The organism is Microbacterium radiodurans, from assembly GCF_008710705.1.
Lineage (GTDB): Bacteria > Actinomycetota > Actinomycetes > Actinomycetales > Microbacteriaceae > Microbacterium > Microbacterium radiodurans.
Genome location: NZ_VYRZ01000003.1, coordinates 459947 through 515531 on the forward strand (window position 1 = coordinate 459947; position 55585 = coordinate 515531).

Annotated in this window: 58 protein-coding genes and 1 tRNA gene (1 of these 59 only partly in view); 36 read left to right on the top strand and 23 right to left on the bottom strand. The window is 70.3% G+C overall.

The genetic code is table 11. From position 1 onward, the window contains the following. Nucleotides 1–51: 51 nt before the first annotated feature. A complete protein-coding gene (gene acs, locus F6B42_RS12390; RefSeq protein WP_150419993.1) occupies nt 52–2025 on the bottom strand; it encodes an acetate--CoA ligase in 1974 nt (657 codons plus the stop codon). 382 nt (nt 2026–2407) lie between these two features. On the opposite strand from acs, the gene F6B42_RS12395 reads away from it, so the two are divergent. From F6B42_RS12395 to F6B42_RS12435, 9 genes are all read left to right on the top strand, one after another. Beyond that, nucleotides 2408–3415 carry a TadA family conjugal transfer-associated ATPase gene (locus F6B42_RS12395; protein WP_150419994.1) on the top strand — a complete coding sequence of 336 codons (1008 nt, stop codon included), beginning with the start codon at nt 2408–2410 and terminating at the stop codon, nt 3413–3415. After that, nucleotides 3412–4308, top strand: coding sequence for a type II secretion system F family protein (locus tag F6B42_RS12400; RefSeq protein WP_150419995.1), 897 nt, complete (start codon nt 3412–3414; stop codon nt 4306–4308). The genes F6B42_RS12395 and F6B42_RS12400 overlap by 4 nt, the downstream gene beginning before the upstream one ends. A gap of 69 nt (nt 4309–4377) precedes the next feature. After that, nucleotides 4378–4596: a DUF4244 domain-containing protein gene (locus F6B42_RS12405; protein WP_150419996.1), complete on the top strand. Its 219-nt coding sequence runs from the start codon at nt 4378–4380 to the stop codon at nt 4594–4596. Next, nucleotides 4593–4931, top strand: coding sequence for a TadE family type IV pilus minor pilin (locus tag F6B42_RS12410; RefSeq protein WP_150419997.1), 339 nt, complete (start codon nt 4593–4595; stop codon nt 4929–4931). Before F6B42_RS12405 ends, F6B42_RS12410 begins: the two co-directional genes overlap by 4 nt. Beyond that, nucleotides 4931–5260 carry an Rv3654c family TadE-like protein gene (locus tag F6B42_RS12415; protein ID WP_150419998.1) on the top strand — a complete coding sequence of 110 codons (330 nt, stop codon included), beginning with the start codon at nt 4931–4933 and terminating at the stop codon, nt 5258–5260. The genes F6B42_RS12410 and F6B42_RS12415 overlap by 1 nt, the downstream gene beginning before the upstream one ends. A gap of 76 nt (nt 5261–5336) precedes the next feature. After that, nucleotides 5337–8033: a type I DNA topoisomerase gene (gene topA / locus F6B42_RS12420; protein WP_150419999.1), complete on the top strand. Its 2697-nt coding sequence runs from the start codon at nt 5337–5339 to the stop codon at nt 8031–8033. Then, nucleotides 8030–8668, top strand: coding sequence for a dTMP kinase (gene tmk / locus F6B42_RS12425; protein WP_150420000.1), 639 nt, complete (start codon nt 8030–8032; stop codon nt 8666–8668). Before topA ends, tmk begins: the two co-directional genes overlap by 4 nt. Nucleotides 8669–8700: 32 nt before the next feature. Then, nucleotides 8701–9855 carry a DNA polymerase III subunit delta' gene (locus F6B42_RS12430; RefSeq protein WP_150420001.1) on the top strand — a complete coding sequence of 385 codons (1155 nt, stop codon included), beginning with the start codon at nt 8701–8703 and terminating at the stop codon, nt 9853–9855. 50 nt (nt 9856–9905) lie between these two features. Then, nucleotides 9906–11405 (top strand): alpha/beta hydrolase, encoded by a 1500-nt coding sequence (locus F6B42_RS12435; protein ID WP_150420281.1) that lies wholly within the window; start codon nt 9906–9908, stop codon nt 11403–11405. Between the two features lie 107 nt (nt 11406–11512). Here F6B42_RS12435 and F6B42_RS12440 read toward each other — a convergent pair whose 3' ends face one another. The 3 genes from F6B42_RS12440 to F6B42_RS12450 form a co-directional block, all read right to left on the bottom strand. Further along, complete coding sequence (locus F6B42_RS12440; RefSeq protein ID WP_150420002.1) at nt 11513–12172, bottom strand: methionine ABC transporter permease; 660 nt, start codon at nt 12170–12172, stop codon at nt 11513–11515. After that, nucleotides 12165–13202 (bottom strand): methionine ABC transporter ATP-binding protein, encoded by a 1038-nt coding sequence (locus F6B42_RS12445; protein ID WP_150420003.1) that lies wholly within the window; start codon nt 13200–13202, stop codon nt 12165–12167. Before F6B42_RS12445 ends, F6B42_RS12440 begins: the two co-directional genes overlap by 8 nt. A gap of 66 nt (nt 13203–13268) precedes the next feature. Continuing rightward, nucleotides 13269–14162 (bottom strand): MetQ/NlpA family ABC transporter substrate-binding protein, encoded by an 894-nt coding sequence (locus F6B42_RS12450; RefSeq protein ID WP_150420004.1) that lies wholly within the window; start codon nt 14160–14162, stop codon nt 13269–13271. 231 nt (nt 14163–14393) lie between these two features. Here F6B42_RS12450 and F6B42_RS12455 point away from each other — a divergent pair. Then, nucleotides 14394–14466: transfer RNA gene (locus tag F6B42_RS12455), tRNA-Thr, on the top strand. Nucleotides 14467–14527: 61 nt separating this feature from the next. On the opposite strand, the gene F6B42_RS12460 is transcribed toward F6B42_RS12455, so the two are convergent. From F6B42_RS12460 to F6B42_RS12470, 3 genes are all read right to left on the bottom strand, one after another. Continuing rightward, complete coding sequence (locus tag F6B42_RS12460; RefSeq protein ID WP_150420005.1) at nt 14528–15196, bottom strand: Ltp family lipoprotein; 669 nt, start codon at nt 15194–15196, stop codon at nt 14528–14530. Between the two features lie 132 nt (nt 15197–15328). Next, on the bottom strand, nt 15329–16456 hold the full coding sequence (locus F6B42_RS12465) for a Gfo/Idh/MocA family protein (protein WP_150420006.1): 1128 nt from the start codon (nt 16454–16456) through the stop codon (nt 15329–15331). Beyond that, a complete protein-coding gene (locus F6B42_RS12470) occupies nt 16453–17217 on the bottom strand; it encodes a sugar phosphate isomerase/epimerase family protein (RefSeq protein WP_150420282.1) in 765 nt (254 codons plus the stop codon). The genes F6B42_RS12465 and F6B42_RS12470 overlap by 4 nt, the downstream gene beginning before the upstream one ends. A 170-nt stretch (nt 17218–17387) precedes the next feature. Here F6B42_RS12470 and F6B42_RS12475 point away from each other — a divergent pair, with 170 nt between their 5' ends. The 4 genes from F6B42_RS12475 to F6B42_RS12490 all read left to right on the top strand — a co-directional run bounded on the left by F6B42_RS12475 (nt 17388) and on the right by F6B42_RS12490 (nt 21301). Continuing rightward, nucleotides 17388–17996: a TetR/AcrR family transcriptional regulator gene (locus F6B42_RS12475; RefSeq protein WP_396652469.1), complete on the top strand. Its 609-nt coding sequence runs from the start codon at nt 17388–17390 to the stop codon at nt 17994–17996. Nucleotides 17997–18032: 36 nt separating this feature from the next. Further along, nucleotides 18033–18428 (top strand): hypothetical protein, encoded by a 396-nt coding sequence (locus F6B42_RS12480; RefSeq protein WP_150420007.1) that lies wholly within the window; start codon nt 18033–18035, stop codon nt 18426–18428. Between the two features lie 63 nt (nt 18429–18491). After that, the gene (locus F6B42_RS12485) at nt 18492–20723 is read left to right on the top strand and encodes an MMPL family transporter (protein WP_223878483.1); all 2232 of its coding nucleotides are present in this window, start codon (nt 18492–18494) and stop codon (nt 20721–20723) included. Continuing rightward, nucleotides 20720–21301 (top strand): isochorismatase family protein, encoded by a 582-nt coding sequence (locus F6B42_RS12490; RefSeq protein ID WP_150420008.1) that lies wholly within the window; start codon nt 20720–20722, stop codon nt 21299–21301. Before F6B42_RS12485 ends, F6B42_RS12490 begins: the two co-directional genes overlap by 4 nt. 95 nt (nt 21302–21396) lie before the next feature. Here F6B42_RS12490 and F6B42_RS12495 read toward each other — a convergent pair whose 3' ends face one another. From F6B42_RS12495 to F6B42_RS12515, 5 genes are all read right to left on the bottom strand, one after another. Next, on the bottom strand, nt 21397–22857 hold the full coding sequence (locus F6B42_RS12495) for a serine/threonine-protein kinase (RefSeq protein ID WP_223878484.1): 1461 nt from the start codon (nt 22855–22857) through the stop codon (nt 21397–21399). A 93-nt stretch (nt 22858–22950) separates the two neighbouring features. Next, the gene (locus tag F6B42_RS12500) at nt 22951–24195 is read right to left on the bottom strand and encodes an ABC transporter permease (RefSeq protein WP_150420009.1); all 1245 of its coding nucleotides are present in this window, start codon (nt 24193–24195) and stop codon (nt 22951–22953) included. Next, complete coding sequence (locus tag F6B42_RS12505) at nt 24195–24881, bottom strand: ABC transporter ATP-binding protein (protein WP_150420010.1); 687 nt, start codon at nt 24879–24881, stop codon at nt 24195–24197. The genes F6B42_RS12500 and F6B42_RS12505 overlap by 1 nt, the downstream gene beginning before the upstream one ends. Then, nucleotides 24878–26479: an efflux RND transporter periplasmic adaptor subunit gene (locus F6B42_RS12510; RefSeq protein WP_150420011.1), complete on the bottom strand. Its 1602-nt coding sequence runs from the start codon at nt 26477–26479 to the stop codon at nt 24878–24880. Before F6B42_RS12510 ends, F6B42_RS12505 begins: the two co-directional genes overlap by 4 nt. Further along, complete coding sequence (locus tag F6B42_RS12515) at nt 26476–27450, bottom strand: hypothetical protein (protein WP_223878485.1); 975 nt, start codon at nt 27448–27450, stop codon at nt 26476–26478. The genes F6B42_RS12510 and F6B42_RS12515 overlap by 4 nt, the downstream gene beginning before the upstream one ends. A 94-nt stretch (nt 27451–27544) precedes the next feature. On the opposite strand from F6B42_RS12515, the gene F6B42_RS12520 reads away from it, so the two are divergent. Further along, on the top strand, nt 27545–28903 hold the full coding sequence (locus F6B42_RS12520; RefSeq protein WP_150420012.1) for a D-alanyl-D-alanine carboxypeptidase family protein: 1359 nt from the start codon (nt 27545–27547) through the stop codon (nt 28901–28903). A gap of 22 nt (nt 28904–28925) precedes the next feature. Here the strand turns inward: F6B42_RS12520 and F6B42_RS12525 are convergent, their stop codons facing one another. The 3 genes from F6B42_RS12525 to F6B42_RS12535 form a co-directional block, all read right to left on the bottom strand. After that, entirely contained in the window at nt 28926–29282 is a 357-nt protein-coding gene (locus F6B42_RS12525; protein ID WP_150420013.1) for a hypothetical protein, read from the bottom strand. Nucleotides 29283–29499: 217 nt separating this feature from the next. Continuing rightward, on the bottom strand, nt 29500–30840 hold the full coding sequence (locus F6B42_RS12530) for an HNH endonuclease (RefSeq protein WP_223878486.1): 1341 nt from the start codon (nt 30838–30840) through the stop codon (nt 29500–29502). 132 nt (nt 30841–30972) lie between these two features. Further along, nucleotides 30973–31167: a hypothetical protein gene (locus F6B42_RS12535; protein ID WP_150420014.1), complete on the bottom strand. Its 195-nt coding sequence runs from the start codon at nt 31165–31167 to the stop codon at nt 30973–30975. A 25-nt stretch (nt 31168–31192) separates the two neighbouring features. On the opposite strand from F6B42_RS12535, the gene F6B42_RS12540 reads away from it, so the two are divergent. From F6B42_RS12540 to F6B42_RS12550, 3 genes are all read left to right on the top strand, one after another. Then, nucleotides 31193–31744: a CGNR zinc finger domain-containing protein gene (locus tag F6B42_RS12540; RefSeq protein ID WP_150420015.1), complete on the top strand. Its 552-nt coding sequence runs from the start codon at nt 31193–31195 to the stop codon at nt 31742–31744. 76 nt (nt 31745–31820) lie between these two features. Beyond that, nucleotides 31821–32735 carry a WcbI family polysaccharide biosynthesis putative acetyltransferase gene (locus tag F6B42_RS12545; protein ID WP_150420016.1) on the top strand — a complete coding sequence of 305 codons (915 nt, stop codon included), beginning with the start codon at nt 31821–31823 and terminating at the stop codon, nt 32733–32735. Nucleotides 32736–32938: 203 nt separating this feature from the next. Beyond that, the gene (locus tag F6B42_RS12550; protein WP_150420017.1) at nt 32939–33271 is read left to right on the top strand and encodes a hypothetical protein; all 333 of its coding nucleotides are present in this window, start codon (nt 32939–32941) and stop codon (nt 33269–33271) included. A 16-nt stretch (nt 33272–33287) separates the two neighbouring features. On the opposite strand, the gene F6B42_RS12555 is transcribed toward F6B42_RS12550, so the two are convergent. Next, nucleotides 33288–33956 carry a TetR family transcriptional regulator gene (locus F6B42_RS12555; RefSeq protein WP_150420018.1) on the bottom strand — a complete coding sequence of 223 codons (669 nt, stop codon included), beginning with the start codon at nt 33954–33956 and terminating at the stop codon, nt 33288–33290. 53 nt (nt 33957–34009) lie between these two features. On the opposite strand from F6B42_RS12555, the gene F6B42_RS12560 reads away from it, so the two are divergent. Next, nucleotides 34010–35542 (top strand): MDR family MFS transporter, encoded by a 1533-nt coding sequence (locus F6B42_RS12560; protein ID WP_150420019.1) that lies wholly within the window; start codon nt 34010–34012, stop codon nt 35540–35542. A 95-nt stretch (nt 35543–35637) separates the two neighbouring features. On the opposite strand, the gene F6B42_RS12565 is transcribed toward F6B42_RS12560, so the two are convergent. Together F6B42_RS12565 and F6B42_RS12570 are read right to left on the bottom strand one after the other, a co-directional pair. Next, on the bottom strand, nt 35638–36663 hold the full coding sequence (locus tag F6B42_RS12565; RefSeq protein WP_150420020.1) for an NADP-dependent oxidoreductase: 1026 nt from the start codon (nt 36661–36663) through the stop codon (nt 35638–35640). Between the two features lie 80 nt (nt 36664–36743). Next, nucleotides 36744–37133, bottom strand: coding sequence for a DUF1304 domain-containing protein (locus tag F6B42_RS12570; RefSeq protein WP_150420021.1), 390 nt, complete (start codon nt 37131–37133; stop codon nt 36744–36746). Nucleotides 37134–37233: 100 nt separating this feature from the next. On the opposite strand from F6B42_RS12570, the gene F6B42_RS12575 reads away from it, so the two are divergent. The 5 genes from F6B42_RS12575 to F6B42_RS12595 all read left to right on the top strand — a co-directional run bounded on the left by F6B42_RS12575 (nt 37234) and on the right by F6B42_RS12595 (nt 42598). Then, the gene (locus F6B42_RS12575; protein WP_150420022.1) at nt 37234–37818 is read left to right on the top strand and encodes a TetR/AcrR family transcriptional regulator; all 585 of its coding nucleotides are present in this window, start codon (nt 37234–37236) and stop codon (nt 37816–37818) included. A 90-nt stretch (nt 37819–37908) separates the two neighbouring features. Beyond that, entirely contained in the window at nt 37909–38808 is a 900-nt protein-coding gene (locus F6B42_RS12580; RefSeq protein WP_150420023.1) for an SDR family oxidoreductase, read from the top strand. Beyond that, nucleotides 38805–39866, top strand: a complete 1062-nt coding sequence (locus F6B42_RS12585) for a gluconate 2-dehydrogenase subunit 3 family protein (protein ID WP_150420024.1) — start codon at nt 38805–38807, stop codon at nt 39864–39866. Before F6B42_RS12580 ends, F6B42_RS12585 begins: the two co-directional genes overlap by 4 nt. After that, complete coding sequence (locus tag F6B42_RS12590) at nt 39863–41404, top strand: GMC family oxidoreductase (protein WP_150420025.1); 1542 nt, start codon at nt 39863–39865, stop codon at nt 41402–41404. Before F6B42_RS12585 ends, F6B42_RS12590 begins: the two co-directional genes overlap by 4 nt. A gap of 342 nt (nt 41405–41746) precedes the next feature. Further along, a complete protein-coding gene (locus F6B42_RS12595; RefSeq protein ID WP_150420026.1) occupies nt 41747–42598 on the top strand; it encodes a PhzF family phenazine biosynthesis protein in 852 nt (283 codons plus the stop codon). Nucleotides 42599–42735: 137 nt separating this feature from the next. Here the strand turns inward: F6B42_RS12595 and F6B42_RS12600 are convergent, their stop codons facing one another. Continuing rightward, nucleotides 42736–43464, bottom strand: a complete 729-nt coding sequence (locus tag F6B42_RS12600; protein ID WP_317983677.1) for a DUF6226 family protein — start codon at nt 43462–43464, stop codon at nt 42736–42738. Next, complete coding sequence (locus F6B42_RS12605; protein ID WP_150420028.1) at nt 43403–43864, bottom strand: MarR family transcriptional regulator; 462 nt, start codon at nt 43862–43864, stop codon at nt 43403–43405. The genes F6B42_RS12600 and F6B42_RS12605 overlap by 62 nt, the downstream gene beginning before the upstream one ends. Nucleotides 43865–44088: 224 nt before the next feature. Between F6B42_RS12605 and ribB the strand changes: the two genes are divergently transcribed. The 4 genes from ribB to F6B42_RS12620 are packed head-to-tail and all read left to right on the top strand — an operon-like array spanning nt 44089 to nt 46409. Next, nucleotides 44089–44748: a 3,4-dihydroxy-2-butanone-4-phosphate synthase gene (ribB, locus tag F6B42_RS12610; RefSeq protein WP_150420029.1), complete on the top strand. Its 660-nt coding sequence runs from the start codon at nt 44089–44091 to the stop codon at nt 44746–44748. After that, nucleotides 44745–45449 (top strand): lysophospholipid acyltransferase family protein, encoded by a 705-nt coding sequence (locus tag F6B42_RS12615; protein ID WP_150420030.1) that lies wholly within the window; start codon nt 44745–44747, stop codon nt 45447–45449. Before ribB ends, F6B42_RS12615 begins: the two co-directional genes overlap by 4 nt. Continuing rightward, the gene (locus tag F6B42_RS14825) at nt 45446–46069 is read left to right on the top strand and encodes a hypothetical protein (protein WP_191089354.1); all 624 of its coding nucleotides are present in this window, start codon (nt 45446–45448) and stop codon (nt 46067–46069) included. The genes F6B42_RS12615 and F6B42_RS14825 overlap by 4 nt, the downstream gene beginning before the upstream one ends. Then, the gene (locus F6B42_RS12620; RefSeq protein WP_191089355.1) at nt 45984–46409 is read left to right on the top strand and encodes an SRPBCC family protein; all 426 of its coding nucleotides are present in this window, start codon (nt 45984–45986) and stop codon (nt 46407–46409) included. Before F6B42_RS14825 ends, F6B42_RS12620 begins: the two co-directional genes overlap by 86 nt. An 834-nt stretch (nt 46410–47243) precedes the next feature. Here the strand turns inward: F6B42_RS12620 and F6B42_RS15150 are convergent. Continuing rightward, entirely contained in the window at nt 47244–47429 is a 186-nt protein-coding gene (locus tag F6B42_RS15150; protein ID WP_150420032.1) for a PspC domain-containing protein, read from the bottom strand. 172 nt (nt 47430–47601) lie between these two features. Here F6B42_RS15150 and F6B42_RS12630 point away from each other — a divergent pair, with 172 nt between their 5' ends. After that, entirely contained in the window at nt 47602–48690 is a 1089-nt protein-coding gene (locus F6B42_RS12630; RefSeq protein ID WP_150420033.1) for a type I restriction enzyme HsdR N-terminal domain-containing protein, read from the top strand. 93 nt (nt 48691–48783) lie between these two features. Next, nucleotides 48784–49035, top strand: coding sequence for a hypothetical protein (locus F6B42_RS12635; protein ID WP_150420034.1), 252 nt, complete (start codon nt 48784–48786; stop codon nt 49033–49035). Here the strand turns inward: F6B42_RS12635 and F6B42_RS12640 are convergent, their stop codons facing one another. Next, nucleotides 49036–49320 carry a hypothetical protein gene (locus F6B42_RS12640; protein WP_150420035.1) on the bottom strand — a complete coding sequence of 95 codons (285 nt, stop codon included), beginning with the start codon at nt 49318–49320 and terminating at the stop codon, nt 49036–49038. It lies immediately after the preceding gene. A gap of 79 nt (nt 49321–49399) precedes the next feature. Here F6B42_RS12640 and F6B42_RS12645 point away from each other — a divergent pair, with 79 nt between their 5' ends. Further along, on the top strand, nt 49400–49633 hold the full coding sequence (locus F6B42_RS12645; protein WP_150420036.1) for a hypothetical protein: 234 nt from the start codon (nt 49400–49402) through the stop codon (nt 49631–49633). 34 nt (nt 49634–49667) lie between these two features. On the opposite strand, the gene F6B42_RS12650 is transcribed toward F6B42_RS12645, so the two are convergent. Continuing rightward, nucleotides 49668–50309: a hypothetical protein gene (locus tag F6B42_RS12650; RefSeq protein WP_191089356.1), complete on the bottom strand. Its 642-nt coding sequence runs from the start codon at nt 50307–50309 to the stop codon at nt 49668–49670. Between the two features lie 116 nt (nt 50310–50425). On the opposite strand from F6B42_RS12650, the gene F6B42_RS12655 reads away from it, so the two are divergent. From F6B42_RS12655 to F6B42_RS12675, 5 genes are all read left to right on the top strand, one after another. Further along, nucleotides 50426–50677, top strand: a complete 252-nt coding sequence (locus F6B42_RS12655; protein ID WP_150420038.1) for a hypothetical protein — start codon at nt 50426–50428, stop codon at nt 50675–50677. Nucleotides 50678–50723: 46 nt separating this feature from the next. After that, entirely contained in the window at nt 50724–51620 is an 897-nt protein-coding gene (locus F6B42_RS12660) for a dihydrodipicolinate synthase family protein (protein ID WP_150420039.1), read from the top strand. Between the two features lie 297 nt (nt 51621–51917). Next, on the top strand, nt 51918–52400 hold the full coding sequence (locus F6B42_RS12665; protein WP_223878489.1) for a GtrA family protein: 483 nt from the start codon (nt 51918–51920) through the stop codon (nt 52398–52400). Beyond that, a complete protein-coding gene (locus F6B42_RS12670; RefSeq protein WP_223878490.1) occupies nt 52397–53905 on the top strand; it encodes a glycosyltransferase in 1509 nt (502 codons plus the stop codon). Before F6B42_RS12665 ends, F6B42_RS12670 begins: the two co-directional genes overlap by 4 nt. Continuing rightward, a protein-coding gene (locus F6B42_RS12675) for an ArnT family glycosyltransferase (protein WP_150420042.1) crosses the window boundary here: on the top strand, nt 53902–55585 show its 5' portion. 335 nt of this gene lie beyond the right edge of the window; only the first 1684 of its 2019 coding nucleotides appear in the window; its start codon is at nt 53902–53904; the stop codon falls past the right edge of the window. Before F6B42_RS12670 ends, F6B42_RS12675 begins: the two co-directional genes overlap by 4 nt.

Sequence of the window (55585 nt, forward strand, 5' to 3'; positions counted from 1 at the left end):
TTCTGCACGGGCGGGGTGGCCGAAGCGCCGCCCCGCGCCGTCGTGAGAGCCCTACTTCTTGGTGACCTGGCCGGAGATGGTGCTCATGACCATGGTGTCGGCCAGGGTCGTCGTGTCGCCGACCTCGCGCCCCTCCGCGACATCGCGCAGCAGTCGTCGCATGATCTTGCCCGAGCGGGTCTTCGGCAGCTCCGTGACGAGGTAGACGTCGCGGGGGCGGGCGATGGCGCCGATCTGCTGAGCGACCCACGCGCGCAGCTCGCCGACGAGCCCGTCGAGCTCTTCGTGCTTCGTCATGTACGACTGCTTGATGACGCAGAACGCGACGACCGCCTGTCCGGTCGCCTCGTCGGCGGCTCCCACGACGGCCGCCTCGGCGACGGCCTCGTTGCCGACGAGCGCCGATTCGATCTCCGTCGTCGACAGACGGTGACCAGAGACGTTCATGACGTCGTCGACGCGGCCCATGAGCCAGATGTCGCCGTCGTCGTCGAGGCGCGCGCCGTCTCCGGCGAAGTAGTACCCCTGGCTGTCGAACTTCGCCCAGTACGTCTCGACGAAGCGGTCGGGGTCGCCCCAGATGCCGCGCAGCATGCTCGGCCACGGCTCGGTGATGACGAGCAGGCCGCCGTTGCCCTCGCCGACGGGTCCGCCGTTCTCGTCGACGACGTCGATCGAGATGCCGGGAAGAGCCACCTGGGCGGAGCCGGGCTTGGCCTCGGTGACGCCCGGGAGGGCCGAGATCATGATCGCGCCGGTCTCGGTCTGCCACCACGTGTCGACGATCGGAGCCTCGCCGCCGCCGAGGACGCTGCGGTACCACATCCACGCCTCGGGGTTGATGGGCTCACCCACCGACCCGAGCAGTCGGATGCTCGACAGATCGAACTCCGCGGGGACCTGCCGGCCGACCTTCATGAACGAGCGGATCGCCGTCGGCGCCGTGTAGTAGATCGTGACGCCGTACTTCTGGATGATCTCCCATGACCGGCCCGGATGCGGCGTGTCGGGCGTTCCCTCGTAGAGCACCTGCGTCGCGCCGTTCGCGAGCGGTCCATAGGTGACGTAGGAGTGTCCCGTGACCCAGCCGATATCCGCGGTGCACCAGTACACGTCGGTCTCGGGATGCAGGTCGTGGACGACGCGGTTGGTGAAGGCCGCCTGGGTGAGGTATCCCCCGGAGGTGTGGAGGATGCCCTTGGGCTTTCCCGTCGTGCCGGAGGTGTACAGGATGAACAGCGGGTTCTCGGCGGGGAAGGGCTGCGCCTCGTGCTCCGCGGATGCGGCGGGCACGACCTCGTGCCACCAGAGGTCGCGTCCGTCGGTCCACTCGATGTCGTTGCCGCCGCGGCGCACGACGAGGACGTGCTCGACGCTCTGCTGCGGCCCCGACCCGCGATCGGCGAGGGCCTGGTCGACGGCCGGCTTCAGCGGCGACACCTTGCCCTTGCGGTAACCGCCGTCGGCGGTGATGACGAGCTTGGCGCCGGCGTCGTCGATACGGGTGCGCAGGCTGTCGGCGGAGAAGCCTCCGAACACCACCGAGTGCACGGCCCCGACGCGGGCCACCGCGAGCATCGCCGCGACGGCCTCGGGGATCATCGGCATGTAGATGGCAACGCGGTCGCCCGCCTCGATGCCGAGCTCGGTGAGCACGTTCGCGACGCGCTTGACCTCATCGGTGAGCTCCGCGTAGGTCACGCGTCGGTCGTCGCCCGGCTCGCCCTCCCACAGCAGCGCGACGCGGTCGCCGTTGCCGGCCTCCACGTGCCGGTCGAGGCAGTTGTAGGCCACGTTGAGCTCGCCGTCGTCGAACCACTTCGCGAAGGGCGGGTTCGACCAGTCGAGCGTCTGCGTGAACGGGGTGTGCCAATGCAGCTCCCGCGCCTGATCGGCCCAGAAGCCCTCGCGGTCGGCGGCGGCCCGCTCGTACAGCTCGGCGGTCCCGACGGCGGCCGCGGCGAACGCGGCGGGCGGCGCGAATCGTCGCGTCTCGGTCAGCAGGTGGTCGATCTGGCTGCTCATGCGGCTCGCTCCTTCGCGGTCGGTCAGCTCGCCGCACCGGGCGGCGTCCGGTCAATCTAGGCCGCGGGGAAGACCCCGGGCTACCGCCGATAGTAGGTGGTGCGATTCGCGTCAAGCGGACCCTCGGATTGGCCGCCCGTGGCGGGGGAGCGTAAACTCGACATCGGCCGGACATCGTCCGCGCCCGTGGCCTCCCGACCTACCCCCCAAGCGGCGGGATGCTGCGTGGACGGCATCCCATCCCCCAATCGGGATGCCGTCCTTCTCTTCTTCCGGGAGCGATCGCGAGCGCGGTTCCTCCCCAGGCGCCCGCAGACGACGACGTCCCCCGGATGCGCTGACCCGGCCGGCTGCCGAGCCGCGGCGTTCCTACCGTGAGGTCATGCCGCAGCCCTTCGTCGTCGTGCCTCGCGGTGCGGCCGCGCCCACTCGTCCTCGGCGGACGCCGCCGGACCACCCCGCGCTCGCGTCGCTGCGGCCGTACCTGGCCGATCCCGACGTGACCGACGTGTTCATCAACGGCGACGGAGCCCTCTTCGTCGACCGCGGCGACGGCGCCCGGCCCGTCGAGGGATGGTCTGCGGAGCCCGACGCCGCCCGTGCGCTCGCCGTGGCGTCGATCGCCCTCGGCGGCCGTCATCTCGACGATGCGACACCGTGCGCCGACGTGCGGTGGGAGGGCGGCATCCGGGTTCATGCGGTCCTGCCGCCGATATCGTGCGCGGGCGCTCTCGTCTCCATCCGGCTTCCGGCCCCGGAGCGGCCGTCGCTCGACGATCTCGGACGCGCCGGTATGTTCGACGCCGCCACCGCCTCCCGCCTGCGGGCGCTCGTGGCGAATCGCGTCAACCTGCTCGTGACCGGTGCCACCGGCGCCGGCAAGACGACGCTGCTGGCGGCGCTTCTCGGCGAAGCCGCTGCGGCGGAGCGCATCGTGACCATCGAGGACGTCGCCGAGCTGCGCATCGATCACCCGCATCACGTCCGCCTCGAGGCTCGGCAGCCGAACCTCGAGGGCGCTGGTGGTGTCACGCTGGCGCGGCTCGTGCGCGAAGCGCTGCGGATGCGGCCCGATCGCCTCGTCGTGGGGGAGTGCCGGGGTGAAGAGGTGCGTGAGCTGCTGACGGCCCTCAACACCGGGCACGACGGTGGCGCGGGAACCGTGCACGCGAGCGGGATCCGCGACGTGCCGGCGCGCCTCGAGGCCCTCGGGGCCCTAGCGGGCTGGGACGGTCGCACGGTCGCCCGCCAGGTCGTCAGCGCGATCGGTGCCGTCATCCACGTGGGGCGGGCAGACGGCAGTCGGCGGGTGCTCGGCATCGCGCGGCCGGTCCTCGCGGGCGACGGCTGGGAGCTCGAGGAGGCGTCCGACTTCGAGGGAGGATCGTGAGGTCGCGCCGGCGCGCATCCGGGTCGACACCCGCCGAGGCGGGCGCGGCGACGGTGGCGTCGACGCTGCAGCGCATCGCGGTGCTGCTCGAGGCCGGCATCGCCCCCGACGTCGCATGGCGACATCTCGCCGCGAGCGGAGATGCGACCGCGTCGGCCGTGGTGTCGCGACGAGATGCCGGCACCGACCTCGCCGGGGCGATCGCGGCCCGGGGCGGCGCGTGGCGCGACGCCGGGGCGGCATGGCAGGTCGCGTCGACCGTGGGCGCGCCGCTCGCGCACAGTCTCCGCGTGATCGCCGAGGCGGTGCGCGCCGCCGAGCGCACTCGCGACGACATCCGCGTCGCCCTCGCGGAACCGGCGGCGACCGCTCGCCTCGTCGCGTGGCTGCCGCTCGTCGCGGTCGCGCTGTCGGTGGCCCTCGGCTTCGACCCCGTCGCCACCGTCGCGCATCCGCTCGGAGCCGCCAGCCTGACGGGCGGCGCGGCCCTCATGATGCTCGCGCGCTTCTGGACCCGCCGACTCGTCGCGCGCGCCCAGCCGAGCGGCGAGGTCGCGGGCCTGTCCGCCGAGATGCTGGCCATCGCCCTGTCGGGCGGCGTCTCGATCGAGCGCGCCGAGAGGGTGCTCCAGGATGCCGGCGGGGCCGTCGACCCGGCCGCACGTGCCGTGCTGCAGCTCTCGGCCGCTGCCGGGGCGCCCGCAGTCGAGCTGCTGCGAGCGAGCGCCGACCTCGACCGTCACGAGGCGCGCGTCGCCGGCCGCCTCCGCGCCGCCGAGCTCTCGTCGCGGCTGCTCATCCCGCTCGGCGTGTGCACGCTTCCCGCGTTCCTGCTCGTGGGTGTCGTGCCGATGCTGCTCGGCGTGCTCACCGCGACCCCGATGCCCCTGTGACGCCGACGCGACGCACCGCCGACGAACCGTGCCCACCGAATCCGATACCCGCACCGAAGAGGAGCACCCATGACCCGGAGACCCCTGCCCCCGACATCCATCCCGCGACTCACGCGAGCCCGAGCCGCGCGGTTGTTCGCCGACGAGTCCGGCGCGGCGACCGCCGAGTACGCGATCGCGACGATGGCCGCCGTCGCCTTCGCCGGCCTTCTGGTTCTGATCATGCGCAGCGACGAGGTGCGCGGCATCCTCACCGATCTCGTTCGCCGTGCCCTGACGGTGCAATGATCCGGCGGCTCGACGACCGCGGAGCGGTCACGGCCGAGTTCGCGGTCGTCGTGCCCGCGGCGCTGCTGGTGGTGATGCTGGCCGTGGCGACCCTCGTCGCGGCGGGGACGCAGGTCCGACTCGAGCATGCCGCCGCGCAGGCGGCGCGTCTGTCGGGACGCGGCGAGGATGCTGCGCGAGCGCGCGCGGCCGTCGATGCCGCCGTCCCCGGCGCATCCCTCGCCCTCACCGCCGAGGGCGATCTCGTCTGCGCGGTCGTGACGGCCGGACACGGCATACCTCTGCCGGTTACGTCGCTGCGTGCTCGGGCGTGCGCCCTCGCGGGAGGCGGGTGATGGCCGGGTCGACAGTCTCGATCGGCGTGCTCGCCGTCGTGGCGACCCTCGGCATGGGGCTCGGTGCCGTCGGATCCGCCGCCGTCTCCGCGGCCCGCGCAGCGGCGACCGCCGACACCGCCGCGGTCGCCGCTGCCGACACGGCGCTCGGGTTCGTCGCGGGAGCCCCGTGCGAACGCGCGGAGGAGATCGTGACGAGCGCGGGGCTGTCTCTCGTCGGCTGCGAGATGGACGGCGTGTCGGCGACCGTCACGGCTGCCGCCGCCGCGGGTGTATTCCGCGTGCACGCGCGCGCCCGCGCGGGCCCACCGGCCGCTCATTCCGGCTGAAGGATATGGCGCGCCCGCTCCCAGGACTTCACCCTGTCAAGCGCGTGTATGGTGTGCGTCGGAGAAAGGATGGCTCGTGGCAGGTGGCAAGAAACTCGTCATCGTCGAGTCCCCGACGAAGATGAAGTCGATCCAGGGATATCTGGGCGACGAGTACGAAGTGCTCAGCTCGGTCGGTCACATCCGGGACCTCGCGAAGAAAGAGGACATCCCGGCCGACAAGAAGCAGGCGTACGGCAAGTACTCCATCGACGTCGAGAACGGGTTCGACGCGTACTACGTGGTCAGCGACCGCAAGACGAAGACCGTCGCCGAGCTCAAGCGCGCCCTGAAGAGCGCCGACGAAGTCCTGCTCGCCACCGATGAGGACCGCGAGGGCGAAGCCATCGCGTGGCACCTCCTCGAGGTGCTCAAGCCCAAGGTCCCCGTCAAGCGCATGGTCTTCCACGAGATCACGAAGGACGCCATCCGCGCGGCGGCCGGCAACACCCGTGAGCTCGACCTCGCACTCGTCAACGCGCAGGAGACACGCCGCGTGCTCGACCGCCTGTACGGCTGGGACGTCTCGCCGGTGCTGTGGCGGAAGATCGGATCCGGACGCGACGGTCAGGCCTTGAGCGCCGGTCGCGTGCAGTCCGCCGCGACGCGCATGGTCGTCGACCGCGAGCGGGAGCGCATGGCCTTCGTCTCGGCGTCGTACTGGGACATCGAGGCCCACGCGGCCAAGGACGGCGGCTCGTTCTCGACCCGCCTCGCCCGTCTCGACGGCGCACCGCTCGCCCGCGGCACCGACTTCGACGACAGCGGCTCGCTGAAGAAGGCCGTCGTCGTCCTCTCCGAGACCGAGGCGCGCGAACTCACCGCGGCGATCGAGAAGGTCGCCGCCGCGTCGGTGACGGCTGTCGAGGCCAAGCCCGGCACCCGCAGCCCCAAGGCCCCGTTCACGACCTCCACGATGCAGCAGGAGGCGGGCCGCAAGCTCTCGATGAGCGCCAAGCACGCGATGAGCGTCGCCCAGCGTCTCTACGAGAAGGGCTACATCACCTATATGCGCACCGACTCGACCGCGCTGTCGGCGCAGGCCGTGACGGCGGCGCGCACGCAGGCGGTCGCCCTCTACGGTGACCGCGCCGTGCCCGCGAGCCCGCGCTCGTACCGCAACAACGCCAAGAACGCGCAGGAGGCGCACGAGGCAATCCGTCCCTCGGGCGAGGAGTTCCGCACTCCTGCCTCGGTCGCCTCCGGGCTCGACCGCGACGAGCAGCGCCTCTACGACCTCATCTGGAAGCGCACCGTCGCCAGCCAGATGTCGGATGCGAAGTACGAGACCACGACGGTGACCCTCGAGGTCGCCGCGTCGGGCAAGACCGCCGCGTTCACGGCATCCGGAACGGTCTACACCTTCAAGGGCTTCCTCGAGGCGTACGAGGAGGGCAACGACGAGAAGCGCGGCGACAACGATCGCTCCGCCGACCAGTCGCTGCCCGCGGTGGTCGTCGGCGATGAGCTGCGCCTCTCGGACGTCGAGCCGAAGGGTCACGCGACGAGCCCCAAGCCCCGGTACACCGAGGCGAGTCTCGTCAAGGCGCTCGAAGAGAAGGGCATCGGTCGCCCCTCGACCTTCGCGAGCATCATCGACGTCATCATCGAGCGCGGTTACGTGACCAAGCGCGGTCAGGCGCTCGTGCCGAGCTGGCTGTCGTTCAGCGTGGTGCGTCTGCTCGAGCAGCACTTCTCCGACCTCGTCGACTACGACTTCACTGCGGCGCTCGAGGACGACCTCGATGCCATCGCCCGCGGCGAGCAGGCTCGCGAGGCGTGGCTGAAGGAGTTCTACTTCGGCTCCGACAACCACGTCGGTCTCCGCAACATCGTCGAGAACCTCGGCGACATCGACGCTCGCGAGCTCAACGCGACGCCGATCGGCGACGTCGCGACACTGCGCTTCGGCAAGTACGGTCCGTACCTCGACGTGCCCGTCGCCGAGGGCGAGACGCGCATCGTCAACGTCCCGGACGATCTCGCACCCGACGAGCTCACGCCCGAGAAGGCGCAGGAGCTCATCGACGCGCCGGTCGCGGGCGACCGCGTCCTCGGCGAGAACCCCGAGAACGGCAAGCTCATCGTCGTGAAGGACGGGCGCTTCGGGCCGTACGTGCAGGAGCTCGAGCCCGAGCCCGACGAGACGGTCGACGAAGCGACCGGCGAGGTCGCGGCGCCCAAGAAGAAGACGACCAAGAAGGATGCCGCGCCGAAGCCCCGCACGGCGTCGCTGTTCTCGTCGATGAGCGTCGAGACCGTCGACCTCGAGCAGGCGCTGAAGCTGCTGTCGCTGCCGCGCGTCGTCGGTGTCGACCCCGAGTCGGGCAACGAGATCACCGCGCAGAACGGTCGCTACGGCCCGTACCTGAAAAAGGGGACGGACTCGCGCACGCTCCAGAGCGAGCAGCAGCTGTTCGACATCACCCTCGACGAGGCGATCGCGGTCTACGCCCAGCCGAAGTATGGCGCGCGGGCGGCGTCGAGCGCGCTCAAGGAGTTCGAGGCCGACCCCACGAGCGGCAAGCCGATCAAGCTCAAGGACGGCCGCTTCGGCCCGTACGTCACCGACGGTGAGACGAACGCGACCATCCCGCGCGGCGAGAACGCCGACGACGTGACCTTCGAGCGCGCCGTGCAGCTGCTCGCCGACAAGCGAGCGAAGGGCCCCGCTCCCAAGCGCACGCGCAAGACCACCACGACGACGCGCAAGCCCGCGGCGAAGAAGAAGTGACCGCGGGGGAGTCGGGCATCTGGATCACCCTCGAGGGCGGCGACGGGGCGGGCAAGACCACGCAGGCCGCGGCTCTCGAGTCGTGGTTCGCCGAATCGGGTCGGACGGTGGTGCGCACGCGCGAGCCGGGCGGCACCGAGGTGGGGACGCTCGTCCGCGAGATCGTGCTGCACCACCGCGGTGACATCGCCCCACGCGCGGAGGCGCTGCTCTACGCAGCCGACCGCGCGCACCACGTCGAGACCCTCGTGCGTCCGGCGCTCGCGCGCGGGGAGGTGGTCATCCAGGACCGCTACCTCGATTCCTCCGTGGCCTATCAGGGCGCAGGCCGTGTGCTGGATGCCGACGAGGTGCGGCGCATCTCGCTGTGGGCTGCCGACGGCGCACTTCCCGACCTCACGGTGCTGCTCGACCTCGACCCGGCCGAGGCCCGCGCGCGTCTCGACGCCGACGACAAGCCCTTCGACCGGCTGGAGGCCGAGAAGGCCGCGTTCCACGAGCGCGTCCGCCGGGCGTTCCTCGATCTGGCCGCTGCCGAGCCCGACCGCTTCCTGGTCGTCGACGCCTCGCGTCCCGCCCCCGAGATCTCGGCGGACATCCGCGCCCGCGTCGCGCGCGCACTCGACGCCCGGTGAGGCGCGTCGGCGGCTCCCCGTAGGCTGATCACATGGCAGCGGCGACCGAGCTTGCGCTCCCGTGGGGCGACGTGTGGGGGCAGGGCGACGCCGTCGCGGCGTTGCAGGCCGCGGCATCCGATCCGGCTCAGCTCGCGCACGCATGGCTCATCACGGGTCCGCCCGGGTCGGGGCGCTCCACCCTCGCGTACGCCTTCGCCGCGGCCCTGATCGCCGAGCCCGGCGACGAGGCCGCGATGCGCCAGGTCCTCGCGGGGACGCACCCGGATCTCACGGCGCTGCGCACCGAGGGCGTCGTGATCACCATCCGCGACGCGCGCGCCCTCGTCGAGCGGTCGTACTTCTCGCCGTCGCTCGGTCGTTACCGTGTGATCGTCATGGAGGACGCCGATCGCATGGTCGAGCGCACGAGCAATGTGCTCCTCAAGGCGCTCGAGGAGCCGCCGGAGAAGACCGTCTGGATCCTGTGCGCCCCGAGCGACGCCGACCTGCTGCCGACCATCCGCTCCCGGGTGCGGATGCTCCGGCTGCGCGAGCCCGATGTCGCGGACGTCGCCCGGCTCATCACCGCGCGTACCGGCGTCGATGCGGCCGTCGCCGAGCAGTCGGCGCGGCTCGCGCAGCGACACATCGGCATGGCGCAGCGGCTCGCGACCGACGACGCGTCGCGACGGCGCCGGGAATCGACCCTCCGCGACGTCCTCGCGGTCCGCGGCGTCTCGGACGCCGTCGAGGTCGCCGGGCGGGTCGTCGCTGCGGCGACGGATGACGCCAAGGCGCTCACCGCCGAACGCGACGAGGCGGAGCGCGAGGCGCTGCTGCGCACCCTCGGCATCGCCCCGGGCGCACCGGTGCCGCCGGCCGTGCGCGGTCAGCTGAACGCCCTTCAGGACGATCAGAAGCGGCGCGCGACACGGAGCCTCCGCGACGGCATCGATCGCGTCCTGACCGACCTGGAGTCGATGTACCGCGACGCGCTCATGCTCCAGTTCGGCCGGGGCGACGATCTCATCAACCTCGAGCTCGCCGACGACCTGCGCTCCCTCGCGACCGCCTGGACTCCCGACCGCACTCTCGTCGTGCTCGATCGCATCGCTGCGACCCGAACGAACCTCCAGGGCAACGCGGCGCCGCTGCTCGCGCTCGAAAGCATGCTCATCACCGTGGCCAGCGGAAGGACCCCGTGAAAGCTCCTCGTCGACTCGTCACCGCCGTCGCCCTCGTCGGCGCCGCCGTCATGGCTCTCACGGGCTGCGTCTACAACGCGATCCCGCCCGAGTCCTCGCCGGCGCCCAGTCGCACGCCCGTCGTCGACGGCGTGTCCGCCGAGCTGCTGCCGTTCTACGAGCAGGAACTCGCCTGGGAGTCGTGCACGGGTGCGGATGCCGGTTCCTACGACTGCACGACGGTGCGGGCGCCCCGTGACTGGAACTCCCCGGGTGACGGGGAGATCGAGCTTGCCGTCGTCCGTCGTGCCGCCGACCGTGGCGACGCGCTCGGGTCGCTGCTGGTGAACCCGGGCGGTCCCGGCGCGAGCGGGTACGACCTCGTCGCCGACAGTGCGCAGTTCGCGGTCGGCGACGTGCTGGCGAGCCGGTACGACGTCATCGGATTCGACCCCCGAGGTGTCGGCAGATCGAGCGCGGTCGCCTGCCTCGATGCCGCGGGCACCGACGCGTACTTCTTCGACATCCCGGCCGCTCCCCGCGGCACGCCGGAATGGCGGGCTGAGCTGACGCAGCGCAACGAGTCGTTCGCCGCTGCGTGCGAGCAGAACAGCGACGGCATCCTGCCCTTCATCACGACGGAGTTCGCGGCCCGCGACATGGACCTCCTGCGCGGGGTGCTGGGCGACGAGAAGCTCAACTACCTCGGCTACTCCTACGGCACCTTCCTCGGCGCGACCTACGCCAAGCTCTACCCCGAGAAGGTCGGGCGCCTGGTGCTCGACGGCGCGATCGATCCGAGCGTTCCCTCCATCGACGTCAGCACGACCCAGGCCGTCGGCTTCGAGTCCGCGCTGCGGGCGTACATGCGATCGTGCCTCGACACCGGCGAGTGCCCGTTCCGGGGCTCGGTCGACGACGCGATGGCCGACCTCGGCATCCTGTTGGCGAGCGTCGACACCTCGCCGCTGCCCGCCGCTGACGGGCGGCAGCTGGGAGCGGACTCGCTCATGACCGCGATCATCGCGGCGCTGTATGCGGAGGGGAACTGGCCCATCCTCACGCAGGCGCTCGCCGGCGCCCTCGGGGGCGACCCGCAGACCGCGTTCGTGCTCGCGGACTTCTACTTCGCGCGGTCCGCCGACGGAACGTACCAGGACAATTCGTCAGAGGCCTTCCGCGCCTACAACTGCATGGATTACCCCGACGACCTGACCCCGGAGATCGAGTCCGCCGCGAACGCACGCATCGCCGCCGAGGCGCCGACGATCGCGCCGTACTGGGAGAGCGTCGATCTGTGCGAGGTCTGGCCGTACCCGCCGACGGGCACGCGTGGCGAGATCACCGCCGACGGGGCTCCGCCCATCGTCGTCGTGGGCACCACGAACGACCCCGCCACCCCCTACGAATGGTCCGTGTCCCTCGCCGACCAGCTCGCCTCGGGCGTGCTCGTCACACGTGAGGGCGAGGGGCACACGGGCTTCCAGAAGGGGAGCGCGTGCGTCGATGCGGCGGTCGAGTCCTACTTCGTCGACGGCACCGTGCCCGACGACGGTCTGGTCTGCCAGTGATGGCGGCCATCCGGGCCTGACACGGAGCGAGGTCCCACTTCGGCCGGGAGAGGGACGCTCATAGTCGGCCGAAGTGGGACCTCGCGGGGTGCCGCGCGGGGGCCGCGTCAGCGACGCAAGATGCGGCGCGCCAGAGCGTTGCCGAAGAACTGCACGCCCTGCACGATCACGACGATGACCAGCACGGCCGCCCACGTCACCCACGGGTTGAACTGGCGGAATCCGTTGACGAGGGCGAACTGACCGAGGCCGCCCGCGGCGATCGCCCCGGCGATCGCCGTCATATCGACGAGCGCGACCACGATGAAGGTGTAACCCAGCACCAGGGGGCCGAGAGACTCGCGCGGCACGAGGCGGAACAGGATGCGCGACCGGCTCGCTCCCGACGCGCGTGCCGCCTCGATGACACCCGGGCGGACGGTCAGGAGGTTCTGCTCGACGATGCGGCCGATCGCGAACATCGAGGCGATCGAGATCGCGAAGACGCCGAACTCGATGCCGATCCCGCGGATGCCGACGGCGCGCGCGAGCGGCTGCACGGCCGCGAGCAGGATGATGAACGGGATGGGGCGGAACGTGTTGACGATGACGTTCACGATCCCGAAGACCACGCGGTTCGGGAACAGGCTGCCCGCGCGCGTGGCGTAGAGGGCGAGACCGATGAGGAAGCCCGCGAGTCCGCCGAAGATCAGACTGAGCGTGATCATGTACAGGGTCTCGGCCGTCGCCGGCCAGAGCTCGGGCAGAAGGTCGATGAGTCTATCCACGGGAGTCCTCCTCGATGAGCGGGGCGTGGGCGGATGCCGCGGCGATCGCGCGGTCGACGGCATCCGTCTCGCCCGACAGCGCGAGCGTGAGGTGCCCGAAGACGCGGCCGCGGATGTCGTTGATCCCGCCGTGGATCAGTTCGAAGCGCACACCGTGCGACGAGAGTGCGGCGAAGACCTCCGCCTGGGTCGACTCCCCGTCGCGAATGGTGAAGGTCACGAGGCGCCCGGGGTGACGCACGCGGAGAGCCGCGAGCTTCTCGCCCGCGGGGACCTCGTCGATGATGCTGGCGACGAAGCGCTGCGTCGCGGGCTGCTGCGGCGCCGACAGCACGTCGAAGACCTCGCCGCTCTCGATGATGCGACCGTGCTCCATGACGACGACGCGGTCGGCGATCGCTCGCACGACCTCCATCTCGTGGGTGATGACGAGGATGGTGATGCCGAGCTCGGTGTTGACGCGTTTGAGCAGCGCCAGCACCTCCTGCGTCGTGTCGGGGTCGAGCGCGCTCGTCGCCTCGTCGGCGAGGAGGATGCGGGGACTCGTCGCCAGCGCTCGGGCGATGCCGACGCGCTGACGCTGACCGCCGGAGAGCTGCTCGGGGTAGTTGCGCGCCTTGCCGCCGAGCCCGACGAAGTCGAGCAGTTCGGCCACGCGCGTCTTGATCTCGGGGCGCGGTGTGCCGGCGACCTCGAGCGGGTACGCGACGTTCCCGGCGACCGTGCGTGAGTCGAACAAGTTGAACTGCTGGAAGATCATGCCGATGTCGCCGCGCAGGGTGCGGAGATCACGCTCGCGCAGTCCGGTGATGTCGCGGCCGTCGATCTCGACGCGTCCGCTCGTGGGCGACTCGAGCGCGTTGACCAGACGCAGCACCGTGCTCTTGCCGGCGCCGGAGTACCCGACGATGCCGCACACCGTCCCCGCGGCGATCTCCAGGTCGACGTCGTCGACGGCGACGACCGGATCACCGCCCTTGGTCGACGGCGGATAGCTCTTGGTCACCCCGGTGAGACGGATGAGAGTCATGGCGGCTCCTCGAACGGAACATGCGTGTGCGGCCCGTCCACGGGAACGGGCCGCACACGCAGGATGTCACTGGTTGGCGCGGATGTCGTCCTCGACGTCCTTCAGGGCGGAGACGAGCTCGTCGGCCGGCGTCTTGACGAGCACGGCGGAGTTGCCCGAGGCCTCCTGCAGTCCGTCGGTGACGGCCTGCGTGTCCTGGAAGATCTGGACGAGCTTCAGGTAGGTCGGGTTGTCGGCATCCTCGGCCTTCGCGGCGAAGATGTTGATGTAGGGCTGGGCGCTCGGGTCGCTGGGGTCGTCCGTGGCCAGCGCGTCCTCGAAGCTCAGACCGGCATCCTCGACGAAGTCGTTGTTGATGACGGCGCCGGCGACGTCGGGGAGCGACGTGGCGGTGAGAGCGGCATCCAGCGCTTCGACCGTGACCTTCGAGCCCGGCTCGACGTCGGCGACGGTCGAGAAGACCGAGCCGCCGTCCTTCAGCTCGATGAGGCCCTGCGCCTGCAGGACGAGCAGGCCGCGCGCCTGGTTGCTCTCGTCGTCGGGGACGACGACGGTCGAGCCGGCGGGGATGTCGTCGACCGAGTCGTACTGGGTGGAGTACAGGCCGAGCGGGTAGGTCGCCGTCGAGCCGATCGGCACGAGGTCGTCGTCGGCGTTCACGTTGTAGGTGGCGAGGTAGATGATGTGCTGGAACTGGTTCAGGTCCAGCTCCCCGGCGGAGAGGGCGGGGTTCGGCTGCGTGTACTCGGTGAAGTCGACGATGTCGACCTCGATGCCCTCGTCGGCCGCCGCCTCCGTGTAGGTCTCCCAGTAGGGGTCGCCGGCGCCGACGACGCCGATGCGGACGGGGCCCTCCTGCGCGGCATCGCCGGCGGTGTCGTCGCCCGTGCTGGCGCACGCGCCGAGCAGAAGGGCGAGGGGGAGTGCCAGGGCGGCAACGGATGCAAGTCGCTTGGTCATGGTGGTGCTCCTCGGGATTCGGGCACCGCGGGGCGGTGTCCCGCCCGTGCGCGGACGGGGCCGCGCTCGCCTCTTCGCGGTGCAGGACCGACGCTACGTCGGCTGCCCGGGTGGCGGTAATCGATGCGTAACACGGGGACTTTGCGATATGAGCGGATGCCGCATCCGCCGGTTCGCGACGGCTCGCGCGAGCATGTAAGCTTGCTGATCGTGCATCGCACAGCGACGCGCGCCGCCTTAGCTCAGACGGCAGAGCGATTCACTCGTAATGAATAGGTCAAGGGTTCGATTCCCTTAGGCGGCTCAGAACACCACGAAGGCCCGGACTCCTGGAGTCCGGGCCTTCGTCGTGCTGGGTGTTCGGATCAGCCGTTGAGGTTCGCGATCGCGTAGTCGGCTTCTTCCTGCGTGAACTTCTCGCCGTATTCGCTGACCAGCTGGTCGCGAATGGCCTCCGGCGACATGGCCATCGTCTCCTGGTAGGTCTTCGCCTTCGCCAGCGCGTTGGCGTTGTAGTCGGCCTGCAGGTTATCCACCGCGTACTGCGCCGCCTCGGGGCTGAACTTCTCGCCGTACTCGCTGACGAGCTGATCGTAGATGCCCGTCTTGCTCATCTGCATGATGGTCGAATAGGTCTCCGCCTTCACGAGGGCTGAGGCGAACTCCGCGGGCACGGCCTGCTCGGCGGGCTCGGCCGGTTCCGCGGGTGCAGCGGCCTCTGCGGGCTCTGCGGGCTCTGCGCTCTCGCCCGGAGCCGCCGGGGCGGCGGACGCCTGACGGTCGATCTCCGCATCGACGGCGCCGGCGAGTCCCGCCACGGAAGCGATCGACACGACGATGGCGACGATCCACGACACGGCCGCGACGATGAGGCCGGTGAGGGCGAGCCCGCGCTTCCGGTTCTTCAAGACGAGTCCGATGATGCCGAGCACGATGGCGGCCAGCGCCGGAAGCCAGGCGATGAAGCTGAGAACCGGAATGACCGCGAACAAGAACGCGACTGCGGCGACGATGACGGCTGCGAGCGAAACCACTCAACATGAGATTTCTCTCATCTGCCAGAACCGCAGCGACTTCGTTACTGAGCTGAAACCCGCCCCCACCGCCCGGCGGCGACACAGAGCCCCCGTCGACGGATCGACGGCGGCTCTGTGTCGTGCTGGGCGTTACAGCGTCGCGGCGAACGGGTCGAAGTCGACCGGCACGGCGGGAACCGGGGCGACGGTGCTCTCGACCGTCACGAACTCGCCCGAGGCGACCGACTCCTGCGCCGACAGCATGATGTCGAGCACGTGATAGCCGAGCTCGCCGCTGGCGATGTGCGGGCGCTCGGCGGCGATCGCGCGCACCATGTCGAGGAGCCCGAGGCCGCGGCCGGTGAGGACGCCCTCCTGCTCGACCTCGATCCACTCCTGCTCGCCCCACTTGCCGTCGGCGATGGACGTGCGCGCCTTGACGTACGCGATGCGACCCTCGAACTGGTTCGGGTCGGGGATCACGAGCGAACCCTCGGTGCCGTGCACCTCGAAGACGCCGTGACGCTCGAGCGCCGAGTCGAAGCTCAGGAGGCTCGCGGCCTGCTGACCTCCGTCGAAGGCGGTGAGCACCTGGAGCGAGGTGGGGACCTCGACCGGGAATGCGGTGCCGGCGTTGGGGCCGCTGCGGATGACGCGCTCCTCGAGCTTCTTGCGGCCGAGGGCCGCCACGCGCGAGACCGGGCCGAAGAGGCTCACGAGGCCCGTGAAGTAGTACGGGCCCATGTCGAGCAGCGGGCCGGCGCCCTGCGCGAACAGGAAGGCGGGGCTCGGGTGCCAGAGGTCCGGGCCCACGGTCTGGAAGGTGGTCGAGGCGAACATCGGCTCGCCGATGACGCCGGACTGGATCGCGCGCTTGGCGGTCTGGAAGCCCGGGCCGAGCACCGTGTCGGGAGCGGAGCCGATGCGCAGGCCCGCGGCATCCGCGTCGCGCAGCAGCTGAGCCGTGCCCTCGCGGTCGAGGCCGAGCGGCTTCTCGGTCCAGACGTGCTTGCCGGCGGCGATGGCACGCGACGAGACCTCGACGTGGACGGCCGGGATCGTGAGGTTCACGACGACGTCGACGTCGGGGTGGGCGAGGACGTCGTCGGTCGTGCCCCACTCGCCGACGCCGTGCTTCTCGGCCTGCGCCTTTGCGCGCTCGGTGTCGAGGTCGCCCAGGATCACGACGCGGACGTCGGGGAACGAGTTCAGGTTCTCGAGGTAGGTGTCGCTGATGACACCCACACCGACGAAGCCGACGCCCACGGGGCCGGTCATGCCTGGACGCCGTTCTCGCGGAGGAACGCCAGGCTCGCCGCGACGTCGGCGAAGACGTCGCCGGGGGCGGTGTCGTATTCGACGACGGCGTACTTCAGGTTGGTCGCCGCCTGCAGCGACGCGACGAGGGGCACCTCGCCGGTGCCGGCGTGGCGCTGGTCGAGGCTCGACGAGCCGAACTCGCCGGCGCCGGGCGCCCACGGATTCGACGTCGGCACGATGCCGTCCTTGACGTGCACGGCGATGAGCCGGTCGCCCAGGCTCTTCACGAGAGCGGGGACGTCCTGGCCGCCGGTGAGCGCCCAGAACAGGTCGAGCTCGATCGCGACGCGCTCGTCGAGGAGCGACACGAGACGCTCGTAGGCCGACTGGCCGTCGAAGGATGCCACGAACTCCTGCGCGTGGTTGTGGTAGCCGACGGTGAGGCCGAACGACGCCGCCTTCTCGGCGGCCGAGTTCAGGCGCTCGGCGATGTCGGCGACGCCGTCCTCGGTGAGCCACCGGTCGGGCGCGACGAAGGGATCGATCACGGTCTGGATGCCGATGGCGGCGGCGGCCTCGAAGACGACCTCGGGGGCGGGCGTCGGGATGGAGCCGTCCGGCGTCCAGAGCTCGTCGCTCAGCAGCGGCGCGTGACCGGTGGGGGAGGCGAGGCCCGCGGCATCGAGCGCGGCGCGGATCTCGGTCGGGCGCGAGACGAAGTCGAACGCCTCGACGTTGGAGAACCCGATCTCGGCGAGTTTCGCCAGCGATCCGGTCATATCGGCGGAGAACTCCTTCGCGAGCGAATAGAGCTGGACGGATGCCTGGACCTCAGTCACAGTCGACCTTCTTTCGTACGTCTTCGTGCGTGCGCGCCCGGCTCGATCCGGGCACGCGCTCACGCTAACACGTAATACATCCACGTGGAGGTTTTGATACAGTCCCGGATGTGAGCACCGACGGCGAGAACGCGATGGGGCGCCCGGGCGCCTATGCGAAGGGTGTCGCCCGCCGCCGGGAGATCCTCGACCGCGCGATCGAGGTGTTCCAGGAGCGCGGGCTCCAGGGCACCTCGCTCCGCCGCATCGCCGAGGCGATCGGCGTCTCGCATGCGGCCCTCCTGCACTACTTCGAATCGCGCGAGCAGCTGCTCGTGGCGGTGTACGAGCACGCCGAGATCCAGCGCGGCATCCGCGATCCGCACCCGGTCGATGCGACGGGTGTCGAGACGATGGTGCGATCCGCTGTGGTGAACGTGACCGTTCCCGGCCTGGTCGAGCTCTACTCGACGCTCGTCGCGGGGGCGCTCGAGAGCGGCAGCGAGCACGGGAAGCGCTTCTTCACGGCGCGGTTCGAGCGCGTGCGACGCGACCTCGTCGAGCGTCTGGCCGCCGAGCAGCGCGCCGGGACCGTCCGCGACGACGTGTCGGCCGAGCATCTCGCCGCGCTCCTGGTCGCCGCGTCCGACGGTCTGCAGGTGCAGTGGCTGCTCGATCCGTCCATCGAGCTCGAGAGGACGCTCGCCTCGCTGTCGGTGCTGCTGCGTCCGTCGCGCTGATCCGAAGCCGTTCGCCCCATCGTCCATACTGTGGACATGAGTCTCGCCCTCGATGCCGTCGTCGAGGTCTTCACATGGATCGGTCTCGGCGGTGCCGTCGCGGTCGCGATCGCGCTCGTCGCCGTCTGGGCGTTCGACGGCACGTGGCTGCCCGCCGAGGCGCTCGTCGACCACGAGGCCGACGGCACGTGGGTGCGCTGGTTCGACGCCGACGGCGAGGCCAACAGCGCCCGCGCAAGCGATCATCTCGCTGCCGAACTGGCCGGACGCGACCGGTCGCCGATCTGGTACCGACACGGGTGGCAGGGCCGGATGCGGCTCACGCGACGACCCCCGGCGGCGCGCCCGCTGGCCGTCGCGCTCGCGGCCCTGCTCGCTCTCAGCGTGGTCTCGTTCGCGGTCTCGATGATCAGCTACCTCGCGCGCGGCTGAGGCGGCCGCGAGTCCGCTCGAGCAGAAGTGGCGGATCGATTAATCGCTAGATAAGCTACCTACGTGACGAGCGAACAAAAGCGCACGCGGTGGCTGCGCATCGGCATCCCGGCCCTCCTGGTCCTCATCTGGCTGGTGGGCGGAACCGTCGGCGGCCCCTACTTCGGAAAGGTCGACGAGGTCGCCACCAACGATCAGTCGTCGTTCCTGCCCGCGAGCGCGGACGCGACGAAGGTGAACGAGCGCCTCGGCGACTTCACCGAGGCCGACGAGATCCCGGCCGTGGTGGTCGCGGCATCCGATACGCCTCTCGACGACACGCAGCTCGGCGAGATCGCGGCGCTGGCCGTCGCCATCTCGCAGGTGTCGGGCGTCGGCGAGATCTCGCCGCCCATCCCGTCGGAGGACGGCCTCGCGGTGCAGCTTTTCGTCCCGATCGACGGATCGGGCGAGATCGGCGAGATCGTCGGCGAGATCCGCGCGCTTCTGGCCGACGAGGCGCCGCCGGGCGTCGAGGCCTGGGTGACGGGACCGGCCGGATTCACCGCGGACCTCGTCGAGGGGTTCCTCGGCATCGACGGGCTGCTCCTCGCGGTGGCGCTGGCGGCCGTGTTCGTCATCCTCGTGATCGTCTACCGCTCGCCCCTGCTGCCGATCCTCGTGCTGCTGACATCGGTGTTCGCTCTCTGCGTCGCGCTGCTGACGGTCTGGTGGCTCGCGAAGGCCGACATCGTCGTCCTGAACGGCCAGGTCCAGGGCATCCTCTTCATCCTGGTCATCGGCGCCGCGACCGACTACGCGCTCCTGTTCGTCGCGCGCTTCCGTGAAGCGATCGGCAGCGGCGATGACCGCTGGAGCGCGACGACGCGGGCCTGGAAGGGCGCCGTCGAGCCGATCCTCGCGTCGGGCGGCACGGTCATCGCGGGCCTGCTCTGTCTGCTGCTGAGCGACCTCGCGAGCAACAAGGCGCTCGGTCCGATCGCCTCGATCGGCATCGCCTTCTCGATGCTCTCGGCGCTGACCTTCCTTCCGGCGCTGCTCGCGCTGTTCGGGCGCGTCGCATTCTGGCCGTTCATCCCGAAGACGGGCGCGATCGATCTGCCCGACGACCCCGCCGTGGCGGTCCGAGGGATCTGGCCCCGCCAGGCCCGCTTCGTCGCGCGCCGCGCGCGTCCCGTCTGGATCGTGAGCACCGTGGTGCTCCTCGCCGGGGCCGCGGGCGTTCTGCAGTTGAACGCGAACGGGGTGCCCGCGAGCGATCTCGTGCTCGGCGAGTCCCAGGCGCGCGACGGTCAGGTCGCGCTCGCCGACCACTTCCCGGCGGGCTCGGGGAGCCCGGCGTCGATCATCGTGCCCGAGAGCGGCCTCGCCGACGCCCTCGCCGTTCTCGACGAGAACGACGGCATCTCGTCGGTGTCGGCCGTCGCCGCGGACTCGCCGACGGGGCAGGTCTCGGTCGCCCTCGAGAACGGCGAGCCCGTCTTCGCGGCAGCCGGCCCGCCGGGGGCGCCCGCGGTGGAGCCGACCGTCTCGGACGGCGATCTGCTGCTCTCGGTCACCCTCACCGATCCCGCCGACTCGCTGGCCGCGGAGGACACGGTTCGCGAGCTCCGTGCCGCCTTCGCCGAGACGGTGCCCGACGCGCTCGTGGGCGGGACGACGGCGACGGACCTCGACACCAACGACACCTCGATCCGCGACCGCACGGTCATCATCCCGGTGATCCTCGTCGTCATCCTGCTGATCCTGATGCTGCTGCTGCGATCGGTACTCGCGCCGGTGCTGCTGATCCTCAGCACGATCCTGTCGTTCGGCACGGCGCTCGGCGTCAGCGCCCTGGTGTTCAACCACGTCTTCGACTTCCCCGGCGGCGACCCGGCGGTGCCGCTCTACGGCTTCGTGTTCCTGGTGGCCCTCGGCGTCGACTACAACATCTTCCTGATGTCGCGGGTGCGTGAGGAGACGCTGCACCACGGCACGCGCCGGGGCATCGCCCGCGGACTCGTCGCGACGGGCGGGGTGATCACGTCGGCCGGGCTCGTGCTGGCGGCGACCTTCGCGGCGCTCGGCGTCATCCCGATCCTGTTCCTCGCGCAGATCGCGTTCATCGTCGCGTTCGGGGTGCTGCTCGACACCTTCGTCGTGCGGTCGCTCCTCGTGCCGGCGCTCGCCCACGACATCGGCCCCGCGGTCTGGTGGCCGTCGAAGCTGTGGCGACGCGAGCGCGACGAGCGCCGCGCACTCCGGGCCGGGGATCGCATCACCGAGGAGGCGGAGCGTACCCTCGACGCATGAGCCGAGCGCTGTTCATCGTCGACGTCCAGAACGACTTCACCGAGGGCGGTGCCCTGGGGGTGACGGGAGGCGACGCCGTCGCGGCGGCGATCACCCGCCACCTGCGGGCCCACGCCGACGACTACGCCCTGATCGTGGCATCGCGTGACTGGCATCACGCCGACCACGACAACGGCGGTCACTTCGCCGCGGGTGAACCAGACTTCGTCGACACCTGGCCGGTGCACTGCGTCGCCGACACGGCGGGGGCGGAGTACGACCCAGGGCTCGACACGGCGGCGGTGACGCATCACCTGCGCAAGGGCCAGGGCGTTCCCGCCTACTCGCTGTTCGAAGGAACGACGGATGCCGGCGAGTCGGTCGCCGACCTGCTCACCGAGCGCGGGGTGGTCGACGTCGACGTCGTCGGTCTCGCGCTGGACTACTGCGTGCGCGCCTCCGCCCTCGACGCGCTGGCTCACGGCCGGCGCGTGCGGATCCTCACCGATCTCGTCGCCGGGGTCGCCGACCACACCAGCGAGGCGGCGCTCGCCGAGCTCGCCCACGCGGGTGCGGAACTGAGCGAGTCCGGCGCCTGACGGCATCCGCGGATATCGCCGACGGGCGCACAGCTGCACGTCGGGCGCGGAGATGTCTGCGCCGGATGCTGCGACGTGCGCCCTTCGGCGACGGGTCAGCGGTTGCCGTTGCCGGAGTTGCCGGAGTTTCCGTTGCCGGAGTTGCTGCCGGAGCCGGCGTTGGGGTTTCCGGAGCTGCCGTTGCCGGAGTTGTTGCCCGGGCCCGCGTTCGGGTTGCCCGAGTTCGCGGCTCCGGTGCTGCCGGGAGCGTCATCCGCCGGAGCCGGTTCCGAGACGGTGGCCGGCTGTTCGACCGGAGCCGGCGTGACTTCGTCGACCGTCGCCGCCGGGACGATCCCGCCTTCTGTGGAAACCGGCTCGGGCTGAGGGGCGACGCTCGGCTCGGTCTCCAGCGTCGTGGCGGGCGTCTCGAGCGGGCCGGTGGTCGGTGTCGCGGGCGGCATCGTCAGCAGCAGTGCGGCCGTGACGGCGGCCGCCGCCCCCGCGAGCGACAGTGCGCCGGTCCGAAGCAACGCGCGCCGACGACGCGTGCGCGACGCCTCCCGCCGCGTCCTCGCGGCCGGGCGAGGCACGATCGCGGTCGTCGAGGTCGCCGTCGTGATCTCCTCGATGGCCGTTGCGTCTATGCCCGACGCCGCCGAGGCGGTGATCGGCCACGCCGCGGTCTCGAGCGAGGCGTGCGCGGCGCGGTGGGCGGTGTCGTCGGGCGCGCCCGGATCGAGGTGCGCCGCGGCAGCCGCCTCGACGATCTCGAGGGCCGAGGGGCGATCGCCCGGCTCGCGGGCCGTCATGGCGGCGAGCAGCTGTCGCCACGACCGCCCGAGCGTCGCCGGCATGTCGGGGTCGCGGGTGAGCCGGGCGAGCAGCTGCCCCCGGTTGCCTTCGGTGCCGGCGAACGCTCGCTCACCGGTGGCCGCCTCGAGCAGCACGAGACCGAGCGCGTAGATGTCCGACGACGGTGCGGGGGCGGCGCCGTGCAGCAGTTCCGGAGCGATGTACGCGGCGGTGCCGACGATCAGGCTCGGCGAGGTGACCCGGTCGCTGCCGAGGAGGTGCGCGATGCCGAAGTCGGCGAGTTTCGCCCGGAGCGCGACGCCCGGAACCCGCGAGCGTGAGAGCAGGATGTTGGACGGCTTGACGTCGCGGTGGACGATGCCGGCGTCGTGCACGACGTGCAGAGCATCGGCGAGCTGATCGGCCAGTGCGGCGAGCTCGTCGAGGCCGAGCGGTCCCGCCGTCAGCCGCGCCGCGAGCGTGCGGCCGGCGACGTGCTCCATCACGAGGAAGCGGGGCTCGAAGGCGAGGTGGGCGTCGAACAGCGTGACGAGGGCGTGGTGGTTGAGTGAGGCGAGCGAGCGCGTCTCGATCGCGGCGCGTTCGGTGGCCGCGGCATCCGTTCCGTCTGCGCGCAGCACCTTGACCGCGACCCGGCGACCGAGCGCCGTGTCTTCGGCGAGGAAGACCTGCGCCATGCCGCCGACGCCGATCGGTTCGAGCACGCGGTAGCGGTCGACGAGGAGCATGCCGGGCACGACGCCCATCGTGTCGTCGTTCATCCCGCGCCCTCGTGCTCGATCGTCCCCGCCGACGGCAACGGTAATCGCGGTGCATCCGTCGCGACGTGGGGTGGCGCCGAACGCCGTCGCGCGCTATGCGTTCGCGCGCAGCGCGGCGATCGGTTCGATGCGCGACGCGCGTTGCGCCGGGATGCCGCCGGCCGCCAGGCCGATGAGAGCCCCGAGCACGGTGCCGCCGAGCGCCACGAGCGGGTCGACCACCGGCACCCATTGCTGCACGAGCGACACGCCCAGCACGGCGAAGACGCCGAGCGCCGCGCCGACCAGCCCGCCGAGCAGACCGATGACCACGGACTCGACGACGAACTGCCCCGCGATCTGACGCCCCGTCGAGCCCAGCGCGCGTCGGAGGCCGATCTCGCCGGTGCGTTCGAGCACCGACAGCGTCGTGACATTGGCGATGCCGAGGCCGCCCGCGAGCAGCACGATGACGCCGAGGATGATGAAGACGATGTTGACGTCGCCCTGCACGTTCCGCGCGAGATCCGAGCGCGCCTGCGGGGCGCTCACCTCCAGCGTGTCGACCGCGTCGGGGGCGAGCGCCAACGGTGCCTGCTCGCGAAGCTGAGGCCCGGTGCCGAGGGCGATCCGCGCGACCACGTCACCCGGCGAGGCGAGCTGGAAGTCGGCTCGGGCGGCGCCGGTGGGGATGACGACGGCGTCGGCGAGCTCGGCGCGCCGATCGAGACCCTCGAAGATCCCGATGACCGCGTACGAGACGCCTCCGATGAAGATCGACGGCTGGGTGTCGACGCGGTTGACGGCCAGGCGCTCGGCGGCGCGTGCGCCGAGGATCGCGACGCGGTCGCCGCGTTCGTCGTGCCCGTCGTCGAAGACGCGTCCGGTCACGACCCGGCCGCCGAGCGTGCCGAGCACGTCTCCCGACGCCGCGACGAGAGCGGGCGGCGCGACGGCCGCGATGGAGGGATCGTTGAGCGGCACGGCGGTGATGGTGTTCTCCCGCAGCGTCACCGGCGAGAGCGAGACGGCCGATTCCACGCCGGCCAGGCGTTCGAGGCGGTCGGGTGCGTCCCACGGGAGCGCAGCGGTCGCGACGCTCTGTCCGCTCCGCGCCTGCGCCTCGGTGGGGGCGACGCTCAGGTGCGTCGCGGCGGCGGCGTCGAACTGCCGGGCGATCTGGCCCGACGCGGTCTGGGCGAACCCGATCGTGGCGACGAGCGCCCCGATGCCGAGCACGGTGCCGAGCACGGTCATGAGCAGCCGGCCCGGACGGGAGGCGATGTCGACGGTCGCCTCGAGGACGAGGTCGCCGAAGCCGAATCGATCGGCGCGAGGGATGCGCGGGGAGCCGGCCATCAGGGCAGCTCGCTCATCCGGCCGTCGTCGATGCGGATGCGGCGCGCCGCCCGATCGGCCACGTGCTGGTCGTGGGTGATGACGACGAAGGTCAACCCGCCGTCGTGGAGCTCTTCGAACAGCGCCATGATGTCGGCTGTCGTCGCCTGGTCGAGGTTGCCGGTCGGTTCGTCGGCGAGGATCACACTCGGCTGCGTCACGACGGCGCGCGCGACGGCGACGCGCTGACGCTCGCCGCCCGAGAGGAGCCCCGGCAGGAAGTCCACGCGATGTCCGAGTCCGACCCGCTCGAGCGCTTCGCGCGCACGGCCGGCTCGCTCGCCGCGGGGCATGCCGCTGTAGAGCATCGGGAGCATCACGTTCTCGAGCACGGTGCGGCGCGGCATGAGATGGAACGCCTGGAAGACGAACCCGAGGCGCCGAGCACGAACGGCGGCACGTTCGTCCTCGGTGTACCCGCCGGTCAGGTCGCCCGCGAGCCGGTACTCGCCGACCGTCGGACGATCGAGGAGACCGAGGATGTTGAGCATCGTCGACTTGCCGGAACCGCTCGGCCCGACGATCGAGACGTAGTCGCCGTCGGCGACCGTCAGGTTGATGCCCTTCAGAGCCTGCACCTCGGGCGGCCCGGGGAAGGACCGGGTCACGTCGCGCAGCTCGATGACCGGCGCCGCAGCATCCGTCATCGTCCGACCACGACGAGGTCGTCCGTCGCCAGCTCGCCGTCGACGGCGCGCACCTCGACGGCGCCACCCGCCGAGAGGCCGGTCTCGACCACGACGAGTCTCGTCGCCGCCCGGGAGTCCCGAGGGTCGCCGTCGACGACCTCGACGCGCGTCTCGCCGCCCGGCCCTGCCGTCAGCGCGGCGGCGGGGACGCTCAGCACGTCGCCCGCGGTGGCACCGACGGCGATGACGACACGCACGTTCGTACCCTGAAGCTGGGCGATCTGCTCCGGTGTCAGATCCGCCGGCTGCAACGTCACCTGCCACCGCGTCTCGCCGTTCGCGCCGGGGGTCACCTCCGAGACGGTCGCGGTGTGCTCGGCGCCGTCGGGCAGCGCGAACGTCGCGGTCGCGCCCACGGTCAGCAGCGCGGCGTCGGCCTCGGCGGCCGATCCGGTGAGGGCGACCGTCGCGCCCGAGACGGTCATCGCTGCGCCCGAGAGGATGCTGCCGCGCTCGGCGGTCACGGCGTCGACGCGCCGGGGGAGTTCGGTCAGATACAGCACCTCACCCGCGGGCAGAGCGGGCAAGGCCTCCTGGCGGGCACGGGTGAGGTCTCGCTGCGCTTGCTCGAGCTGCGAGGCGGCGGCATCGACGGCGCCGCGCTCGGCGCTCGTGTCGCGGCCGACGTCGAGCTGCTGACGACGAAGCTGGGCGAGGGCGAGCTCGTCTTCGGCGTTGCCGATCCCGACGGCATCGTTCGGATCGGTCGCGCGCGCCGCGTCGAGGGTGCGACGCGCGCTCGCGACCTGATTGTCGGCCTCGCGGATCTCGACGGCGGACGCTCCGGAGCGCGCCGTCGTGAGCGCCGCGCGGGCACTGGTGAGAGCCTGCTCGGCCGAACGGACACCGTCCTGGGCGCCGCGGACGGCGCTCTCGCCGTCCTCCTCGGACGCCGGACCGGTGTAGCCGACGGCCGCGTACAAGGCGGTGACGGCTCCGGCGGCCTGCTCGTCGAAGACGTCGTTCGCCGGATCGCCGGCGTCGATGCCCACGGCGCGCATGGCCTCCTTGAACTGGACGACATCGGGTCCCGAGACGCCGAATCGGAGCGTGCGGTAGGCCGGCAGCTCGCCCGGCAGCGTGATGACCGGGCGCCCGGCCACCTCGAGGGCGACCGAGAGCGGGCCGAGTTCGGCGCCGAGCTCGGGCACCTGACCGGTGACCACGGCGGGTCCGGCGATCGCCGAGGTGTCGATCTTCACCTCGACCGGGTCGGCGAAGCCGACATCGCTGCGGATGGTGACGTCGTTGCTCAGCGGTCCGAACGCGACCGGCACGGTGACGAGACCCGGTGCGGGGGCATCGTCGGCCGTCGCCGAGGCCGGGGCCATGACGAAGCGCCCGAGCAGGAGCCCTCCCACGAGAGCCAGCACGGCGATCCCGGCGGTGATCCAGAGGGCGCGGTTGCGCGAGACCACCGCGCGCCACGGGCTCGGTGCGGGAGCGGCGGAGGCGTCGGCGATCGACGGCTCCGGGTCGGCCGCGGGGTCGACGAGCAGGTCGTCGACCGACGCGTTCGCGGAGGTCGCGGCATCCGATTCGGGGCGCTCGCTCACGAACGAGCCTGCTCAGCCGCTGCCTTCATCGCTTCGAGCTCGGTCTTGTGATCGGCCACGAACTGCTCCTCGGCGGCGAACTGCGCCTTCTGGTACGCCGTGCGGTAATCGGTCTCATCGCGGCAGTCGAGGTCGGCCAGCGCGAGCTCGACCTCGCGCTCGTGGATCTCGTCCATGGCGGACGGGTCGGGCCCGGTCTCGGGGGTGTTCTCGTTCCAGAGCCCGTTGATCTCCTCGTAGATCGAGTTCTGCGCGTCGGACTGCGACGCGAAGCCGGGGTAGCCGGCGCCGTCCATGCACGACGCCCAGGCGCGGTCGAGCTCGGCGATGGCCGGCAGGCTCGCGGAGCTCTCGTAGAACGTGTTGATGGCGTCCATGACGTCGGCGAACTCGTCGGCCTGGGTCGGGTCGTCGCCCGAGACCTCGTGGCTCGCCCAGCCGTTGCAGCCGGCGGTCTCCCAGTTGTACTCGTAGGAGCCGTCCTCCGACATCTCCTCCTCGGTGGGCGTCGGTCCGTACAGTGCCTCGTAGAAGGCCGTCTGCTCGGACTCCGACAGGCTCGCGACGTAGTCGGCGTTCGGATCCTCGGTCATCTGCTCGGGCTCGGGCTGCTCGTCGGCGCCCGGGTACTTCACGGCGCCGTAACCCCACTGCGCGACGAACTCGCGGTCCTCGGGCTTCCACTCGACGCCCGAGTCGAAGACTCCCGTCGAAGACGGCATCGGGATGTACTCGAACCCCTGGTCGGTCATGCACTGGGCGACGAGCTCCTCGCGCTCGGTGTTCTCGGCGGCGTAACGGGCCTCCTGCTCCTCGGAGCTGAGATCGCCGCCGTAGAACGCCTGGAAGTACTCGCCGATGGGCGAGATATCGTCCTCCGACGGCGCCGCATCGCCCCCCGAGCATCCGGTGACGATGAGTACCAGGCCCAGTACGGCCGGCGCGATGGCGGAGAGAGATTTCCGGTGCACGTGCAACCCCCTTGAAGTGCGAACGAGTCTCACACTATGGGGAAGCTGTGTTCCGGCGAATCATCCGACAGGATGATCAGCGGGGGGATTTCGGATGATGCAGCACGACGACGGGGGAGACCTCGCGGAGTTCGAGGACATCCTGCGCACGCAGGGTCCGGCGACGGTGGATGCCGCGGCGGCGCGCAAGCGCCGGCGAGCCCGGACCGGTGGATTCGTCGCCTTCGCCGTGATCGCGGCGCTGGTCGTCGGAGCGCCGACCGCATACACGCTGTGGGCTCTGCAGGCCCCGCTGCCGGAGCCGATCCTCGCAGCGGAGACACCGACGGCTCCGCAACGCGACGCCGCTGAGATCTACGTCGCGCCGGAGGGGTCGTCGGCAGTTGCGGTGACCGGCGGTGGCGCGTATCTCGACGCCGCCGACACCGTGCTGGGATCCGACGGAGCACTGTGGACCGAGAGCGGGATCGACGAGGTGCGGCCGATGGCGAGCATCGCGAAGGTCGTGGCCGCCCTGGTGATCCTCGACGCGCACCCCATCGACGGCGACGGCGGTGGCCCGACCCTCACCTTCGGACGCGCCGACCACGCGCTCTATGACGCCTACTACGTGCGCGGTGCGACGATCGCTGCGATGCCGATCGGCACCTCGATGTCGCTGCGCGATGCCCTCGCGACGATGCTCGTGCCGTCGGCGAGCAACTACGCCGAGGCCGTCAGTTCGTGGGCGTTCGGGTCGGTGGGCTCCTACGCCCGCGCCGCCGAGCGCTGGCTCGCGGCGAACGGGCTGGAGAACACCCGGGTGGTCGAGCCGACGGGTCTCGATCCGCGCAACACCAGCACCGCTCGCGATCTCATCACGCTGGGGCGCCTGGCGGCCGCGAATCCGGTCGTCGCCCGGATCGTGGCGACGCCGTCGATGTCGGTGAGCGGCGCCGGCCGGATCGTCAACACGAACGCCCTCCTCGGTGAGCGCGGCATCACGGGCCTCAAGACGGGCACGCTCGAGGAGAGCGGATCGAACCTTCTCTACACCGCGAATCTCGACGTGGGCATCGGCGAGCCGCTGCAGGTCGTCGGAGTCATGCTCGGCGGCATCACGCAGCAGTCGGTGCGCCACAGCGTGCTGGCGACGCTCGACAGCATCGCCGGCGGCTTCCGCACGCAGCCGGTGGCCGCGGACGGGGATCGGGTCGGCACCTACACCACGGCGTGGGGCGGCACGGCCGACCTCGAGGTCGCGGGGGCGCCGACGCTGCGCTCGTGGTCCGATACGCCCATCACGGTTGAGATGACGGTGTCGACCCCGTCCATCATCGCCGACGGCGCCGAGGCCGGAGCGATCACGTGGACGGCCGGGCCCGAGAGTGTGACGGTGCCACTGCGCATCGCGGGTGACATCGAGCCGCCCTCGGCCTGGTGGCGGCTGACGCACCCGGGCGATCTGGGCTGAGAGACCCGAGCGTCCCCTCCCGTCAGGGCGTGGGAACGGAGAGCTGAGCGGCGAGGAAGGCCTGCGCCTTCGTCTGAAGGAATGTGCACAGTGCCGCGACCATCGCGAGTTCGTTCGCCAGCGCCAGGGTGCGACCGGCATCCAGCTTCACGTCGTCGTCGCGGGCCTCGAACGTGATCGTCCATGTCGCTGAGCCGATCGGCTCGGGCTGGATGTAGGTGACGGTCTCCGCCCCGAGCAGCTGCAGCCCGATCAGCCCGGTATCGCGACCGTCGCTGCCGTCCTGCGGGATGACCTTCAGGCGTTCGCTGAGCGGATAGCCCAGGTCGGCGAACTCGGCCAGCCAGGCCTCGAGCGTCTCGCGCGTTCGGTACGGCATGATCGGTTCCTCCGTTTCGGCGGCGTCCATTGTCGCCGGACGGTGGATCAACGATCGGACCAGCCGGCGCGAACCGGATCGCTCGCGGCGCGTCACGGCTCGTCGGATGACGGAAACCGCAGGTCGTCGGTTCCGACCCCGATCACGGTCGGCTCGTCGCGGAGATGGTGAGCGCGTGCTGCGCTCGCTCAACCCCCGGGTGGGGCGGGCGGCGGTGTCAGAACGGGGGCGCCGGTTCGGGTGGGGGTCGCTCGGCGACGAACTCGGGCGTGAAGCATACCGATGGCACCGGGAGGTCTTCTCGATAGACCCTCCCGGTGGGTGAGGTCCATTGGATGATGCCGGCGCCGAGTTGGAGGACGAGCCAGTCGGTGAACTGCTTCATCGAATGATGTCGCTGGCACAGGCTGCACAGGTTCGATTCGCACGTCGGACCGCCGAGGGCGTGATCGATCGAGTGGTCGAGTTCGCAGCGGATCGCGGGCAGGTGGCATCCGGGCCACCGGCAATGCCGATCGCGCGCCTGCAGCATCCGGCGGAGCGCGGCGGGTGGCCGGTACTGATCAACGTGGGTCACCGTCTTGGTGGTGGCGTCGAGGTAGACCCGGTCCCACAGGGTGGCGTCTCCGGCGAGGGTCCGGGCGGTGTCCGCGTCGATCAGTCCGGCGCCGACGAGTTCCGCGGCACGGTCGTCCTTCCCGGCGAGGGTGTCGGCGGTCACGACCAGCTGTACGCGGGCGCGGATCGCGCCGAGCGAGGTCTTCCCATCGACACCATGGGTGGGGTCCACCGCCGGCCCGCCGGTCAAGCCGAGGTCGCACAGCACGTCCGCCTTGACCTGCTGGCGGGTGCGGGTGTCCGGGTCGTGCTCCTCACCGGCCGCGCGGGCTTCCGCCGCCGCTTCCTTCGCGGCGTCGATCGTCGACACCGCCATCTGGTTGAGCCGATCGTCGATCGCGACCAGCAGCGTCGTCGCGCCGCGGAGTGTGAGCTCCGACATCCCGTCACCCAGGTCACGCAGGTACACGCCCCGGTCCGCGACAGCCGCTTTGTGGCGTTCCGCGAACGTGCGGGCGGTGAAGTGCTGCGCCAACGACTCCAGAGCGCCATGTACCCGCGCCGGCACATCCCGCTCCGCCACCGCGATGGCGGCCTCCTGCCACTCCTCGTGGTTCTCCTCGGGGATGTTCCGGCCGAGCTTGACGATGTCGTCGACATGCTTGGCCGTCAGCCGGCCGTCCTCCCACGCGACCAGGACGAGCGGGTTCGCATCGACGATCTCCAGCGCCCGGCCGATCTCGTTCTGCACCCGCCGGTCCCCGCACCGCGCGATCGCCGCGAACTCCGCCGCCACCGCCCGCAGCTGCATATCCGTCTCGCGGCCCAGCAGCCCGTTCCGACGCGACATCGACAGGGCTTCACGGCCCAGGACAGCGAGCTTCCGCAACCGAGCGATCTCGACGGCATCCTGCGAACGAAGCAGCTCCACGGCGCCGTCGAGCTCGGCGCGGATGCGCGCCCACGATTCCTCATCGCTCGCTGATCGGTTCGTGCCCATGTACTACATGATGCCATGCGGCATCGACTCGCCTCTAGAACATATCTACTATTCGTGGAGAACTCGTCTCTGACTGTGTGTGGGGAGGACGCGGCGGTGACGGCCGGGGGAGTCTCCCATCTCGCTCGACGGTCACCCGCCCAGCTGGATGGACGCGGCGCGCGGCACCCATCCGGGTGCCGACTGCACGTCGACGCGCCGAGTCCCGCAGGCCGGACAGCGCACGTACCGCACGATCCCCTGCGATGTCGGATGCGTCGACTCGGTCGTCCAGCCGTGCTCGTGCGCGGCGGACAAGACGGTCGGGGCCGGGTGGAGGCGGGTCATCCTCCCACCGTGCTGTAATGCCGTTATGCAGCTCAACCCTTACGGCGAGTATGCGGTGCTCCTCGCCGCCTCCCTGGCGAACGACTGGCCGGCCAGCCGCGACGAGATCGTCGAGCGCACCTACGCGTTCGGGATGACCGCGGTCTACGCTCCGGCGGAGCGGAACGATCACGCGGCGACGCGCGCCGCGATCGACGACTGGCTCGCGGTCGTGGACGCCGGCGAGCCCGCTGAGCGGGCTGCGCTCCTGAACCTCCAGATGGCGCGGGCGACGGCGTATCCGCGTCTGACGGATCACGACGGCGCGTGGCACCTGCATTACCGCGACTCCGATCAGCGACTGCCCCAGGTGCTGCGCGCCGTCATCGCGGTCGGGACGGCCCTCCACGTCACCACCCGCGGAATGGATCGCCTGCGCCGATGCGCCGCCGGTGAGGTGCCGGGTGATGGATGCCGCAGCGTCGTCGTCGACGTCACCCGGAACGGGCGGCAGCGGTACTGCTCCGTGCGGTGTGCGAATCGGGACGGTGTGCGACGGCATCGGGCGCGCGCGGCAGGCCGCCGCCCGGCGCTCTGACGACCGACGCTTAGCCCACCCCGGGCGCGTCGGCAAATGCGCGCATGGCGAGGGGCGGTGCGGGGAGGATGGCGGGATGACCAGCACGGCGCTCCCCGCACCGACCGCGGCGGCCGCGCGCCGCGCCCACTACGCCGCCTTCTTCGGCGAGGCCGACCTGCCCGACGCGTATGGACTCGTCGTTGGCAACTGCCAGGCCGAGTCGCTGCGCATCGTGCTCGACGCCCCCGACCGCGCGACCGTGCGCGTGCCGCCGGTTCACGAGCTCACGGCGCCCGAGGTCGAACGCCTGCACGAGATCCTGCCCGGCGCGGCGTTCCTCGTCGCTCAACCGGTCCGCGACGACTACCACGGGCTGCCGCTCGGGACGCGGCAGCTGGCCGCGGCGACCGCGCCCCGCGCGCGCGTCGTCACCTTTCCGGTCATCCGCTTCGCGGGCCTGCATCCGTTCCAGGCGACGCTGCGTGTTCCGGGCGTCGACGCGACGCCCCCGATCGTCGATTACCACGATGTCCGGACGCTCGCCGCCGAACGGGGGATGGGTGTGCGTGAGCGTCTCGATGCTCGAGGCGTCCACGCGATCGCGCGCGACTCGCTCGCCGAGCTCCAGCGGCGCGAGCAGAGCATCGACGTCCGCGTGTCGGACCTGCTCGAGCCGGTCGCCGTCGGCGGCATGCGCACCGTCAACCACCCGGGGAACGCGGTGTGGATGCCGCTCGGTGAACGCGTCCTCGGGGCTCTCAGCCTCGACGGGGCACCGACGGATCCCGGTCGGCCGCTCCTGAACGCCGTCCACGCGCCGCTCGAGGACTGGGCGCTTGACGCCTGGGCCCTGAACGACGAGCCGCGGCCGACGTGGATCGTCGACGGGCGGACGATCGACCCGGAGGAGGTCGTCGAAGCTCACCGGCGCTGGTACGGCGAACGGCCCGCATTCGTCGACGCGGCGCTCGAGCGCGTGGCGAGGATGCTCGATGTGTGGCGGATCTGACCGTCCCGGAGCCGGTGTCGTCCCCGCGTGTTAGCGTTGAGTGTGCCCTTCCGGGCTCGTGTGTCGATTTTCGTCTGGCTCACCGTTGAGCAGATCGTGCGACACGACTGCATCCTGAAGATCACCGCCTTCGCGCTGATCACGGGATCCTCTCATCTCATTCTTTCCGCGCGCCGACGTGCGCGCTCGTTGTAAAGGCCATCGTGCTCTCTTCGCTCTCTGCTTCCACGCCCACCCTCGTCTGGCGACAGGCCGACGACGACTTCTACGTCGCGACCCTGGACGGCCAGTACGCCGGATTCGTGACGACGGGCCTTCAGCCCACCACGTTCGCTGCCGAGAGCGGTCGGGGCGCCGACCTCGGCGCGCATGCATCGCCCGCAGCCGCTGCGGCGGCCGTCGCGGCGGCCGCTCGGCCGGCCGCATCCCGGCCGGTGCCGCGCCCCGATGCGGCGCGCGGTCGACGCCGATCGAGTCGGAACACCGCCGGCGCCGCGGCGACGCGGCCCGCCGGACGCGCGGTCGGACCGCGCTGATCACGAAGCCGCCGCGTCAGGGTCGGAGCGGCGGCTCGTTCTCGAGGTCGCGCGCGACGGTGGCGACGCCCCGGCGGATCTCGATGTAGATCTCGCGGGCGCTCGCGGGCACGTTCAGCTCGGCCCGCCGCATCCACTCGTCGATCGTGAGGCGGAGGACGAGCGCCAGCGTCGAGATCGCTGCGCGCGCGGCGATGACATCGGCATCCGCACCCGCCGCATCGACCGCCGCGTCGGTCAGCTGATCGACCTGCTCCAGCTCGTTGCGCAGCGCGAGAGCGAGCAGCGAGGGCTCGGCGCCGACCAGGCGACGGACGCGCAGTGCGCGATCGTGCTCGCCCGGGTGGGTGTCGAACCGCTCGAGCAGGCGCATCCAGCTCATCTCGATGCCCTGGATGATCGACGCGCCGCCGCGGACCGCGCTGATGGCGTCGTGCACGACGCGTGCGGAGTCGTCCGCGCTGGCGAAGACCGCCGCCTCCTTCGTGGGGAAGTACCGGAAGAACGTCCGGGGCGAGGTGCCCGCCCGCCGTGCGATGTCGTCGACCGTGGTGCCGTGAACGCCGTGCTGCTCGAACAGATCGAGCGCGGCGTCGGCGAGCTCGCGCTGCGTCTCCAGACGCCGCCGCTCGCGCAGTCCTACGACGGGGATCTCGTCGGCGGCGGCGGCAGGCTCGGCGTCCATGGAGCTATTGTCTCACAGCGCCAATGTGGCAGTCACTGCCATATGATGGTCGGATGCGCAGCAGCGCCCCGAAGAGAAAGCCCGTCGTGACCCTCGAGAAACAGCATCCCGAAACCGATTCCGTCCCCCTGAACACTGCGGTTGTGACACCTGCCGTCCGCACCGGTCCCGTCATCGCGCTCCTCGTCGCGTCCGCGTTCGTCGTCATCCTCAACGAGACGATCATGGGCGTCGCCCTGCCGCGCCTCATGGACGACCTGCAGATCACCGCCGCGACCGCCCAGTGGCTCACGACCGGGTTCCTCCTCACCATGGCGATCGTGATCCCGCTGACCGGATACCTCCTCGCGCGCTTCCCGCTGCGCCGGGTGTTCTTCACCGCAATGACCCTGTTCGCGCTCGGCACGCTCATCGCCGCGCTCGCTCCCGGGTTCGGGATGCTGCTCACCGGCCGCGTCGTGCAGGCCTCGGGCACCGCGATCATGATGCCGCTGCTCATGACGACCGTGCTCAACGTCGTGCCGGCGTCGCACCGAGGCCGCATGATGGGCGTCATCAGCATCGTCATCGCCGTGGCACCGGCGATCGGTCCGACCGTTTCGGGCCTCATCCTGTCGGTTCTCGACTGGCGCTGGATGTTCTGGCTCGTCCTCCCGATCGCCCTGATCGCGCTCGCGCTCGGCGCGATCTGGGTGCGCAACGTCACCGAGACCCGCCCGGCGCGCTTCGACGTGCTCTCGGTCGTGCTGTCGGCCCTCGGCTTCGGCGGTCTCATCTTCGGGCTGAGCTCGATCGGCGAGTCGGCGGCCGGTCACGCGCCGGTGCCGGTCTGGATCCCGCTCGCTCTCGGCGCCGTCTCGCTCGTCGGCTTCGTGGTCCGTCAGCTGCACCTGCAGAAGTCGGATGCCGCGCTCCTGGACCTCCGCGTGTTCACCTCGCGCTCGTTCGCCCTCGCGATCGTGCTCGTCGTGGTCGTGATGGCGGCGCTCTTCGGCTCGCTCATCCTGCTGCCGATCTACCTCCAGCAGGTGCTCGGACTCGACACGCTCACCGTCGGGCTCATGCTGCTGCCGGGCGGCGTGCTGATGGGGCTCATCGCACCCGTGGTCGGCTCGCTGTTCGACCGGTTCGGACCGACGCCGCTGGTCATCCCGGGCATGATCGTGGCCGCCGGTGCGCTGTGGGGCATGACGACCTTCGGCACCGAGACGACCATCCCGTGGGTGATCGCGATCCACATGACCCTCAACCTCGGGCTCGGCTGCGTGTTCACGCCGCTGCTGACCTCGGCGCTCGGGTCGCTCCCGGCGAAGCTCTACTCCCACGGCAGCGCGACCGTCGGCACGATGCAGCAGGTGGCGGGTGCTGCGGGAACCGCCCTGTTCGTGACGCTCATGTCGCTCGGCGCGGCGTCGGCGCTCGAGACGGGCGTCGACGCCGTGAGCGCCACGGCGTCCGGTGTGCACACGGCGTTCCTCACCGGCGCGATCATCGCGTCCGTCGCGATCGTGCTCGCGCTCTTCGTGCGCCGCCCGGCTCCGGCCGAGGGCGCCGACAGCCGCGCCGCCTCGATGCCCGCCCACTGAGTCTGCGCACGCGCGAAGCGCCCCCGTCCCGGAGTGTTCCGTGGGCGGGGGCGCTTCGCGTCACGCGAGTGTCGCGGGGGAGCGGACCTGTGGTGTCAGCTGCCGGCGGCGCCGATGCGGACGAGCATCTTGCCGGTGTTCGCACCGCGCATCATCCCGAGGAAGGCGTCGACGGTGTTCTCGATGCCGTCGACGATCGTCTCGTCGTAGGCGATCCGGCCCTCGGCGAACCAGGCGGTCATCTTCTCGCCGAACTCCGGCGACAGGTGCAGGTAGGCCGAGAGCGTGAAGCCCGTCGCGGTGAGCCCGCGCGTGATCATGTTCGCGAGGTTGTCGGGACCGGGAGCCTTCTCGGTCGTGTTGTAGCCGGCGATCGCGCCGCACAGGGCGAGGCGTCCGCCGTCGTTCATGACGTCGAGCGCCGCTTCGAGGTGGTCGCCGCCGACATTGTCGAAGAAGACGTCGACGCCGTCGGGCACCAGCTCGGCGAGATGCTCGCGCACGGGGCCGTCCTTGTAGTTCAGCGCCGCGTCGTAGCCGTACTTCTCGGTGAGGAGGGCGACCTTCTCGGCCGACCCGGCTGAGCCGATGACACGGCCGGCGCCGAGGAGCTTCGCGATCTGCCCGACGGCGGTGCCGACGGCGCCGGCAGCGCCCGAGACGAAGACGGTGTCGCCCGGCTGGATCCTCGCGACCGCCGTCAGGCCGACGTAGGCGGTCAGCCCCGTCATCCCGAGGATGTGGAGGCGGAGGGAGAGCGGCACGCCGGGGGCCTCCGGCACCGCGCGGAAGGTCGCGGCATCCGCCTGCACGACATCCGACCACCCGTGCTGGTGCAGGACCACGGTTCCGACGGGCAGCGCGTCGACGGTCGAGGCGACGACGCGGCCGATGGCGCCGCCGGCGATGGTCTCGCCGATGGCGTAGGGCGCGACGTAGCTGCGGGCATCGTTCATGCGTCCGCGCATGTAGGGGTCGACCGAGACGAACTCGTTCGCGACCCGCACCTCGCCCGGGGCGAAATCGCCCAGCTCGACCGAGACGGTCGCGAAGTCGTCGTGGGTCGGCCAGCCGTCGGGGCGGCGGGCCAGGTGGATCTGCGTGCTCGTGGCAGCGGTCATCGTGCTCCTTCGTGGGGATGAGGGATCGGGGCTGGGGATGGGGGATGTCGTGGTGTCGACGGGCTTGGGAGCCGCCGGTCTCAGACCGCGAGGCCGATCGCGAGGGCGATGACGCCGAGTGCGGGAATCACTCCCTGCTTGAGCGCGGCGGCGGCCTTCGAGGGGTCGGAGAGGATCAGGACGAGGCTGGCCGCGACCATCGAGCCCGCGCCGGTGAAGACGAGCGTCGCGCCGACCGCCGTCGAGCCCGCGACGACGAAGGCGATGCCGATGAAGACCGCGATGGCGAGGAAGAGGTTGTAGAACCCCTGGTTGAACGCGAGCGCGCGCTGCGACTCGGCCTGCTCGACCGTCCCGGTGCCGAACGTCGCCCGGGCTCGCTTGCTCGTCCAGGCGATCGACTCGAGGGAGAAGATGAAGACGTGGATGAGCGCTGCGAGACCCGCGAGCGCAAGACCGACGACGATCACGCGTTGTCCTTCCTTCAGCGGCGCCGGATGGGCCGCGGTTTCTGTAACGGTCGGTTCAATATATACTGGATCGACCGATACACAAAAGAGGGGATGCGGCATGGGACGCTCGCCGTCTTACGACCGGAGCGCCGTCGTGCGGGCCGCGCGGGACGTGTTCTGGGAGCACGGCTTCGACAGCGCGCCCCTTCCCGAGATCGAGCGGGTGACCGGGCTCAACCGGTCGAGCATCTACCACGCGTTCGGATCGAAGCGCGGGCTCTTCGACGCGGCCGTCGAGAACTATCTCGACGAGGTCGTGCGTCCCCGCCTCGCGCCGCTGCGCGCCGACACCGTCGCGCCCGCGGCTCTCGAGGACTACCTCGACGGGCTCGGCCGAGCGCTCGAGCGACCGCTGCCGGCCCCGGCGGCGAGCGGCTGTCTGCTCGTCAACGCGGCGGCGGCGCCCATCGGACGCGACGACGCGATCGCGCACGTCATCTCCGGATACCGCGCCGAGCTGCGCGGCGCCTTCGCCCGCGGCGTCGAGGCGCGCCGCCCGGACCTCGGCCCGGCGGACCGCGCGACGCTCGCCGATGCGTGCACCGGACTCGTCGTGTCGGCCTTCGCGCTCGTGCGTGTCGACGCGGCGGGTGCAGCGCAGGCGACGCGCACGGCCCGGGCGCTCGTCGTCGGCGCTGTCTGAGATCGTCGCGGCACTCGATCCGCTTTACGCCCGACCCTTGACTTTCGCAAGCGTTCGCGCCGACATTTCGGCGCGACCTACCGTGAGCCCGTGGACCAGCGCGATCAGTACAGTTTCGACAACCCGGTGACCCGATACGAGCGGGTCGAGCCGCCGGTGCAGCACCAGCCCGAGCCGGGCGTACAGGCCGACATGCAGCCGGTGCCGGATCTCGGCGAGGAGAGCTACCGGGGCACGGGACGACTGTTCGGGCGCAAGGCCCTCATCACGGGCGGCGATTCGGGCATCGGCGGCGCCGCCGCGATCGCCTTCGCTCGCGAGGGGGCGGACGTCGTGATCGTGCACCTGCCCGACGAGCAGCGCGACGCCGACCGGATTCTGGCGCTGATCGCCGATGCCGGGGTGCGCGGGCACGCCATCGCCGCCGACATCCGGAGCGCGGATCGCTGCCGTGAACTCGTCGACGAGGCGGTCGCCTTCCTCGGCGGGCTCGACATCCTCGTCAACAACGCCGGCAAGCAGATCGCCGTCGGAAGGCTCGAGGACCTCTCCGACGAGCAGTTCGCCGCGACCTTCCACACCAACGTCTTCGCCAACTTCTGGATCACCAAAGCCGCGCTGCCTCACCTGCCCGCCGGGGCGGCCATCATCAACACCGCGTCGCTCGAGGCCTACAAGCCTGCGCCCGATCGGCTCGACTACGCCGCGACGAAGGCCGCGATCAACAACTTCTCGAAGGGGCTCGCCCAGCAGTTGGCGCCCCGCGGCATCCGGGTGAACGTCGTCGCCCCCGGCCCCACGTGGTCGGCGCTCCAGGTCAGCGACGGCGTCTCGGACGAGCAGATGGCGGCGTTCGACGACGAGAGCACGTACCAGCGCGCCGGGCAGCCCGCGGAGATCGCGCCGGCGTTCGTCTTCCTCGCGTCCGCGGAGTCGAGCTACGTCTCGGGCGAGACCCTCAACGTCAACGGGGGCATGGTCACTCCGTGAGCGACTCCCCCTCCACGGTCTTCGCACTTCCGGAGGCCGCCGCGATGCTCGCTGCCCCGAGCGCGTCCGCCCGAGCCGATGACTCCGTCCGCTTCGAGCGCGTGTCGACGGCGGAGGTCGACGGTGTTCTGTCGGCCATCCGCGACGCCGGCGTCTTCGATCCCTTCCTGCTGGTGGCCGCTTCGAGTGAAGCGCCAGCCGTCGCCGCCGCGTGCGAGCGCATCCTCGACGGTGAGCCGGGACTCTTCGGCCTCGCCGCCGTGGTCGTCCTCGGCCACTCCGAGACGACGTCGGCGCCCACATCGATCATCGAGTCCGAGGTCCCCGTCCGCGTCGTCGCCGCAGAAGACGCGGATGCCGCGACCGCCGACATCGCGAGCTTCGCCGGGGAGGTCGCCGCCCGCGCCCCGCGCGTGCCCGCGGCCTGGGCGCGGATCATCGCCTCCGATCGGACCGACGTCGCCGTCCGTGCGACCCTCGCGCGTCGCGCGCTCGCCGACGACCCCGACTACCGGCCCGAGGGACTCGACGACGCGCAGCTCGCGTTGCTGCGGCGCGTCGCGGCGCGGTTGGTGCCCCAGGGCGACGGCCCGGTCATCGACCTGGGCGCCCGGGCCGACCGCATGATCGTCGCCGGCGAGAGCGACGGGTGGCGTCCCACCGGGATGAGCACCGACGTCGAGGCGTACCGCGCCGGCCTCGACGCGCTGGGCGCGGTATGGCCGGCGGTCGATACGGGTGACGGTCGCGTGACGGGTCACGCCGCAGACCATGCGGCGGAGGACTCGGTGATCCGCGGCATCCTCGACGAGACGGTCCCGGGCGGCGACGTCCTTACTCCGGGGCAGCTGGCGCTCTGGTTCGAGGACCTTCGGAACGATCTCGCGCGTCTGTGGATGTCGCATCCCGCGTCGCTGGCTCGCGTCGGCTACAGCGGGTTCGCCACCGGAGGAACGGGCGCGACGCCCGCGGGCTACCGCGTGCTCGCCGCCGGCGAGCGGGAGGAATGGGAGCCGGTCGAACTCGGCCGGCTCGTGGCGGAAGGACAGGACCGATGAACCTCGACGGCATGCGGACGTACGGCCTCGACGAGGTCGTCGACGTCGTCGTGGTCGGAACCGGCGCCGGTGGCGGCCCGCTGCTCAGCCGTCTGGCCGAGCGAGGCCTCCGCGTCATCGCGCTGGAGGCGGGGCCGAACTTCGAGCTCGACCAGTTCACGCCCGACGAGCGCGAGGCGACGCGGATCAACTGGATGTCGGACCGGTTCAGCGGAGGCGACGCGCCGACGGCGTTCGGCCCGAACAACAGCGGCTGGGGCGTCGGCGGCGGCACGCTGCACTGGGGTGCCTTCACCCCGCGCCCCGACCGCCGCGACCTCGCCTTGCGGACCGAGACCGGCGAGGGCCGGGACTGGCCGATCGACTACGACGAGCTGATCCGCTACATCACCGAGGTCGAGCGGACGATCGGCGTCAGCGGTCCGATGCCCTACCCGTGGGACCCCGAACGCGAGTACCTCGACGGTCCGGCGCGTCGGAACGCCCCCGCCGATCTCGTGATCGCCGGGTGCGAACGTCTCGGCATCCGTGCCACCGACAGCCCCGCGGCGATCATCACGCGCGACCGCGAGCAGCCGCACTACGGAACGCGGCGCGCGAGCATCGACGTCGGCGGCATCCACCAGGGCGATCGGTTCGGCTACAAGGCGACCACGGCGATCACGTACCTGCCGGTCGCCGTCGCGCACGGCGCCGAGATCCGGCCCGATTCGATGGTGACGGCGATCGAGCGGGATGCCGCCGGCCGCGTCACCGGCGTCGTCTACCTGCACGAGGGGGTCGAGCGCCGCCAGCGCTGTGAGACGCTCGTGCTCGCGGGCGGCGGGATCGAGACCCCGCGGCTGCTGCTGAACACGGGACTCGCTAATTCGAGCGGCCAGGTGGGCCGGAATTTCCTCGCCCACGGGGCGGTGCAGGTGTGGGGCCGATTCGACGAGTCGATCCGCGGCTACCGCGGGTACCCGTCCGCGGCGATCACGGAGGACTTCGTGCGCCCGGACGGTGCCGACTTCGTCGGCGGCTACCTCATCCAGAGTCTCGGCGTCATGCCGCTGACGTACGCGACCTCTCTCGTCCGCGGCGGGGGGCTCTGGGGCGAGGACCTCATGGACGCGCTCGACGCGTGGCAGTACTCCGCGGGTATCGGCATCAACGGCGAGTGCCTGCCGGCCGAGGGCAATCGTCTGCTGCTGTCGGACGAGACGGACGAGTGGGGCATCCCGCGAGCGGAGATCAGCTTCTCGCAGGGCGAGAACGAGAAGGCGATCGACGATCACGCGGTCGGTGTGATGACCCGCATCCTCGACGCCGCCGGTGCGCGCGAGACCCGCGTGCTCGCCCGCACGGCGCACACGATCGGGACGTGCCGTATGAGCATCGACCCGGCTGACGGCGTCGTGGATCCGGACGGTCGATCGCACGACATCCCGAACATGTGGATCTGCGACAACTCGACCTTCCCCAGCGCGCTGTCCGCGAATCCGGGCCTCACGCAGATGGCGCTGGCGCTCCGGACCGCCGACCGCATGCTCGCCTGACCCGCGGCGCCGCCGCGGCGCGTGTCCCACTTTCTGCGGCGGGTGTCCCACTTTCTGCTGTTCCGGCCCTGTCCGAGCAGCAGAAACTGGGACATGAAGGAGGAAGGACGGGTCGTGCGCGGCTCGTTCCTGCTGTGGGTTGCCGACCGTCGGGTTCGTCCGGCTGAGCGGCGACGCGCCGGCGCTTCCCAGGGTGCGTGTGCAGAACTCCGGCGATTTTCGCGCCGGAACCGGTTTCGTCAGCCGCGGGCGTCCGCCGGTGCGATTCTTGCCGGAGTTCTGCACGCACGATCAGGGCTCGGAGCGAGAGGATGAGCACATGACCATTCGGCAGAGCGCGTCGTGACGGCGCCGGAGATCCTCCGCTACGCGGCATTCACCACGCGGCCGGACGGAGGCAACCCCGCGGGGGTCGTGCTCGATGCGGGCGGCCTCGATGATGCTCGCATGCAGCAGATCGCCGCTGAGGTCGACTACGCCGAGACGGCGTTCGTCACGGGACGAGCCGATGACGGCTCGATCGCGATCCGGTACTTCTCGCCGATCGCCGAGGTGCCGTTCTGCGGGCACGCGACCGTCGCGACGGCCGTCGCGCTCGCCGACCGCGGTCAGGTCGACGCGGGTGTGCTCCGCTTCGCGACGCCCGTCGGACCGGTCCACATCGACGTCTCTCGTGACGAGACGGGCGGACGAGCCGCCTTCAGGAGCGTTCCGCCGTCGGTCGCACCGCTCGACGACGACGCGCTCGCCGAGATCCTCGATCTGCTCGGTCTCCACGACGGCGTCCTCGACCCCGACCTGCCGCCGAGGCTGGCGAACGCGGGCAACCCGCATCCCGTCATCGCGCTCGCGGATCGCGCGGTCTTCGACCGATTCCGGTTCGACCCGGATGCGGTGCGGCTGTTGATGGACGAACGGGGCTGGCCGGCGACGATCACGGTCGTGCACCGAACGGCATCCGACCGTTTCGCGGCGCGGAACCTGTTCCCGGTCGGACGGATCACCGAGGATCCCGCGACCGGATCCGCGGCCGCCGCATTCGGGGCCTATCTGCGGGAGGTCGGCGCCGTCGATGCGCCCGTCCGGATCGTCATCGAGCAGGGGGCTCACGTCGGCCGGCCGGGGCTGCTGACCGTCGACATTTCGGAGGCCGGCGGCATCCGCGTCACCGGCCACGCCGTCCCCATCACCTGATCCGCCTGCCCGCCCGCGCGCGGGCGCCGGGCTGCCCCCGCGTGCGTGTCCCGCTTTCAGCGGCTCATGTCCCACTTTCTGCCGCTTTCAGCGCCCGAGAACAGCAGAAAGTGGGACGCGCACGGCAGAAACGCCGCTCAGCGCCGGGGCCAGGGCTCCCAGCCGCCGGGTGCCGCCGCCAGCAGGCCGCGGGCGCGCTCGAGGTCGGCAGCCGAGTAGTCCTCGACGCTCCCCTCGGAAGCGGACGAGCCGTCGGGGTAGGTATACGCGATGCTCACACGGCGGTCCGTGACGCGTTCGTCCAGCGTGCCGCCGGCGACCGCGAGAACCTCGCGCTCGAGCCGATCGGCCTGGTCGCTCCACGTCTCATCGCACGCATCGCATCCGCAGGCAGGGAAGGCGGCGTCGCCGAGAGCTCCCGAACGCAGCCGGATGCCGGGGAAGTCGCTGAACCCGAACAGCAGGGGCGCCCCACGGCCACCGGCGGGGGTCAGCGAGATCGAACGCAGGATGCGGGGAGAGTTCCCGAACGGCTGCAGATCGGCGGCGACATCCTCCGCGATCACGACGTACGTGCGGATGAGATGCGCGATCAGTGCGTCGGCGACGACGTGGAGCGCCGCGAAACGCTGGCGGTGCGACGTCACCGAGTAGCTCGACTCGGGCGGCCCGTCCTGGCCCCACCTCCGGCCGAACGGAATCGGCGCACCGTGTCGGTCCCGGATCGTAGGAGCGGCCAGAAGCGGACGGTGATAGATCGTCATCTGCGGGCCGGGCCTGCGTCGTCGTCCATGCGGCTCGACGCTACCGGCGGGGGAACCGACGTGCCAGGGCGGCGCCGGAATTGCTTTCCGACAGGAACGCATGAATCCGTTGCACCATCTCGGTGCGCACGTCGCTCGCGAACGCCTCGTCGAGCGCGTCGTGGATGGCGGCCTCCGCCTGCTCGATCCGAGGGCGCAGCCGGCGACCCTCCTTTGTCAGTTGGATCAGGACTTCTCGACGGTCCATCGGGTTGTCCGCGCGGTGGGCGATGCCTCGCTTGACCAGCGAGTCGACGAGCCGGCTCGGGCTGCCCGTCTCGCAGACCAGCAGCTCGCCCAGCCCCTTCAGGGTGAGTGGCCCGTGCTCGCCGAGGACGGTGATCACCTCGGCTTGCGACGGGGTGATGTCGAGCGGTCGCAGCTGCAGTGCGAGCTGCCGATTGCCTTCGCGCTGAGCGGCGAGGATCGCGTAGCGGAGTTCGGCGGCGGATGCCTCGACCATGGCGATGGGGACTCCTGACTCCGCAGCGGTGTGCCGCGATCAACACGGATCGAGGGTGGTCGAACGATTGACGACGATGCTAGCAGGCGTTCGAACCGGCACTCGGTGGCGCGACACCCGCCCGTCATCCTGCCGGATCTGGCTTGACACGACAACATTCGAGGACGAGTATCGCGTCAATGCATGGCACGTCATGTCATGTCGTAAGATCCGAAGGAGACATCATGACGACATCAACGCGACCGTCGCAAGAGGACGAGGCGGTCCCTCTCGCTCGGACGGTCGACGTCATCGACGCTGTGGCGAGAGGGGAGATCGTCGTCCTGGTCGACGACGAATCCCGCGAGAACGAGGGAGACCTCGTCGTCGCAGCGCAGCACGCGACGCCCGAGGCGGTCAACTTCATGATCACCCACGGACGCGGCCTCGTCTGCGTGTCGATCACGGCCGACCGCGCCGCGGCGCTCGGCCTCACGGCCATGGTCGCCAGCAATGCCGATTTCCACGCCACTGCCTTCACCGTCAGCGTCGACGGAGCGCCGCATCGCGGGGTGACGACCGGGATCTCGGCGCACGAACGCGCCCGCACGATCGAGCTGGTCCTCGACGGCGAGCCCGATGATCTGCGATCGCCGGGGCACATGTTCCCCCTGGTCGCGCGTTCCGGCGGCACGCTCGAGCGAGCGGGGCACACCGAGGCATCGGTCGACCTGGCGCGCCTGGCCGGTCTGCGGCCCGCGGCCGTCATCGTCGAGATCGTCGGAGACGATGGTCGGATGCTGCGCCGTGACGGGCTGGCTCGCTTCGCCCGCCGTCACGGACTGGTCATGTCCAGCATCGAGCTGCTGCGAGAGCACCTGCGCGATGAGGCGGGTCGGCGATGATGTCGGCACCCCTGCTGCGGGTGATCGGCCGCGCGGTGTTCGACCCGCCCGTCCGACGGAACCTCTCCTCGGTGACGGGAACCGATCGGATTCCCGCCGGTGGCCCCGTCGTCGTCGTCGCCAACCACACGAGCTATCTCGATCACTTCGTCCTGATGCGCACCCTTCGCCGGATACGTCCCGACGCTCCGTGGTTCCTCACCAAGAGCGAGAGCTTCCGGCATCCGATCGGGCGTGCTTGGGCGACAGCGTGGCAGGGCATTCCCGTCGACCGCGACAGCCCATCGGTGCGGACGGTCCGTGAGGTTCGGGCGGTGCTGCGGCGGGACGGCGTGCTCGTGGTCTACCCGGAGGGAACGCGAAGCCGACAGCCCGAGCGTCTCGGGTCGTTCACGTCGGGAGCGTTCCGGTTCGCCGCCGACGCGCGGGTGCCGCTCGTGCCCGTGGCGATCACGGGTGCGGAGCGCGTCCTCCCCGCCGGGGCGAGGCGCTTCCGGCGCGCGCGCATCGACGTCCGCGTCGGGTGCCCGCTCGTGGTGGCCGACGAGCGGCCCGCGTCGGTGCGCGCCCACCTGTTGGCGGTGGCGGCGCGGGATTGGATGTCGGCAGCGCTGACCGAGATGAGCGCATCGCGACCGGAACGAGCCGCACGAGACCGGGCGCCTGCCGGGCCGTCGCCGAGTCCCGAGGTGCTCTCGTGACGGCGCGGCCATCGACGGTCGTCGGCGCGCGCGTCGTCCTCGAGGGGGCGAAGCGGCTCCGCTGGCGTCGGGTCGGTCATGCGACGTGGATCCTGGATGCGATCTGGCCCTCCCCGTCCGAACGGCGCGCGATCGTGCGGGCCGTCGCGACGGGGGAGCCCATCCTCGTCATCCAGTCCGAGACGGCCGTCGAGGTCGACCTGTCCGACGAAGAGGTCGCGGATCGCGCGGCGCTGTCGCGGTTCGTCGTGCTCGAGGATCGCGGCGTCCTGACCCTGCGGATCGCAGCGCTGGACTGGATGCCGGATGCGATCGCCATCCCCGCGCAGGAGTTCATCGGCGAGCAGCTGGCACTTCATCGGAGCGATGCGGGGGCACGCCGAGCCGCCGTGCTCACCCCGCGTCTCGGACGCGCCGGAAATGTCCGCGTCCTCCACATCGACGGGCTGCAGCCCGACACCCTCACGCCGGCGTGCATCTCACAGATCGTCGACGTCGCCTTCCCCCGGAATCACCACACGAAAGGGTCACGACATGAAGACGTACCGCGCCGAGCGAGACATCGCCGCTCACCCCGAGGCGATCGCAGCGATCATCCTGAACATCTCGGAGTTGGCTGAGTGGAATCCCGCGCTCACGGCGACGGGCACCGGAGACACGGTCGCGCGCGTCGATCATCCCTACGCGGTGACGCTCCGCGCGCCGGGGCGGGCGCGTCTGACCTATGTGCAGTCGAGCACTGCGCGCATCGTCTGGCGGGTCGACGTCGGCGGGAGCGTCGAGACGGGGGAGTGGGACCTCCTTCCGCGCGGCCCCGTCACCCGGGTGACGCACACGATGTCGCACACGGGCGCGCTGCTCGCCATCCTCGGCGGCGGGATGACGAGCGTGCCGACGTGGCGCCTGGACCGTCTGCAGGCGAGAGCGGAGGCGGCGGATCATGAACGCCGGAGGGGATGAGCCCGGGCGTCGGGCGCAGCTGTCGGCGCTGGGTGACGAGATTCGCGCGAAGCGACTGGCTCTCGGACTGTCCCAGGAGACCGTGGCGGGCCGAGCGGGGATGTCCACCCGTACTTAGCGATCGTTTGAGATGGCCGAGTCGACGAGTGGCGGCGAGCTGGATCCGCGCCTATCTTCTAAGTTGCGTGTGCTCGAGACGCTCGGCGTCGACGACGCGATCACCTGCACCATCCGTCTCCTCGGCGTCGGCCACATCGCTCCAGAGCGCGGAGCTGCTGTCTTGTAGACGCGGTGATGGCCATCTCAGCTGCCGTCGAGATAAAGCCAGGCACTAGAGCAACCGTAACGGCAGAAACCACGGCGAGCGCGAGGACGAGCCACCATGGCCTCGGGGTGGCCCAGCCTCGGGACGGCAGTGCTTCTCCCGCAACTTCGCCCAACGCGCAGCGGGCGCAGCGCGGTCAGTGCGATGACGGCGACGAGGCCGAGGGTTGGCGGGATGCTGAAGCGCAGCTTCCGCAGGAGGCCCTCCTGAGTGCCAGGTCCGGTCAGCAGGTAGAGGGCCAGCAGAGCCGTTGCGGATGCGACGACGCCGTTGACGGCGCGATCGTGAATCGACCGAACCGGCTGCTTCTCTCTCGGCGTCAACCGCGCTGCAGAAGCAATCAGTAGCGCGGCCAAGGGGAGTGCGAGAGCGGGTGACGGTGTGTTCAGCATGAGCGCCGCGCCGCTCCTCGATGCGCGCGGAAGTCGACCATGATCCACGTAGGCAGGCGAGTTCCCTGGGCGCGTGGTTCTCGCCACTACTGGCACGGGCCTGGCTCGAGGCTCCTCTCACTCGCGAGGCAGCGCGATCCACAGAGCGATGTAACAACCGGCGGCCGCGCCTAGCGAGACGAAGCCGGCGACGACCGTTGCGATGCGGACCGCGGTGGCGGACACTCCGAGCTGACGGGCCACGCCTCCGCACACTCCAGCGATCAGTCGATCATTCTTCGCCCGCGCGATTCGTCTGTTCACGCCGACACCCTATTCAGAGCCATGGCGTGTACGGGACGATTGTGCCCGACTTGGCAAACCGCACCGCATCAACGAGTGCCTTCGATCGAAGGATCCGGAGTGCGCCTTTGCAGTGGCAGCGGCGTGCACCCGCCTTGTAGTGTCACGGGAAACAGACATTCCGGGGGAAAATGTGGAGTTTCAAGACCGTATAGCCGCGCTCGCGAGCAAAGTGTCGAATCAATCTGCTTCGATCGGAACCGAGGAAGCCACGAAAAACGCCTTCGTGATGCCGTTCATCGCGTCGATTCTCGGATACGACGTTTTCGACCCGCTCGAGGTGGTCCCTGAGTACACGGCTGACGTCGGTATCAAAAAGGGCGAGAAGATCGACTACGCCATCATGCGTGACGCCGAGGTGCAGATCCTGATTGAATGCAAGGCTTCGACAGGAGTGCCGAAAATCGAACACGCCTCGCAGCTGTTCCGGTACTTCGCCACGACGAACGCGCGCATCGCGGCGCTGACCAACGGCGTCGTTTGGCAGTTCTACACCGATCTCGATGCGCCGAATCGGATGGATGCCAAGCCGTTCCTCGTGCTGGATCTGCTCGACATCGACGAGACGCTCATCCCAGAGGTGCAGAAACTCAGCAAGGAGAGTTTCGACCTCGAATCCATCATCAACGCAGCGGAGGAACTGAAGTACGTCGGGGCTCTGAAGCGCGAGATCGCCGGACAGTTCCGCGAGCCCAGCGATGAATGGATCAAGTTTTTCGCTCAGCGGGTGTATGAGGGCTCGTACACTGCGCGCGTGCGAGAGCAGTTCACCGCGCTCGTCACGAAGGCATCCCGCCAATTCCTCACGGAGAGCGTCAACGATCGGCTGAAGGTCGCTCTCGGCGCAGGAGTATCTGTCGCTCCGACGGATGCATCGCCATCAGTGATATCGAGTATCGCGCCCGCGCAGGATGACATCGATCGGGACACGGAGATCGAGACGACCCTCGAGGAACTTGAGGGATACCAGATCGTGAAGGCCATCGCATGCGGCGAGACGAAGCCGCATCGCATCACGCATCGGGACGCGAAGAGCTACTTCGCCGTGCTTCTGGATGACAACAATCGGAAGCCGATTGCGCGGCTGCACTTCAATTCGCGGCAGAAGTACCTGGGGCTTCTCGATGAGTTGAAGTCTGAGACACGGCATCCGCTCCAGGACCTCGACGACATCTATGCGCACGCGGATGCCATTCGAGAGGCGGTCCTTCGGTACCGGTGATCCGAGACCGCTATCGGCCGTACGTGCTCAGGTATCGGACCAGGTGCGCCCCATTCGGATCGCGATCGCGGGGGAGCCTGTTACGGTCACGGGATGAGACGGGTCGTCGAGCGCTGGGGGCGGAAGTACGCAGGTTCGATGTTCTCTCTGGCCGTGGTGCAGTCGGTCCTGTGGACGGTACTCGCGGTCATCTGGACGGCCGAGGTCATTCGGGAGTGGAATCCCTGGCGGCTGCCGCTGATCGTCGGATCCCTCGGCCTCGCACTGGGCTGGGGTGTTGTCGCGACGAGCGCGGGCCTGCATCGACGCCGGCTGCGTGACGCGGCCAGATCGAAGGTCGAATGATCAGCCGAATGCGGCGACGCGCTTCTCGAGTCGGATGCGCTTCCGGTTGAGTCGCGCGAGCGATGTCACCCCGACAGCCAACATCTTCGTCTGCTTTCCGAGGCTCGGGAGCCCCTGTTCTCGCAGCGCCGATTCGATCTCGGTACGGTCGGCCTCGGGCATCGTTCCCACCAGGGCGCGCGCTCGTCGGAACCCGGTCGAGTTCAGGGGATGCGCCGCGATCCGACGATTCACGTCGACGAGTCGTTCGCGCGCTGCGGCGAGGGCGGTCGGGTGATCGGTCACGCTTCTCACGACATCACGCGGACGTGAACGACGGCTGAGTGGCGACGGGATCACGGGGTCGACCTGTTACGGTCGGGCAGTGCAGAAATGGTGGGAGAGGATAGCCGCGGCATCCGCCACGACCCCGTTCGGCGTCGTCGTCATGCAGGCGGTGCTCTGGGTCGTGATGTCGATCCTGTGGATCTCGTGGTCCGTGGGGGAGGTCGATCCGATCCGCCTCGTGCTGGCGATCATCTCGCCGCTCCTCGTGTTCTACTGGGTGGTCGCCCTGCTGGTCGCGCTGCAGCGACGTCGTGCCGAAAAGGCCGACTGACCGATCATCGAACGGACGGACCTGCCCGAAAGCATCAGGTCGACAGCGCCGCGAAGGCCGTGATGCTGATCGCGAGCGCGACGAGGGAGATCGCGCCGAAGACGAGTGCAGCCCGGCGGGAGCCGTTCCTCCAGCAAGAGACACCGACTCCTGCCGACGCGAGGGTCGCGGCGACGGCCGTAGCTCCACCGCCCGCGATTGCGACGGTGCGCGCGAAAGCCCCGCCGAAGATCACGACCAGGTACACGACGAAGACTGTGACCACCGCACATACCGCGAAGAGGCCGCCGCATACCCAACCCATCACCTCCCATGGGTCGGAGACGATCTCGGCCGTTCGTATCTGCTTCTGACGGATGAGGGCTTCAGCGGGGATGGGGATCTCATCCGGGATCACGCTCAGGTGCCGAAGCTGCTCTTCGTTCGCTCCGGTGGCCGCCAGCCATCGCAGGTACGCTTCGGTCGCTTGCGGGTCATACTCGCCGAACCCGAGCATGTATCGCGCCGCTTGGTCCGCGTGGCCGCCGTCACGATAGATGCCTGCGAGTGTCGATCTCAGCGACAAGTCGTATGGGTCGAGAATCAGGCGTTCGCGAAGCATGTGGGCGGCCCTGCCGATGTGTCCGGAGCGAGCCAGCGCGGCCGCTCGCTCGAGGAGCTGATCTTCCGACTGCACGTGAGAATTATCAGGGAGAATGGTCGCGTTCACCCATCTGGCGGAGCGAGGTGTCGCCGCACAGCCTTCGCTCGGTCGAGACGCCCGCCGCCCGGGGGTTTGGATAGATTTTCCCCATGGGTGCGAAGCTGCACGGCCGGCTGATCGCTGCAAGCGCGACGGTCTCTCTTCTCGGAGCGATCATCACGATCGTCTACCTGTTCCAGCCCTGGCGCCGGTGCGACGGCGAGGACACGTCGGCGGGATGCGCGATGCTCCCCGCTGATGCTGCGGTGATGGCCGTTGCCGCGCTTCTGACGATCGTCGCGGTGACGGTTCTCATCGTCTCGGTCATGACCCGCAGGGCTGTGCCTCGTCCTCGTCGGTAGGCTGGGAAGCGTTTTCCGACGACGTATCGCGAAGAAAGAAGGCCGCATGACCGACCTGACCGGCGCCTGGCCTGTGGTGCTCACCCCCTTCACCTCCGACGACGACGTCGATCACGACGCGCTCGCCGCCTACGTCGAGTGGCTCATCGCCTCCGGAGCGAACGGACTGTTCGCGGTGGCGCTGTCGGGGGAGATGTACGAGCTGACCTCGACCGAGCGGGTCGCCGTGGCACGAACCGTGGTCGACGCGACCGCCGGACGGGTGCCGGTCGCGGCATCCGTCGTCTCCGCCACCGACACCGACGCGGCGATCACCGAGGCGCGCGAGCTCGCGGAGGTCGGCGTCGACATCGTCGTGCTCATCGCCTCGGCGTTCGTGGCGGACGGCGAGCCCGACGAGAAGCTCGTCGATGCGGTGGGCGCGATCGGGGCGGCTCTGCCCGACGTGCAGCTCGGCCTCTACGAATGCCCCATTCCGTACCACCGGCTGCTGTCCGAGGAGACCGTGGCGGCCCTCGCGGCGACCGGGCGCGTGGCGTTCTTCAAGGAGACGACGCACGACGTCGATCGCATGGGTGCGCGGGTGGCCGGGGCATCGGGAACACCGCTCCGCGTCTTCAATGCGGGCATCGAGAACCTCGCCGAGTCCGTCGAGGTCGGCGTCGCAGGACTCTCCGGATGGGTGGTCAACGTCGCCCCCGACCTCGTCGCACGCCTGTGCGAGCGGGCAGCCGTCGATGGGCTGTCGAGCGAGGTACTCGAGCTTCAGCACCTGCTCGGCGACGTCGAGCAGCGGATGGCACCGACCTATCCGTCGTCGGCGAAGGCTATCGCCGCTCGCCGAGCCGGACTGACGTGGCAGACCCGCTCGCGGTGGCGTCCACGTCAGGTGAATGAGGAACTCGTCGCCGAACTGGCGGCGATCCTCGACGACGCTCGCTGACGCGGGCCGCCGAATTCTTCGCGCCCGGCGTGGCGCTGCTCCGTCTCGACGTGTCGACTCACGCTCCTCGGCGCGCACCGCGTGCTGCGGCCGAGTCGTGAGAAGAACACCAGGTTACGTGAGCCTGGGAACCCCCTGACCGTTCCAAACCGATCTCTCCCTGGCTTCGGATCACCGACCATGGGGACGGATATCGATACTTTGGCGACGAAAAGTAGTTGGGGACAGCGACCGGAGGCTTCACTGCCGGAGGCGAAAGCCGCTGGCGAAGCGGATTCCGGTCATGTCGCGCGGCCGGTGGGACTGCGCACGCGACTCATCGGGCAGCTCGCCAGTTTCGGCCTGGTCGGCGGACTCGCCTTCGTGGTCGACCTGGCGGTCTACAACGCCGTGCGCGCGACTGTTCTGCAGGACTCTCCCATCTGGTCGAAAGTCGTCAGCGTGGCGGTGGCCACCGCGTTCGCGTGGCTGGGCAACCGCTATCTGACATTCCGGCGCGAGCGTTCGCCTCACGCCGTCCGCGAGGGCGTCCTGTTCGCCGTCGTGAACGTCGTCGGTCTGCTCATCGCCGCCGGCTGCCTCTTCGTCTCGCACTACGTGCTCGGCTTCACCTCGCAGCTGGCCGACAACATCTCGGGCAACGGCGTCGGCCTCGTGCTCGGCACCGCGTTCCGATTCGCCGCGTATCGATGGCTCGTCTTCTCTCCGCGCTCGCGCACTCTGCGCGTCCCGCGTTCCGCTCGTCGAATCGTCCGTCTGGACACCGGAGGTCCCTCGTGATCCCTACCGACCGTCTTCTCGCCCCCGCCAGCACTCAGCCCGACCCGGCCCCGACACCCGATCCGCTGCTGACCCCGGTCGCCCCGGCTCCGGGGCAGCAGCCCGTCGGGGGACTCGACGTCCCCGCGCCCGTCGAGTCCGGCGTTCCGGCTCCCGTCGACGGACTGTCGGCCTGGTCGATCGGGGAGTGGATCGGGTACAGCGGGATCATCCTGCTCGCCCTGGTCCTCACCGCGATCGCCGCGACCACCCTGTGGTGGATGCTGCACGCGTGGCGTTCCGCGGCAGATCTCCGGGCGACGCAGTTCAGCTCGTCGCCCCGGCCCGCGCGGCACCGTTTCACCCTGCTGGTGCCCGGGCGCCACGAGGAGGAGGTCATGGGCCAGACCCTCGACCGCCTCGCACAGCAGGACCACCCGGACTTCGAGATCATCGCCATCGTGGGTCACGATGACCCCGGCACCGAACTCGTCGTGCGCGAGGCCGCCGCTCGGCATCCGCACCTCATCAAGGTCGTCGTCGACGACAGCGTGCCCAAGAACAAGCCCAAGGCCCTGAACCGAGCGCTCACCATCGCGACGGGAGACGTCGTGGGCGTGTTCGACGCCGAAGACGAGGTGCACCCCGGCCTGCTGACCGTCGTCGACTCGAAGTTCCAGGAGACCGGCGCGGACGTCGTGCAGGGCGGTGTCCAGCTCATGAACTTCGAGACGAGCTGGTGGTCGCTGCGCAACGTGTTGGAGTACTACTTCTGGTTCCGCTCCCGGCTGCACTTCCACGCCCGCTCCAAGTTCATCCCCCTCGGCGGCAACACGGTGTTCGTCACCCGCGATCGCCTCGAGTGGTCGCAGGGGTGGGACGACCAGTGCCTGGCCGAGGACTGCGAGCTCGGGGTCCGGCTCTCGAGCGACGGCGCGAACGTCGTCGTCGCCTATAACCCCGAGTACGTGACCCGCGAGGAGACCCCGCCGACCCTGATGTCGCTCTACAAGCAGCGCACGCGCTGGAATCAGGGCTTCCTGCAGGTGCTCGGCAAGGGCGAGTGGAAGAAGCTGCCCACCCTCCGTCAGCGCATGTACGCCCGTTACCTGCTGAACATGCCGTTCATCCAGGCGGCGACGGGCGTGCTGATCCCGATCTCGATCGCCTTCATCCTGCTGGTGAAGGTGCCCACCGCGGTCGCCCTCATCACCTTCCTCCCGCTCCTGCCGACGATCGTGACGCTCGTCGTCGAGGCGGCAGGGCTGACGGAGTTCGGCCGGGTGTACTCCAAGAAGGTGCGCGTTCGCGACTACGTGAAGCTCGTCCTCGGCCTCGTGCCGTACCAGATCTTCCTCGCCGCGGCCGCTGTCCGTTCGGTCGTCCGGCAGCTGCGCGGTGACGGCAGCTGGGAGAAGACCGAGCACACGGGAGCCCACCGCGACGCCTCCGCGTCCCCGACCGCACACGACGGAGCCGCATCGCCGGCGCTCGTCGCAGCCGCAGCATCGGAGGAGAACAAGTGACCTCGACACTCGACCGCTCGCCCGAGGCGACCGCGTCTGCGCCCGCGCCCGCCGCCGAGACGGACGACCGTTCCGCCGGCACGCGCCGCCGCTCGCGGTGGCGTGCGCGCCTGACCGACCTCGCGTGGCTGGTGCCGGCCCTCATCGCGGGGCTCGTCGTCAACGCGATCAATCTCGCTGGTTCGCCGCAGCGCATCGACGACGAAGGCACGTACACCGCGCAAGCGTGGGCCATCGGCAATCTCGGCGAGCTCACCCATTACACCTACTGGTACGACCACCCGCCGCTCGGCTGGATCCAGATCGCCGGGTACGCCGGGCTGACCGGAGCGTGGGACCGTCACGACATCGCGGTCATCGCGGCGCGCGAGGCGATGCTCGCCGCAACGGTGATCGCGGCGATCCTGCTCTGGTTCGTCGTCCGGCGCATCGGCTTCGCACGCGCCGCGGCATCCGTCGCCGTCCTGCTGTTCCTCCTCTCGCCGCTGGCGGTGCAGTTCCACCGTCAGGTGTACCTCGACAACATCGCCACGGCCTGGCTGCTCGGCGCGCTGCTGCTCGGCATGAGCCGCAACAAGCAGCTGCTCGGCTTCATCGGGGCGGCCCTGGCTTTCGGAATCGCGGTGCTCACGAAGGAGACCTACCTGCTGGCCCTTCCGCTGCTGGTGTGGTTCATGTGGCGTGGCGCCGACCGCACGACACGGCGATACACGCTGTCGGTGTCGGCGGCCGTCTTCGCGCTGCTCGGGTTCGCATACGTCGCCTTCGCCCTGGTCAAGGGCGAGGTCATGCCGGGGCCCGGCCGCGTCAGCCTCTTCGAGGGGCTGGCCTTCCAGCTGGCCTCCCGCGAGGGCAGCGGATCGCTGCTCGACCCCGAGAGCCTGATGTCGCGAACCATCGGCATGTGGTGGCAGCTCGATTCGGTGCTCATCATCACCGCGCTCGCGGCGTCCGTCGCCGCGCTGTTCGTGCGGCGCCTGCGCCCGTGGGCCATCACGCTCCTCGCGCTGACGGCGTTCATGTTCCGGGGCGGCTACCTGCCCGTGCCCTACGTCATCATGCTGCTGCCGTTCGCCGCGATCGTGATCGCCGGCATCGGCCAGGTCGCCGTCGAGCGACTCCGCTCCCGCACCGGTCGGCACACGGTGCTGTCGCGGGTCGGCGGAGCGGGCATCGCCGCCGGGATCGTCGTGGCGATGGTCGCCGCCGTCCCGCTGTGGACGACCCAGCTGCGGGGATTCCTGCTCGCAGACCTCGACCGGCCCCTGCGAGACGCCGAGACCTGGATGGTCGAGAACGCTGCCGCGGATGCACGCATCCTCGTCGACGATGCGATGTGGGTCGATCTCGTCGACGAGGGCTTCAACCGCGAGGACGTCGTCTGGTACTACAAGGCCGACACCGACTCCGACGTCCAGGCACTCGCTCCGGATGGATGGCGCGATTACGACTACGTCGTCACCACCGATTCGATGCGCACCTTCCCGACCGAGTTCCCGACGGTTCGTCAGGCGATCGACAACAGCGTGGTCGTGGCCTCCTTCGGAGAGGGCGCGCAGCAGGTCGACATCCGTTACATCGACCGCGAGCAGTCCGGTCTCGAACAGGCGGCCGACGACGGGCTGTACGCTGCTCGATCGCTCGCCGGACAGCAGCTGCTGACCAACCCCGGTGTGGGCG

What these genes read in the sequence shown, in the direction of transcription:
- acs (WP_150419993.1), bottom strand. Translation starts at nt 2,025, where the DNA reads ATGAGCAGCCAGATCGACCACCTGCTGACCGAGACGCGACGATTCGCG.
- F6B42_RS12395 (WP_150419994.1), top strand. Translation starts at nt 2,408, where the DNA reads ATGCCGCAGCCCTTCGTCGTCGTGCCTCGCGGTGCGGCCGCGCCCACT.
- F6B42_RS12405 (WP_150419996.1), top strand. Translation starts at nt 4,378, where the DNA reads ATGACCCGGAGACCCCTGCCCCCGACATCCATCCCGCGACTCACGCGA.
- F6B42_RS12410 (WP_150419997.1), top strand. Translation starts at nt 4,593, where the DNA reads ATGATCCGGCGGCTCGACGACCGCGGAGCGGTCACGGCCGAGTTCGCG.
- F6B42_RS12415 (WP_150419998.1), top strand. Translation starts at nt 4,931, where the DNA reads ATGGCCGGGTCGACAGTCTCGATCGGCGTGCTCGCCGTCGTGGCGACC.
- F6B42_RS12430 (WP_150420001.1), top strand. Translation starts at nt 8,701, where the DNA reads ATGGCAGCGGCGACCGAGCTTGCGCTCCCGTGGGGCGACGTGTGGGGG.
- F6B42_RS12435 (WP_150420281.1), top strand. Translation starts at nt 9,906, where the DNA reads ATGGCTCTCACGGGCTGCGTCTACAACGCGATCCCGCCCGAGTCCTCG.
- F6B42_RS12445 (WP_150420003.1), bottom strand. Translation starts at nt 13,202, where the DNA reads ATGACTCTCATCCGTCTCACCGGGGTGACCAAGAGCTATCCGCCGTCG.
- F6B42_RS12450 (WP_150420004.1), bottom strand. Translation starts at nt 14,162, where the DNA reads ATGACCAAGCGACTTGCATCCGTTGCCGCCCTGGCACTCCCCCTCGCC.
- F6B42_RS12465 (WP_150420006.1), bottom strand. Translation starts at nt 16,456, where the DNA reads ATGACCGGCCCCGTGGGCGTCGGCTTCGTCGGTGTGGGTGTCATCAGC.
- F6B42_RS12470 (WP_150420282.1), bottom strand. Translation starts at nt 17,217, where the DNA reads ATGACCGGATCGCTGGCGAAACTCGCCGAGATCGGGTTCTCCAACGTC.
- F6B42_RS12480 (WP_150420007.1), top strand. Translation starts at nt 18,033, where the DNA reads ATGAGTCTCGCCCTCGATGCCGTCGTCGAGGTCTTCACATGGATCGGT.
- F6B42_RS12490 (WP_150420008.1), top strand. Translation starts at nt 20,720, where the DNA reads ATGAGCCGAGCGCTGTTCATCGTCGACGTCCAGAACGACTTCACCGAG.
- F6B42_RS12495 (WP_223878484.1), bottom strand. Translation starts at nt 22,857, where the DNA reads ATGAACGACGACACGATGGGCGTCGTGCCCGGCATGCTCCTCGTCGAC.
- F6B42_RS12500 (WP_150420009.1), bottom strand. Translation starts at nt 24,195, where the DNA reads ATGGCCGGCTCCCCGCGCATCCCTCGCGCCGATCGATTCGGCTTCGGC.
- F6B42_RS12505 (WP_150420010.1), bottom strand. Translation starts at nt 24,881, where the DNA reads ATGACGGATGCTGCGGCGCCGGTCATCGAGCTGCGCGACGTGACCCGG.
- F6B42_RS12520 (WP_150420012.1), top strand. Translation starts at nt 27,545, where the DNA reads ATGATGCAGCACGACGACGGGGGAGACCTCGCGGAGTTCGAGGACATC.
- F6B42_RS12525 (WP_150420013.1), bottom strand. Translation starts at nt 29,282, where the DNA reads ATGCCGTACCGAACGCGCGAGACGCTCGAGGCCTGGCTGGCCGAGTTC.
- F6B42_RS12530 (WP_223878486.1), bottom strand. Translation starts at nt 30,840, where the DNA reads ATGGGCACGAACCGATCAGCGAGCGATGAGGAATCGTGGGCGCGCATC.
- F6B42_RS12535 (WP_150420014.1), bottom strand. Translation starts at nt 31,167, where the DNA reads ATGACCCGCCTCCACCCGGCCCCGACCGTCTTGTCCGCCGCGCACGAG.
- F6B42_RS12540 (WP_150420015.1), top strand. Translation starts at nt 31,193, where the DNA reads ATGCAGCTCAACCCTTACGGCGAGTATGCGGTGCTCCTCGCCGCCTCC.
- F6B42_RS12545 (WP_150420016.1), top strand. Translation starts at nt 31,821, where the DNA reads ATGACCAGCACGGCGCTCCCCGCACCGACCGCGGCGGCCGCGCGCCGC.
- F6B42_RS12555 (WP_150420018.1), bottom strand. Translation starts at nt 33,956, where the DNA reads ATGGACGCCGAGCCTGCCGCCGCCGCCGACGAGATCCCCGTCGTAGGA.
- F6B42_RS12560 (WP_150420019.1), top strand. Translation starts at nt 34,010, where the DNA reads ATGCGCAGCAGCGCCCCGAAGAGAAAGCCCGTCGTGACCCTCGAGAAA.
- F6B42_RS12565 (WP_150420020.1), bottom strand. Translation starts at nt 36,663, where the DNA reads ATGACCGCTGCCACGAGCACGCAGATCCACCTGGCCCGCCGCCCCGAC.
- F6B42_RS12575 (WP_150420022.1), top strand. Translation starts at nt 37,234, where the DNA reads ATGGGACGCTCGCCGTCTTACGACCGGAGCGCCGTCGTGCGGGCCGCG.
- F6B42_RS12590 (WP_150420025.1), top strand. Translation starts at nt 39,863, where the DNA reads ATGAACCTCGACGGCATGCGGACGTACGGCCTCGACGAGGTCGTCGAC.
- F6B42_RS12600 (WP_317983677.1), bottom strand. Translation starts at nt 43,464, where the DNA reads ATGCGTTCCTGTCGGAAAGCAATTCCGGCGCCGCCCTGGCACGTCGGT.
- F6B42_RS12605 (WP_150420028.1), bottom strand. Translation starts at nt 43,864, where the DNA reads ATGGTCGAGGCATCCGCCGCCGAACTCCGCTACGCGATCCTCGCCGCT.
- ribB (WP_150420029.1), top strand. Translation starts at nt 44,089, where the DNA reads ATGACGACATCAACGCGACCGTCGCAAGAGGACGAGGCGGTCCCTCTC.
- F6B42_RS12615 (WP_150420030.1), top strand. Translation starts at nt 44,745, where the DNA reads ATGATGTCGGCACCCCTGCTGCGGGTGATCGGCCGCGCGGTGTTCGAC.
- F6B42_RS12620 (WP_191089355.1), top strand. Translation starts at nt 45,984, where the DNA reads ATGAAGACGTACCGCGCCGAGCGAGACATCGCCGCTCACCCCGAGGCG.
- F6B42_RS12635 (WP_150420034.1), top strand. Translation starts at nt 48,784, where the DNA reads ATGAGACGGGTCGTCGAGCGCTGGGGGCGGAAGTACGCAGGTTCGATG.
- F6B42_RS12655 (WP_150420038.1), top strand. Translation starts at nt 50,426, where the DNA reads ATGGGTGCGAAGCTGCACGGCCGGCTGATCGCTGCAAGCGCGACGGTC.
- F6B42_RS12660 (WP_150420039.1), top strand. Translation starts at nt 50,724, where the DNA reads ATGACCGACCTGACCGGCGCCTGGCCTGTGGTGCTCACCCCCTTCACC.